The 57,671-nt window shown below is 54.3% G+C and carries 55 protein-coding genes, 4 tRNA genes, 1 other RNA gene, 1 pseudogene and 1 riboswitch (2 of these 62 cut by a window edge); of the genes and pseudogenes, 18 read left to right on the forward strand and 43 right to left on the reverse strand.

Features of this window, described 5'->3' with window-relative positions; all coding sequences use genetic code 11:
- The 7 genes and pseudogenes from BLU70_RS06240 to ytaF form a co-directional block, all read right to left on the reverse strand.
- Positions 1–147, reverse strand: a pseudogene (locus tag BLU70_RS06240) (PSP1 domain-containing protein) (its annotated part extends 492 nt beyond the left edge of the window); the annotation flags it as partial.
- Positions 147–1,076, reverse strand: coding sequence for a DNA polymerase III subunit (locus BLU70_RS06245; protein WP_237716370.1), 930 nt, complete (start codon positions 1,074–1,076; stop codon positions 147–149). The pseudogene BLU70_RS06240 and the gene BLU70_RS06245, both read right to left, overlap by 1 nt.
- Positions 1,077–1,112: 36 nt before the next feature.
- Positions 1,113–1,442 carry a cyclic-di-AMP receptor gene (locus tag BLU70_RS06250; RefSeq protein ID WP_006445704.1) on the reverse strand — a complete coding sequence of 110 codons (330 nt, stop codon included), beginning with the start codon at positions 1,440–1,442 and terminating at the stop codon, positions 1,113–1,115.
- A gap of 13 nt (positions 1,443–1,455) precedes the next feature.
- Complete coding sequence (gene tmk / locus BLU70_RS06255; RefSeq protein WP_006445705.1) at positions 1,456–2,106, reverse strand: dTMP kinase; 651 nt, start codon at positions 2,104–2,106, stop codon at positions 1,456–1,458.
- On the reverse strand, positions 2,099–3,520 hold the full coding sequence (locus tag BLU70_RS06260) for an aminotransferase class I/II-fold pyridoxal phosphate-dependent enzyme (RefSeq protein WP_237716371.1): 1,422 nt from the start codon (positions 3,518–3,520) through the stop codon (positions 2,099–2,101). Before BLU70_RS06260 ends, tmk begins: the two co-directional genes overlap by 8 nt.
- A gap of 544 nt (positions 3,521–4,064) precedes the next feature.
- On the reverse strand, positions 4,065–4,271 hold the full coding sequence (locus BLU70_RS06265; RefSeq protein WP_052012174.1) for a sigma factor G inhibitor Gin: 207 nt from the start codon (positions 4,269–4,271) through the stop codon (positions 4,065–4,067).
- Positions 4,272–4,369: 98 nt separating this feature from the next.
- Positions 4,370–4,978 carry a sporulation membrane protein YtaF gene (gene ytaF / locus BLU70_RS06270; RefSeq protein WP_006445708.1) on the reverse strand — a complete coding sequence of 203 codons (609 nt, stop codon included), beginning with the start codon at positions 4,976–4,978 and terminating at the stop codon, positions 4,370–4,372.
- Positions 4,979–5,105: 127 nt separating this feature from the next.
- Between ytaF and BLU70_RS06275 the strand changes: the two genes are divergently transcribed.
- A complete protein-coding gene (locus BLU70_RS06275) occupies positions 5,106–6,794 on the forward strand; it encodes a putative polysaccharide biosynthesis protein (protein WP_074692712.1) in 1,689 nt (562 codons plus the stop codon).
- Here BLU70_RS06275 and BLU70_RS06280 read toward each other — a convergent pair.
- From BLU70_RS06280 to BLU70_RS06325, 10 genes are all read right to left on the reverse strand, one after another.
- A complete protein-coding gene (locus BLU70_RS06280) occupies positions 6,777–7,046 on the reverse strand; it encodes a pro-sigmaK processing inhibitor BofA family protein (RefSeq protein WP_040288452.1) in 270 nt (89 codons plus the stop codon). The genes BLU70_RS06275 and BLU70_RS06280 overlap by 18 nt on opposite strands.
- Before the next feature lie 52 nt (positions 7,047–7,098).
- Complete coding sequence (locus BLU70_RS06285; RefSeq protein WP_074692715.1) at positions 7,099–7,467, reverse strand: YaaL family protein; 369 nt, start codon at positions 7,465–7,467, stop codon at positions 7,099–7,101.
- Positions 7,468–7,790: 323 nt separating this feature from the next.
- Positions 7,791–8,390, reverse strand: a complete 600-nt coding sequence (gene recR, locus BLU70_RS06290) for a recombination mediator RecR (RefSeq protein WP_006445711.1) — start codon at positions 8,388–8,390, stop codon at positions 7,791–7,793.
- A gap of 1 nt (position 8,391) precedes the next feature.
- Entirely contained in the window at positions 8,392–8,703 is a 312-nt protein-coding gene (locus BLU70_RS06295; RefSeq protein WP_006445712.1) for a YbaB/EbfC family nucleoid-associated protein, read from the reverse strand.
- Positions 8,700–10,430, reverse strand: coding sequence for a DNA polymerase III subunit gamma/tau (dnaX, locus tag BLU70_RS06300; RefSeq protein ID WP_074692718.1), 1,731 nt, complete (start codon positions 10,428–10,430; stop codon positions 8,700–8,702). Before dnaX ends, BLU70_RS06295 begins: the two co-directional genes overlap by 4 nt.
- A 57-nt stretch (positions 10,431–10,487) precedes the next feature.
- Positions 10,488–11,591 carry a two-component system sensor histidine kinase NtrB gene (locus BLU70_RS06305; protein ID WP_237716372.1) on the reverse strand — a complete coding sequence of 368 codons (1,104 nt, stop codon included), beginning with the start codon at positions 11,589–11,591 and terminating at the stop codon, positions 10,488–10,490.
- 146 nt (positions 11,592–11,737) lie between these two features.
- Positions 11,738–11,952: signal recognition particle sRNA large type (ffs, locus tag BLU70_RS06310), an RNA gene on the reverse strand.
- Between the two features lie 14 nt (positions 11,953–11,966).
- Positions 11,967–12,056 (reverse strand) — tRNA-Ser (locus tag BLU70_RS06315).
- Positions 12,057–12,076: 20 nt separating this feature from the next.
- Positions 12,077–12,544: a tRNA adenosine(34) deaminase TadA gene (gene tadA, locus BLU70_RS06320; protein WP_040288453.1), complete on the reverse strand. Its 468-nt coding sequence runs from the start codon at positions 12,542–12,544 to the stop codon at positions 12,077–12,079.
- Positions 12,541–12,837: a late competence development ComFB family protein gene (locus tag BLU70_RS06325; RefSeq protein WP_006445715.1), complete on the reverse strand. Its 297-nt coding sequence runs from the start codon at positions 12,835–12,837 to the stop codon at positions 12,541–12,543. Before BLU70_RS06325 ends, tadA begins: the two co-directional genes overlap by 4 nt.
- Positions 12,838–12,905: 68 nt before the next feature.
- Between BLU70_RS06325 and BLU70_RS06330 the strand changes: the two genes are divergently transcribed.
- Both BLU70_RS06330 and asnB read left to right on the forward strand, forming a co-directional pair.
- Positions 12,906–13,730: a YheC/YheD family protein gene (locus BLU70_RS06330; RefSeq protein ID WP_074692721.1), complete on the forward strand. Its 825-nt coding sequence runs from the start codon at positions 12,906–12,908 to the stop codon at positions 13,728–13,730.
- Between the two features lie 94 nt (positions 13,731–13,824).
- Positions 13,825–15,672, forward strand: coding sequence for an asparagine synthase (glutamine-hydrolyzing) (gene asnB, locus BLU70_RS06335; protein ID WP_074692724.1), 1,848 nt, complete (start codon positions 13,825–13,827; stop codon positions 15,670–15,672).
- A gap of 226 nt (positions 15,673–15,898) precedes the next feature.
- Here asnB and BLU70_RS14580 read toward each other — a convergent pair whose 3' ends face one another.
- The 4 genes from BLU70_RS14580 to BLU70_RS06355 all read right to left on the reverse strand — a co-directional run bounded on the left by BLU70_RS14580 (position 15,899) and on the right by BLU70_RS06355 (position 18,680).
- Positions 15,899–16,075, reverse strand: a complete 177-nt coding sequence (locus tag BLU70_RS14580; RefSeq protein ID WP_157057221.1) for a hypothetical protein — start codon at positions 16,073–16,075, stop codon at positions 15,899–15,901.
- A 70-nt stretch (positions 16,076–16,145) separates the two neighbouring features.
- Positions 16,146–16,778: a methylthioribulose 1-phosphate dehydratase gene (mtnB, locus tag BLU70_RS06345; protein WP_074692727.1), complete on the reverse strand. Its 633-nt coding sequence runs from the start codon at positions 16,776–16,778 to the stop codon at positions 16,146–16,148.
- Positions 16,762–17,436 carry an MtnX-like HAD-IB family phosphatase gene (locus tag BLU70_RS06350; RefSeq protein WP_074692730.1) on the reverse strand — a complete coding sequence of 225 codons (675 nt, stop codon included), beginning with the start codon at positions 17,434–17,436 and terminating at the stop codon, positions 16,762–16,764. The genes mtnB and BLU70_RS06350 overlap by 17 nt, the downstream gene beginning before the upstream one ends.
- The gene (locus BLU70_RS06355; RefSeq protein WP_244885127.1) at positions 17,433–18,680 is read right to left on the reverse strand and encodes a 2,3-diketo-5-methylthiopentyl-1-phosphate enolase; all 1,248 of its coding nucleotides are present in this window, start codon (positions 18,678–18,680) and stop codon (positions 17,433–17,435) included. The genes BLU70_RS06350 and BLU70_RS06355 overlap by 4 nt, the downstream gene beginning before the upstream one ends.
- A gap of 223 nt (positions 18,681–18,903) precedes the next feature.
- Positions 18,904–19,032, forward strand: a riboswitch (cyclic di-AMP (ydaO/yuaA leader).
- A 286-nt stretch (positions 19,033–19,318) separates the two neighbouring features.
- On the opposite strand from BLU70_RS06355, the gene BLU70_RS06360 reads away from it, so the two are divergent.
- A complete protein-coding gene (locus tag BLU70_RS06360; protein ID WP_074692732.1) occupies positions 19,319–20,725 on the forward strand; it encodes an MFS transporter in 1,407 nt (468 codons plus the stop codon).
- Positions 20,726–20,819: 94 nt separating this feature from the next.
- The gene (locus BLU70_RS06365; RefSeq protein ID WP_074692734.1) at positions 20,820–21,359 is read left to right on the forward strand and encodes a 1,2-dihydroxy-3-keto-5-methylthiopentene dioxygenase; all 540 of its coding nucleotides are present in this window, start codon (positions 20,820–20,822) and stop codon (positions 21,357–21,359) included.
- 295 nt (positions 21,360–21,654) lie between these two features.
- Here the strand turns inward: BLU70_RS06365 and BLU70_RS06370 are convergent, their stop codons facing one another.
- Positions 21,655–22,281, reverse strand: a complete 627-nt coding sequence (locus BLU70_RS06370; protein ID WP_074692736.1) for a TetR/AcrR family transcriptional regulator — start codon at positions 22,279–22,281, stop codon at positions 21,655–21,657.
- Between the two features lie 166 nt (positions 22,282–22,447).
- Here BLU70_RS06370 and BLU70_RS06375 point away from each other — a divergent pair, with 166 nt between their 5' ends.
- A complete protein-coding gene (locus BLU70_RS06375; RefSeq protein WP_074692739.1) occupies positions 22,448–24,652 on the forward strand; it encodes an MMPL family transporter in 2,205 nt (734 codons plus the stop codon).
- Positions 24,653–24,803: 151 nt separating this feature from the next.
- On the opposite strand, the gene BLU70_RS06380 is transcribed toward BLU70_RS06375, so the two are convergent.
- The 6 genes from BLU70_RS06380 to BLU70_RS06405 all read right to left on the reverse strand — a co-directional run bounded on the left by BLU70_RS06380 (position 24,804) and on the right by BLU70_RS06405 (position 26,155).
- A tRNA-Asp gene (locus BLU70_RS06380) sits at positions 24,804–24,880 on the reverse strand.
- 3 nt (positions 24,881–24,883) lie between these two features.
- A tRNA-Met gene (locus BLU70_RS06385) sits at positions 24,884–24,959 on the reverse strand.
- A 9-nt stretch (positions 24,960–24,968) separates the two neighbouring features.
- Positions 24,969–25,044 (reverse strand) — tRNA-Lys (locus tag BLU70_RS06390).
- Between the two features lie 47 nt (positions 25,045–25,091).
- Positions 25,092–25,310: a hypothetical protein gene (locus tag BLU70_RS06395; RefSeq protein ID WP_074692742.1), complete on the reverse strand. Its 219-nt coding sequence runs from the start codon at positions 25,308–25,310 to the stop codon at positions 25,092–25,094.
- A gap of 56 nt (positions 25,311–25,366) precedes the next feature.
- Complete coding sequence (locus BLU70_RS06400) at positions 25,367–25,681, reverse strand: hypothetical protein (RefSeq protein ID WP_040288501.1); 315 nt, start codon at positions 25,679–25,681, stop codon at positions 25,367–25,369.
- A 144-nt stretch (positions 25,682–25,825) separates the two neighbouring features.
- Positions 25,826–26,155: a hypothetical protein gene (locus BLU70_RS06405; RefSeq protein WP_074692745.1), complete on the reverse strand. Its 330-nt coding sequence runs from the start codon at positions 26,153–26,155 to the stop codon at positions 25,826–25,828.
- 92 nt (positions 26,156–26,247) lie between these two features.
- On the opposite strand from BLU70_RS06405, the gene BLU70_RS06410 reads away from it, so the two are divergent.
- Positions 26,248–26,490, forward strand: coding sequence for a YkuS family protein (locus BLU70_RS06410; RefSeq protein WP_040288470.1), 243 nt, complete (start codon positions 26,248–26,250; stop codon positions 26,488–26,490).
- A gap of 37 nt (positions 26,491–26,527) precedes the next feature.
- Here BLU70_RS06410 and BLU70_RS06415 read toward each other — a convergent pair whose 3' ends face one another.
- From BLU70_RS06415 to BLU70_RS06440, 6 genes are all read right to left on the reverse strand, one after another.
- Positions 26,528–27,469, reverse strand: coding sequence for an ROK family protein (locus BLU70_RS06415; RefSeq protein WP_074692748.1), 942 nt, complete (start codon positions 27,467–27,469; stop codon positions 26,528–26,530).
- A gap of 26 nt (positions 27,470–27,495) precedes the next feature.
- The gene (locus BLU70_RS06420) at positions 27,496–28,770 is read right to left on the reverse strand and encodes a glucose-6-phosphate isomerase (protein WP_074692751.1); all 1,275 of its coding nucleotides are present in this window, start codon (positions 28,768–28,770) and stop codon (positions 27,496–27,498) included.
- 62 nt (positions 28,771–28,832) lie between these two features.
- A complete protein-coding gene (locus BLU70_RS06425) occupies positions 28,833–29,447 on the reverse strand; it encodes a histidine phosphatase family protein (protein ID WP_074692752.1) in 615 nt (204 codons plus the stop codon).
- A gap of 13 nt (positions 29,448–29,460) precedes the next feature.
- On the reverse strand, positions 29,461–31,815 hold the full coding sequence (gene helD, locus BLU70_RS06430) for an RNA polymerase recycling motor HelD (RefSeq protein WP_074692754.1): 2,355 nt from the start codon (positions 31,813–31,815) through the stop codon (positions 29,461–29,463).
- Positions 31,816–31,892: 77 nt separating this feature from the next.
- Positions 31,893–33,926, reverse strand: coding sequence for a YhgE/Pip domain-containing protein (locus tag BLU70_RS06435; protein ID WP_074692757.1), 2,034 nt, complete (start codon positions 33,924–33,926; stop codon positions 31,893–31,895).
- A gap of 23 nt (positions 33,927–33,949) precedes the next feature.
- Positions 33,950–34,540, reverse strand: coding sequence for a TetR/AcrR family transcriptional regulator (locus tag BLU70_RS06440; protein WP_074692759.1), 591 nt, complete (start codon positions 34,538–34,540; stop codon positions 33,950–33,952).
- Positions 34,541–34,686: 146 nt separating this feature from the next.
- Between BLU70_RS06440 and pcp the strand changes: the two genes are divergently transcribed.
- Positions 34,687–35,331, forward strand: coding sequence for a pyroglutamyl-peptidase I (gene pcp / locus BLU70_RS06445; protein WP_052012178.1), 645 nt, complete (start codon positions 34,687–34,689; stop codon positions 35,329–35,331).
- 19 nt (positions 35,332–35,350) lie between these two features.
- On the opposite strand, the gene BLU70_RS06450 is transcribed toward pcp, so the two are convergent.
- Together BLU70_RS06450 and BLU70_RS06455 are read right to left on the reverse strand one after the other, a co-directional pair.
- Positions 35,351–36,967, reverse strand: a complete 1,617-nt coding sequence (locus BLU70_RS06450; RefSeq protein WP_074692762.1) for a gamma-glutamyltransferase family protein — start codon at positions 36,965–36,967, stop codon at positions 35,351–35,353.
- A gap of 26 nt (positions 36,968–36,993) precedes the next feature.
- Positions 36,994–38,238, reverse strand: coding sequence for an aminopeptidase (locus BLU70_RS06455; protein WP_074692765.1), 1,245 nt, complete (start codon positions 38,236–38,238; stop codon positions 36,994–36,996).
- A 187-nt stretch (positions 38,239–38,425) separates the two neighbouring features.
- On the opposite strand from BLU70_RS06455, the gene BLU70_RS06460 reads away from it, so the two are divergent.
- The 4 genes from BLU70_RS06460 to BLU70_RS06475 are packed head-to-tail and all read left to right on the forward strand — an operon-like array spanning position 38,426 to position 42,386.
- Positions 38,426–39,361, forward strand: a complete 936-nt coding sequence (locus BLU70_RS06460; protein ID WP_244885128.1) for a carbohydrate ABC transporter permease — start codon at positions 38,426–38,428, stop codon at positions 39,359–39,361.
- Positions 39,361–40,200 (forward strand): carbohydrate ABC transporter permease, encoded by an 840-nt coding sequence (locus BLU70_RS06465; RefSeq protein ID WP_244885136.1) that lies wholly within the window; start codon positions 39,361–39,363, stop codon positions 40,198–40,200. Before BLU70_RS06460 ends, BLU70_RS06465 begins: the two co-directional genes overlap by 1 nt.
- A gap of 52 nt (positions 40,201–40,252) precedes the next feature.
- Positions 40,253–41,602: an ABC transporter substrate-binding protein gene (locus BLU70_RS06470; protein WP_244885129.1), complete on the forward strand. Its 1,350-nt coding sequence runs from the start codon at positions 40,253–40,255 to the stop codon at positions 41,600–41,602.
- 31 nt (positions 41,603–41,633) lie between these two features.
- Positions 41,634–42,386, forward strand: a complete 753-nt coding sequence (locus tag BLU70_RS06475) for a glycerophosphodiester phosphodiesterase (RefSeq protein ID WP_040288221.1) — start codon at positions 41,634–41,636, stop codon at positions 42,384–42,386.
- 86 nt (positions 42,387–42,472) lie between these two features.
- On the opposite strand, the gene BLU70_RS06480 is transcribed toward BLU70_RS06475, so the two are convergent.
- Positions 42,473–43,897: an NAD(P)/FAD-dependent oxidoreductase gene (locus BLU70_RS06480; RefSeq protein WP_006445442.1), complete on the reverse strand. Its 1,425-nt coding sequence runs from the start codon at positions 43,895–43,897 to the stop codon at positions 42,473–42,475.
- Between the two features lie 209 nt (positions 43,898–44,106).
- Here BLU70_RS06480 and BLU70_RS06485 point away from each other — a divergent pair, with 209 nt between their 5' ends.
- Positions 44,107–44,460, forward strand: coding sequence for a DUF4406 domain-containing protein (locus tag BLU70_RS06485; RefSeq protein WP_040288222.1), 354 nt, complete (start codon positions 44,107–44,109; stop codon positions 44,458–44,460).
- Between the two features lie 32 nt (positions 44,461–44,492).
- On the opposite strand, the gene BLU70_RS06490 is transcribed toward BLU70_RS06485, so the two are convergent.
- A complete protein-coding gene (locus BLU70_RS06490) occupies positions 44,493–45,083 on the reverse strand; it encodes a thymidine kinase (protein ID WP_006445444.1) in 591 nt (196 codons plus the stop codon).
- Between the two features lie 26 nt (positions 45,084–45,109).
- Complete coding sequence (locus BLU70_RS06495; RefSeq protein WP_074692771.1) at positions 45,110–46,048, reverse strand: oxidoreductase; 939 nt, start codon at positions 46,046–46,048, stop codon at positions 45,110–45,112.
- 162 nt (positions 46,049–46,210) lie between these two features.
- Here BLU70_RS06495 and BLU70_RS06500 point away from each other — a divergent pair, with 162 nt between their 5' ends.
- The gene (locus BLU70_RS06500) at positions 46,211–47,338 is read left to right on the forward strand and encodes a transglutaminase-like domain-containing protein (protein ID WP_074692774.1); all 1,128 of its coding nucleotides are present in this window, start codon (positions 46,211–46,213) and stop codon (positions 47,336–47,338) included.
- On the opposite strand, the gene BLU70_RS06505 is transcribed toward BLU70_RS06500, so the two are convergent.
- From BLU70_RS06505 to gmk, 3 genes are all read right to left on the reverse strand, one after another.
- The gene (locus BLU70_RS06505) at positions 47,323–49,272 is read right to left on the reverse strand and encodes a sensor histidine kinase (protein ID WP_244885130.1); all 1,950 of its coding nucleotides are present in this window, start codon (positions 49,270–49,272) and stop codon (positions 47,323–47,325) included. The genes BLU70_RS06500 and BLU70_RS06505 overlap by 16 nt on opposite strands.
- A 63-nt stretch (positions 49,273–49,335) precedes the next feature.
- Positions 49,336–51,084 carry a bifunctional diguanylate cyclase/phosphodiesterase gene (locus tag BLU70_RS06510; RefSeq protein ID WP_052012151.1) on the reverse strand — a complete coding sequence of 583 codons (1,749 nt, stop codon included), beginning with the start codon at positions 51,082–51,084 and terminating at the stop codon, positions 49,336–49,338.
- 107 nt (positions 51,085–51,191) lie between these two features.
- Complete coding sequence (gene gmk / locus BLU70_RS06515; protein ID WP_040288227.1) at positions 51,192–51,980, reverse strand: guanylate kinase; 789 nt, start codon at positions 51,978–51,980, stop codon at positions 51,192–51,194.
- Positions 51,981–52,145: 165 nt separating this feature from the next.
- Between gmk and BLU70_RS06520 the strand changes: the two genes are divergently transcribed.
- On the forward strand, positions 52,146–53,432 hold the full coding sequence (locus BLU70_RS06520) for an APC family permease (RefSeq protein ID WP_083341177.1): 1,287 nt from the start codon (positions 52,146–52,148) through the stop codon (positions 53,430–53,432).
- A gap of 143 nt (positions 53,433–53,575) precedes the next feature.
- Entirely contained in the window at positions 53,576–54,766 is a 1,191-nt protein-coding gene (locus BLU70_RS06525; RefSeq protein WP_074692780.1) for a glycosyltransferase, read from the forward strand.
- Here BLU70_RS06525 and BLU70_RS06530 read toward each other — a convergent pair.
- Positions 54,763–55,521 (reverse strand): trigger factor, encoded by a 759-nt coding sequence (locus BLU70_RS06530; protein WP_244885131.1) that lies wholly within the window; start codon positions 55,519–55,521, stop codon positions 54,763–54,765. The genes BLU70_RS06525 and BLU70_RS06530 overlap by 4 nt on opposite strands.
- Positions 55,522–55,674: 153 nt before the next feature.
- Here BLU70_RS06530 and BLU70_RS06535 point away from each other — a divergent pair, with 153 nt between their 5' ends.
- Positions 55,675–56,802, forward strand: a complete 1,128-nt coding sequence (locus BLU70_RS06535; RefSeq protein WP_006445454.1) for an FUSC family protein — start codon at positions 55,675–55,677, stop codon at positions 56,800–56,802.
- A gap of 416 nt (positions 56,803–57,218) precedes the next feature.
- Positions 57,219–57,671 carry the 5' portion of a DUF5317 family protein gene (locus BLU70_RS06540; RefSeq protein WP_074692785.1) on the forward strand. Its footprint extends 66 nt past the window's final position, so only the first 453 of its 519 coding nucleotides appear in the window; its start codon is at positions 57,219–57,221; the stop codon falls past the right edge of the window.

Raw genomic sequence — 57,671 nt, forward strand, 5'->3', positions numbered from 1 at the left:
GCGACGACCGACAACCACGCGGCCATATTCAACTCCGCGCGCCGTTTCGACGATGACGTGTGAATCCTTGTGTATCGGGAGATCACCGGGATCGAAATAATAGATTTTCCCGGCTGGCTTAAAGCGAACGCCGACAATGTCGTACATTAGGATGAAACCTCCCGCAAACGGATGCACATCTGCTCGAAATTCAGCAAGGCCACCACATGTGACTGTAGCCGTAGGCGGCACTCCAGCACAATTTCAATCGCTTCGGCCCACTGATGAATCTCGAGGATGGGAGCGATGCGCAAAATGGCCTGTTCCCAATCCTGAAACCGACCGCACGGCATGTTGGCACGGACATTCAGGACTTCGCGCAACCACTCTGCGAGCAGTAACAGGCTGTCCTCTGCGGGTAATTGTTCAGATAACGACTGCCACGCTGCCGCCAGCGTCCACGCTGGCGCGCGTTCGACGAGCCACATCTTCGTCCATTTTATCATTTGATCGACGAAGCCATCAAACGAAGGATCTTCCGTCGCATGTAGCAAGCTGTGAAGTTGTTCGGCCGCCGCCGGATCCGTGGAAGTGTATGGACCTGCCGGCGCGAGATCGTACGCAAATGCCCGCGAACGAATGGTCGACAACACGTTCTGGCGGCTCTTGGCCGTCATGATGGCATACACATGCGGTTCGGGCTCTTCAAGCGTCTTCAACATGCGGTTTGCCGCCACGCCAGTCATATGATCCACGCCGTAAAGTATGTAAACCTTGCGACCGCCGTGGGCCTTTGTCGCCAGCCAGTCCTGTACGGCCTCGACATCCGCCGTCTTGAGCCCTTCGGCACCAACCTCGAGAAAGTCCGGATGCGCGCTCGCGGCCATTTGCACGCAAGCACGGCACGTCCCGCAAGGGGCGTCCGCAGGCCGTTCACAAAGCAAATGGCGCGCAACAAACCCAGCCGCCCGCGCTGTATCCGTCGGAGTACCGACCAGTAGTACCGCATGCAACAGGCTCCTGGCCGTCAACGAGGTCATCAACGGCTCGGGTAAACCTACGAGTGACCCATTGGTTGTGTCCCCCGCTGCAGCCACACGCATTCCTCCGTCCTACATCCGTTAGCGCCGTGTTCAAAACTGATCAAATTGTTCAATGTCAAGGACAAAGACCGTCGCGCCACCAACCTGAACGTTGACCGGGTACGGAATATATGACTCCATACTGGCGCCCATCGGTGACATCGGAGCCACGACTTGTTCCCGCGCCTTGCACGATTGCTGAATAATGCTTTTGACGCGATCCACCATGTGATCTTCGGTACCAATCAAGAACGTGGTGTTGCCCGCGTGAAGAAATCCGCCTGTCGAAGCCAGTTTGGTTGCCCTGATATTTTCCTTAACCAAGTTTTGTGCCAGCTTTGCACTATCCTTGTCCTGTACGACTGCGATAATCAACTTCATGGGGGTCACCCGCCTATTCCAAGTCGTTGTTGATGTGATTCCATACAACCCGCTTAATTTCCTGCTGCATCGCTTCTACATCCAAACGCGCGTCAATCCGTCGGATACGCCCAGGTTCCGCAATCTGTAGCGCACGAAAAGCACTTGCTACGCGATCAAAAAAGTCCGCACCCCTCTGTTCGATGCGATCCAAACTACCAAGGCCTCGCGCAGCCAAAAGGCGTTCCCTTGCTTGCACCCAATCGATGTCAAACCACAGGGTTAAATCTGGCATCAGATTGCCCAGTGCAAATGCATTCACGGCACGCACTGCTTCTTCGCCGATACCAAGCCCTGCCCCTTGGTAAGCAATTGAAGCGTCGACAAACCGATCACAGAGCACCACGGCCCCTTCTTCAAGCGCCGGTCGTATGACCTGGTCAACCAACTGAGCGCGCGAAGCTGCATAAAGCAATACCTCAGTCCGCGCCGCCATCTCCGTGTGTCGGGGGTTGAGCAACACAGACCGAACTGCATCGCCAATGCGCGTTCCGCCCGGTTCCCGCGTGCAGACGACGCGAAGCCCTTGTTCTTCAAGCCAGGTGGCCAGTCGCTGGATTTGCGTCGTCTTCCCAGCCCCGTCGATGCCTTCGAACGTGATGAATGTACCTCGTCTGTCAGTCATCGCACACCTCAATCTGATCGCCAAGTTCGATGCCTATAAGCGTCTGTCCTGTGGCCCGAAGGCGCATCAGGACTCTAACGGCCTCTCTGCTCACCAACTGCCCAGGCCAAATCGCTGGAACGCCCGGTGGATAGGGCGCGATCGCGCGCTTACAGACGCACCCGACCGCCTTTGCGAGTGGCACCAGCCGCCCTGTCGCCTCTTCGACTTGACGCGGGCGAAGCACATGCTCGCTACTACCGACCTGGTACAAGGCCTCGAGACTATCCGTATGTGAACGTCGGAGCGGCGATGCCTCAGATTCTTGCCATGCGCGATAGACCGTAAAAAAACGTGCCAATTCGCGCTCGTGTTGGCCAAAACCGAAGATGGCAAGCGCCCCTGTCGCATCGGCAAATTCAAGAAACATCCCATGCCTGTGCAGTTCATCGGCCAATCGCCTGCTGGCGGCGTGATGACCCGTGGGGATCCAAAAGCGCATGGGATCCCTGCCCGGCTCTTGTTCGCGAAACTTCGCTAGTGTCGTTAACGTTACTTCCGCGATCTCGCGACCGATATGCAACCAGGCTTGCGCTGCGTCAAGTGAAGCAAGTAACAAGTAGGAAGGGCTTGTGGTTTGTAAAAAACTGAGTGCTTCGCGAACTGCACGTTGCCGTGCCGCGTCGCCTACTACGTGCACCCACGCCGCTTGGGTCAAACAGGGCAACGTTTTGTGCGGACTCTGAATGACAATATCCGCACCTTGCACGACGCTGTGCGGTGGCAGCAGTGGATGAAGCCCAAAATGCGCCCCGTGCGCTTCATCGACAACGAGTGGCACATCGGCATCGTGACAAACAGCGGCAAGGCCTGCGACGTCTGCCACCAAACCTTGATATGTCGGGGATGTGACGACGACACAAGCAACGTGTGCATGTTTCTTTAGAGCAGCCCGCAGCGTGCTTAACTGTGGGGACTCGAAAGCCTGTAAGTCCGGCCGCCATGGAGATGGCACCCATATAGGTTCAGCGTCAGCATGCACAAGACCGCGCCAGACACTGACATGACAAGGGCCTAGTAGAATGACCTGTCTCCGACTCGGCGTCACACACGCGCGAATCGCGGCCATGATGCAAGCCGTCGCACCGTTGACACTATAGTACGTGGCATCGGCGCCATAATAAGAGGCAGTCAACCGCTGGGATTCGAGAATGCAACCCTCTGTGGCGTGTAAGTTGTCCAATCCAGGCAGTTCCGTTACATCGATGCGCAACGCTTGGCCGAGCCAAGGGGACAAACCTTCGTAAAACAGGCGCCCACTGTGATGACCGGGAACATGAAGCGACGTTCGTTCGTCTTTCACATGCTTCTCGAGTGCATCGAGAATTGGCGTTAGACCCAACCCATCGCCGGACACCCGAATGTGATCCAGCACACACTCGTTCTCCTCTCCAAGGTAAACGCACGACAGCATCGCATATCCATGCAAGGCGCATCATGCGTCAAGTGAAACGCAAACCGGAATATACTTAAGTAAGACGTTCTTTTGCAAGAATTGAATATAACGGTGATTTACAGCGGACGAGGAAAGCTATCCAATGAAAAATCAGGGGACCGCCATTCTCCCTGGCCCTTATGGAAAAATCAATTCTTTCTTCGCTTCCATTCATTGCGAATCAATGAAACGAGCGCGACAACACTCGCCAGGGCATAGATGACGCCCCACAACGGCCAAATGATTTTCGTCACGCCGAATCTCTCCCCCTCTTAACGTAAGGATGCCTGCCCATATAGTAGCATATGAAGAAGCCGCGATCTTGGGCTCAACGGAACGCACTCGAAAGGGCCATTGTCTCGTATGTATCGGCCACATACCTGCACATTATTGAAGCAAAAACGCACCTCGAAACGAGGAGGTCAGCTTTCTCCACCGCGTCCGACGTGCGCTTTCAACGACTTTGTTTTTGCGTCCCCACATGTTAAAGTGACAACGCGGATAGCCAAATGCGCTTCATTTCCTCGACGTAGTACGCATACGCCTCGTCCTCGACGTCGGCATGGACAATCGCGCGCTCACAATCCAAGCAAATCATTTGGCCGCAAATGTGTATGCCGTACAACTTCGGCTTGTGACAGATGATGCATTCCGCCAGCGGCGGCTGCATACTTTCCACTGGATTCATCATCACACATCACCTTCTTCAACTTATACCAACATACCACTGTTGCATACCGCTGTTGGCGTCCCTCGTTCTAGTTTGTCTCACTTTACTCTTGCCCATACCTACCACACCTGGTGAATGCCAATGAGAATCAGCAGGGCTCCCGCGATGTAAGTCGCCTTGTCACCTAGGGCCTGCGCTGCATAACGACGGCCTAGATACGCGGCAAGGCCCAACAGGATAAAGGAAAACGCCGTCACGGAGGCTGTCGTCGCCCAGATACTCAAATGTGTAACACCTGCGTCAAAACCACCGGCAAATGCGTTTAACGCAAGGGCAATGCCAAGAATAGAAGCCTCCGTCAAGCTGATCGATTGCGAATTGTCAAAATCGGCCGCCGCGGGATCGTCGAGAATCCGTCCGATCACGCTGCCATTTCGGCGACGCCGTTTCCGTCGACTGCGGATGGGCTCTGTGATAACCCAAAGGCCTACAGCCATAATGACAATGGCACCTAACCAGTTTGAAATCTGTGGGTGAATATAGTGGCTCACGGTATTGCCCACCCAACCAGATAAAAGTGTCGCGACGCCGCTTATGGCCGCAATAAGCAAGTTTGCAATCGTCGAAATCTGAATTCGCCGCACGCCATATGCAATACCAACGCCTGCATTATCCAAGTTTGCCGCAATACCAAGCCCTACTAGGGTCAAGATGGTTGCTGTCGTCACACGTCGCCACCCCCGGTCTTCTCAGACACCTTATGTGTATGGCCAGTCCTTGTTTCTGCGCGCAAGGATGGCTTTCCACGGCGATTTTCGGGCTGTGCTATAATCTCATCGAAATGGAGGTGGAGAGGTGAGTCGACCGGGAACGTCCAGCCTCGCCCGCGGAGCCTCTCTCTATGTGATTTGTGTCGCCCTGGCTAAAGTGTTAGGGCTTGTCTGGATCATTCCGGTAACGGCCATCATTGGTCAGACCGGGAACGGCATCTACGGCAATGCGTACGCCATTTACAATATTCTTCAGCAGTTGGCGACAGCCGGCTTCCCACTGGCCATGGGAAAGCTGATCAGCGAACGGCGCGCAAACGGGGAGCGGCCGGTTGTGGAACACATCTATCGCGTGACGATGAGATCACTATTGGTCTTTAGCGTCTGCGCGTTCCTCATCATGTGGTTTGGCGCACCCTTGTTCGCTCATGTCATTTCGCTAAAAAGCGGACAGGCGTCCATCGTGCAAAATGTGCCATCGATTCGAGCAGTATCTTTGATGCTACTCGTCGTTCCCGCGATGAGTGGTCTGCGAGGCTACCTGCAGGGATTTCAAAAGTTAGAAGGACCCGCGTATTCGCAGACATTCGAACAACTTTTTCGCGTCATCGCGATGGTGGTTGGGGCATATCTCGTTGTCGACGTCTGGCACCGCGATCGCGCTGTGGATGGCGCTGCGGCTGCCACGTTTGGCGGATTTGTGGGGGGCGTCGCCGGGCTTTTGCTGCTGATCGGCTTTGCTTGGAAGCTGCGGCGCAAGGAACGCGCTTTTGGCTATGAGGACAGCCCGTTTCGCGATAGGCAAATTCTCCGGATGGTATATCGACTGGCGCTACCAGTCAGCCTTGGCGGCCTCGTCGTACCCATTGCAAATCTCGTAGACTCTTGGACGGTTACCAATTTGCTTCAGGCAACTGGGCAAGGTTATTTGCAAGCAGTGGCGAATTACGGCATTCTGACGCGGCAAGCTATGTATCTAGTCATGTTGCCGATGGCGTTCGCCTACGCCATCGGCGTCTCTGTGTTGCCAGCTGTATCGGCTGCCCGAGCAAGACGCAGCCATCAGGAACTACAGAGCAGCATCGTGTTCACGTTGCGTAGCATGTTTCTCATGAGCTTCCCTACGTCTGCGGCATTGCTCGTGTTAAGCCGACCGATCAACGAAGCGCTGTTTGGGACAACGGCCGGATCGGCCATTATTTCGACGGTTTCGTTTATGAGCATCTTCGCCAGTATGGAACTCATCTCGACGTATATTTTGCAGGGCTTGGGTAAGATGTATCGGCCAGTACGCAATATGTTCATCGGCGTGGGCATCAAGACAGCACTCAATTTCGTACTCATCTTGACCACGCATTCGGTGATTGGCGCTGCACTGGCCACCACAATCGGCTATCTTTTCTCATCGTTGCTGAACATCGCTGCGGTACGAAAGTACAGTCAGGTGTATTTTTCGGTGACGCGATTGATGCGGCCTTTTTTCCGGGCATCGCTCGTCGTGGCGGCCGTCATGTTTGTAGTCAACTGGTTGATACACTGGGCATATACAACCATGATGGCGGCAGCACCTTGGCGGATCGGCGCCATCGTGCAACTTCTAGTAGCGGGTGGAGCCGGAGTACTCGTCTATCTTATACTCATTGTCCGATCCGGTGCGCTCGGCGACGATGAGTTGCGAAGCGTGCCTGGCGTAGGGCGGTACCTGGCGCGGTTTGGACGGCGCTTCCGCAAACCGCGCCGCAGCGGCACCATCCGCTCACGCAAATATCCATAACTTCATCGCAACCAACGCAGCAACACCAGGTACGCCGAGTATTCCCGCTGTCAATGCGGTAACTGGGTTAAATGGCACGTGGAAGTGAAGATAGCTGCCAACCCAGTCGACAGCGAAGACAAACAAGCATCCAAGGGCGACGTTGCGCACAATACGCCACGCCGCCCTACCCGGTTGCTGAAAGAACTGACTGACAATGAGTATCCCGAGCACAACAGCCCCGCACCACAACCATACCGATGAAATATGCACCTTAACACCTCCAGAGGCCAACGCCAGATTTCTCAACCCAAATGGTCAGGCACTAATCGATTCGCCATTCATCTGACGTCCAGTCCCACTGCTGGCCATCAAACGAAATCCCATGTTCCCGCGCAAGTCGAAACAAGTAGTTTAACTGGCGCTCGGCGGCGCCGATGCGGAACACAATGTGATCAATGAGTAGCGGGTCAGAGACGTATTCAAACTGCCTGCGGGCAATTTCCAGTTCACGGTGACTCTTTAGGATTTCACGCAGAAATTTCTCAGGGTTGATAGGATCGATATCGAGGTCGTGTCTGAGGACGGCGTCGTGATCGGCGTGCAGGGCTTGATTTGTTTTGGCTGCCACGGGCAACGTGGATGGCCTCGTGGCGTCATCCGCAGCGACTGGTCTGGTTTCCGAGTGCGTCACGGTCCAGTCCCTCCCTTGTCCAAGTTAGTACATCATAGGCGGGAGAAACGGCGAATATGACTCAATGATGATATTCATAACTGGAGAAGGACAATCAGAATGGGGTTATGGTATGTGACCTAAGGCTCATTGTTTCGAGGAGAAGACAACAGGATGAAGCCATGACAGACAAATCTAACATAACGGGATCCCCGCCAAGGGGAGCCCCGCACCTTGGCACAGGCGCAGGCCTTAGCTGAGGATTACTTCAATTGACATTCTCGCAAAGGAAGGTCAAGCCCGGCACAATCCCGTGCGGTTGGTGCAATGGGCCCACGTTTACTTTACAATGCTCGACGTCCCTCAAGCGCCTTGGCGAGCGTAACCTCGTCCGCATACTCCAAATCGCCTCCCACTGGCAGGCCGTGCGCGATACGCGTGATCTTGACGTGAAACGGCTTCAGCAGGCGCGAGATGTACATCGCAGTGGCCTCTCCCTCGACATTCGGGTTTGTTGCCAAAATGACTTCATCAATGTCGCCTTCGCCCACCCGCACAACCAGCTCTTTGATGCGGATATCCTGCGGGCCGATGCCCTCCATTGGCGAGATGGCACCATGCAATACGTGGTAGGTGCCATGATATTCGTGCGTTCTCTCCATGGCCATGACATCCTTTGGCTCTTGGACGACGCAAATGACAAGCTTGTCGCGGCGCGGATCTTGGCAAATGGCACACGGAGAGGCCTCTGTGACGTTGCAGCATATGGAGCATTCCGTGAGTTGCGTTTTTACATCTTGCAACGCCTTGGCAAACGCAAGCACGTCCGTCTCCTCCATAGACATCACGTGAAATGCCAGTCTGGCTGCGGTCTTCGGACCGATGCCAGGAAGCTTCATAAACTGCTCAATGACCCGCGCCAGCGGTTCCGGATATCCCCACATCTTAGAACAACCCCGGGATGTTCATTCCCTTTGTGTACTTGCCCATCGTTTGTTCCGTGAGTTCATTCACCTTCGTGGATGCATCCTGGAACGCCGCTAAAATAAGATCCTGCAACATGTCAACATCCTCCGGCGTGACCACGTCAGGACGGATGGAAACGCCAGTAACTTCCTTATGACCGTTCATGGAGATTTTCACGGCGCCACCACCAGCCGTACCTTCCACAATCTGCTCGCCCAAAGCCTCCTGTGCTTTGAGAAGCTCCTCCTGCATCTTCTTCGCTTGCCGCATCAATTGATTCATATTTTTCATTCTGTCGATCCCTCATCTTCCGCAATCACTTTATCAGGCCCAAACAGCTGTACGGCAAGTCCAACCAAATCCGGCTCTGAAGCCGTCTCTGATTGGGGCTCAGGCGCTTGCGTCAATGACGCCAAATACTCGTCCCAATCCGCCTTCAACAACGCAAACAACTGCATGTCCCGCTCTAAAATCACTTGAAAGGCTGCCTCAATCGTCTGCCTGTCGGCAGGTTTCATGACGGCTTCACGGTGGATCCGGCTCGCAAATGACATGACAACGGCGTGCTCTGTCGCAAATGCAATTTCGCCATGTGTCAGCCAAGCATGTGTCTGTATGCGATCCGCCTTGACTTTATGCAACACGTCCGGCCAACGCTCGCGAACCATCGCCTCGACGTCGACGCTGCGTTCAGCGTATAAACGTGCCAACGTCTCCCGCTTTCGATCCGGCCCCGCTGCACGCCGTGTCGCTCGAGCCGCCTGCGGCCGCTGAGCCTGCCCCCGCCCCGCAGGCGAGGCGACAGCCTCATGTACGGAAGCTGTCGGCACGGCACTTCCAGAAGCGGAAGTCTCCACTACAGGTGGTGTTGCCGGCGCTTGAGATGCGACTTGCGGCGCCATTTGCACGGCCGGTTGCTGAACGCATGTAGGCGCGCTCGGCAAGACCATGCTAAGGAGTGCCGCCTCCAGCGCAAGTCTCGGTTGGTCGAGATAGCGCAACTGAGTATACAGTTCCCCCAGCTTGTGCACAGCTGTAAGCAACCATTCACTCGTCACACGCTTGCTTTCTGCCACAGCTCGATACGGCGCTATCGGTTTTCCACCAAGCGCATCGTCTGTCGGCGACAGTTTGACGATAAACAAATCGCGCAGGACTTGCAACAAGTCGTGAACAATGCGGGTTGCATCCTTACCTGCCGCATACCAGGCGGCCAGGCGACGCAGCGCATCGAGATGTTGAGTAGCCGCGAGATCGGAAACCAGTGCGAGAAGCGCTGCCGTATCGACACCACCGACGACGCTTGCCACGACCTCGTCGTCGATCTCGCCTTGGCCAAACGCCGCTGCCTGTTCCAAGAGGCCGAGCGCATCACGCAAACCGCCGTCCGCGGCTTCGGCCAGCTTCCAAAGTGCACTCTCATGTGCACTCCACCCTTGGTGACGTACGACCTCCTGTAACCGCTCGACGATGGTCTCTGTGGCGATGCGGTGGAAGTCGAACCGCTGACAACGGGATACAATCGTATTGGGAAGCTTGTGCGGCTCCGTCGTGGCCAGCAAAAACAACACATGTGCAGGTGGCTCTTCCAGCGTCTTGAGCAACGCATTGAATGCCTCAGTCGTCAACATGTGCACTTCGTCGACAATGTACACTTTTTTCCGAACACTTGTGGGCAGGTAGTGAACCTTGTCACGCAATTCGCGGATTTCATCCACGCCACGGTTCGACGCTGCATCAATTTCTTCGACATCGACATTATTGCCACGGGTAATGGAGACACAAGCCGCACACTCATTGCACGGCTCAACCCCTTGCGGCGCGAGGCAGTTGACGGCCTTGGCGAACAGTTTTGCCGCGCTCGTCTTACCTGTTCCACGCGGTCCACAGAACAGATACGCGTGCGCAATTTTTCCACTTTGCAAGGCATTCATCAACGTTTGCCGCACGTGCGGCTGGCCGATGAAATCCGCAAACGATTGCGGCCTCCAGGTGCGATACAAAGCCTGGTACGACATGCGAGGCCCCCTCTCGGTTTTACACTATCACAGAAGGGGCCCCATTTTCACGGTCCGTCAGCAGCTGCGCCGTGCAACCAGATGATGAACCGAAGACGTCCGCTTAAGTGGCAACGACACCGTGAACGTAGTGCCAAACCCCTTCGATGATACCCGAATTTGGCCACCGTGATCGGCAACAATCCGCTGACAAATGGCCAACCCCAGCCCGGTCCCTTTTTCCTTGGTCGTATAGAATACATCAAATATGCGGTCAAATAAATAATAAGGAATTCCAGGTCCTGTATCGGCTATTTCAATCTCGACCCGGCCATCCATCTCCCGAGCTTCGATGCGTAATTTCCCACCTTTATCCATCGCCTCAATTGCATTCTTCACCAAATGCAAAAGCAACTGCCGAATCATATTGCGATCCGCCTGCAAGAGGACACCGTCCGCAACATGACACTCGGCTTGAATTCCTGCGCCGTCGGCAGCGGCTTCGGCCCACGGCAAGATTTCTCTCAACACATCGTGGAGATCAAAGGTCGACCATTCCATATCGTGTGGCTTCGACAATAATAATAACTCTGTGACAAGCGCATTGACGCGCTCGATTTCCCCCATCATCACCTGCACATAGCGGATTTCTTCGTCCATCATTCCGCTGTTTAACCGCTGTTCAAGCAGTTGTAGAAAACCTTTGACCGTCGTTAGTGGGTTGCGGATTTCATGCGCAATGCCGGCTGCAAGCCGCCCTACGGTCGCAATTCGCTCCGCCCGCTGTGTGTTTTGATTCAGCAGTGCAAAGTTCCCCATGTCCTTCATCACAATGTACATGCCGCTTGCACCGTCTTCGTCCTCGTCGAGAAACGTATCGACAAGCACGTGGCGCACCAAACCACCGACTTCCCACTTGACAATGGCGTCTCGGTATTCAGATTCACTTTCGACGACATGGACCATGAACTGATACTCTTCCGAATTGACGTCAAACGCTTCAGACAGCAGAAATGCCTGGTTGGTACCGCGAGGAACACCAAGAAGATCGCTCGCCATATCATTCTTGACGGACAGCTCCTGCTCTTTGGAGAGGTAGAAGATCCCCGCATTGAGCAATTGGGCGTCAAACGCATGCTTTGAATGGCGACGGACGTTGTGTGGCTTCCGCAGGGTTTTCACCAGAATCACCTGTCCTATGTGCAGTGTTGTCCTGGGATTATTCGCACGCGAAAGCGAGAATCCTGCACGCCCGACAAAACTTCCATTGGCTCGACACGAGCCGACACTTTCCACCTTTACGCAAGTTTGATGGCGATACAAACACACCGAAGACGCACGAAGCGCGGCCTTTGACCAAGCCCCGACCAGGCACTCCCACGTCGCCCGAAAGGTCTCCCTTAGTGCTGCTTCCGTCAGGACCTGACACGGTTCAGGAGTTTTCGCCGCATGGGACCCGGTCAGGGCTTGGTCAAAAACCGCGCCCTAAGCAAGTGTCTTTGCAGTGAAATAGCAATGTCCGATAAGACCTTCGCCCCATCGGACACCGAGAAAACATGGCGGAGAGAGTGGGATTCGAACCCACGAGCCCCTTGCGGAGCTACTCGCTTTCGAGGCGAGCTCTTTCGACCACTCAGACATCTCTCCGCGGTCGATATTGTAGGATCCTACGAGCGAAGAGCTCGAAAGAAATCCCTTAATATATTAGCACACTCGTCCCGCAAAACGCCAGAGGTAATTTCTGGTGTGTGATTCCACAATCCAGGTTCACACAGTCGAACCCTCGACTCAATTGCGCCGCCTTTGGCGTCCGTTGCACCATAAATCACATGGCGAATGCGCGACAGCACAATAGCCCCCGCGCACATGGGACAGGGCTCTAGTGTCACATACAAATCACATTCTGTCAAGCGCCAACCACCTAGCCGCCGACTTGCCTCGCGCAGCGCAATCACCTCTGCATGCGCCGTACCATCCCGCCAGCTTTCCCGGCGATTAAAACCGCGGCCCACAACCACATCATCACAGACGACGATAGCGCCAATTGGAACCTCACCGAGTTCTGCCGCCACTTTCGCCATCCCTAAGGCCTCTTGCATCCAATGTTCATGGCGCAACGAATCATGGATCGTCACGGGGTATCAGCCACCTTCGGCTGTTGCGCGTGATGTGGGTAGCTCGACACTTGTAGCGCGGAGCGCGTCAACTCTGTCACAATGTCCGACTGCAATTGCGGATGTAAATAGTAACTGGCGTTGACAAACACCCGTCCAGTATCTGTAGTCACGTACCGTGCAGGCAATCGGTTGAGCGCCATCGCAAGCACATCGCTAATGCACTGCTCACATTTGCACTTGAGAAGGTCATAGATTTCCGAATCCTGCAGTAGTTGCGTCGCTAGTTGCTCAGTGACATTGACAATCGGCATGAACAGTCCCCCACAAGGTCATCGTTCGGCACGTCAGCATACGCTGGCCAATGAGAGGTGAGAACCCCGTGCCACGGGCAACGTTAGACGAAGAACGGCATTTTTTAAACAAATGGCAGATGTACCTTGCCATGCAAGATGCTCAGCCAAAAGGCCTGCACTTGCCAGCTACCTGCCTTTTATCGCAAGTAACGCCAGACCATTTTGAACAGGCCCCATCCTGGTACATCAAGCCTGTCGAAACATGGGGCGGAAATCTGATTTCTCGTGTCACCAAGGTTGCATCAGCCACATGGACGTTACAACCCACCGTCGGTACAGCGCTGACATTCGCTCGCGCTGCCGACGTGCTATCAACACTGCTCACCATGTACCTGCCAGAGCAAACCATCGTCCAGCAAGCCGCGTCCGTTCTGACGCTGTCTGGTCGGCCATTTGACGTGCGCGTCCTGTGTCAACGGGACGATGACGACGCTTGGTTGGTAGCCGGCCACTTGGCTCGGGTTGGCGCCGAAAACAGCATCGTCTCAAACATTGGTACCGGCCACGGTGAGGTTATGCCCACACAGCATCTGCTTCAACAAGTATACCAAAACCGCGAGTTATCCGGACGTGTGTTGCGCCGCTTGCGGCGCATCAGCCTCGCTGTCTGCCACATCCTCGACACGTATGCCGAGTTCGACGAGGTGGGCATTGATTTTGGGCTCGATAGCCATGGACGGATCTGGCTGTTCGAGGTTAACACAAACGACCGCCTCGGCAAGCCGAGCCACGAGCTTTTTCTGCACCTGCCCAATCGACGAATCTACGACGAGATCGAACATCGCGCAAAGCGCCGCGAGGAGCGCTGGTTTCGTCAACTCCTACGCGACGTGGAGCGACATCATCGTTAACACTGGGCACCATTCGCCCAGTTCACGCATAAGGTATGGGGATTTTGCCTTGCTTCGCCAAAGGCGGGCAGTTTCCATAAGGAGGAATGAGCGCATGTGCGGTATCACAGGTTGGATCGACTGGTCCCGCGACCTCACATCGGAAACACAAACAGTAAAAGCCATGGGTGACACGCTTGTTGCGCGCGGACCGGATGCCGACGGGCTGTTCACGGATCCACACGCGCTCTTTGCGCACAGAAGGCTCGTCGTCGTCGATCCCGACGGTGGCAAACAACCAATGACAAGGCATTTTGGCGATCGCGCGTATACGATTGTATATAACGGCGAGCTGTACAATACGGACGAACTCAGACAACAACTGCAGGCAGAGGGCTTTTCATTTTACGGCTACTCGGATACCGAAGTACTTCTCGTGTCTTATGTCGCATGGGGAGAAGAATGTGTATCCAAGTTCAATGGCATCTTCGCGTTCGCCATCTGGGATGCCGCGAATCAGCGGTTGTTTATGGGGCGTGATCGCCTGGGCGTCAAACCGCTCTTCATCAGCCGAGTCGGCCAAGGTATTGTCTTTGGATCGGAACTCAAAGCGCTGCTTAAACATCCAGCCATCGAACCCGTGATTGACGAACAAGGCCTGGCTGAGATATTTGCGATTGGGCCAGCGCGCACGCCTGGGGTAGGTGTATTTGTGGGTATCGATGAACTCCGCCCTGGCCACATTCTCATCGGCACGCCGGACGGGATTCGCGCGAAGCGGTACTGGCAGTTGGAGAGTGTCGAGCACGCGGATTCGCTCGAAAAGACCGTCGAAACGGTACGGGATCTGATGATCGATACGGTGGAGCGCCAGCTCGTATCCGATGTACCCTTGGCGACCTTTCTGTCTGGCGGCCTTGACTCCAGCGTCGTATCGGCAATTGCCGCACGCTACTTCCAACGTCAAGGACGCGATGCGTTGCACACGTACGCCATCGAATTTCAGGATATGGAGAAGCACTTTACGGCTAACGCCTTCCAGAAGAGTCTGGATGGACCGTGGGCACAAATGATCTCCGAACATATTGGCAGCATCCATCATCGTGTCATCTTTGATACCCCGGATCTTGAGCGGCACTTGCTCGATCCGCTGTTGGCTAGGGATTTGCCTGGTATGGCTGACATCGACACATCGCTTTTCCTATTTTGCAGACGGATTAAAGAGGATGTCACCGTTGCCCTGTCCGGTGAAGCCGCGGACGAAGTATTTGGCGGATACCCATGGTTTCATCGGGAAGACGCGCTCGCAGCGGATACCTTCCCTTGGTCATTGCGCTTACACGAGCGCATGGGCGTAATGTCGGACGCCTTAAAACATGCCATCCGCCCACAGGCATACGTACAGGAGAGGTACCTCGAAGCCTTGTCGGAAGTGCCCAGACTACCCGGAGAAACAGGACGTGATGCGCGCGTACGCGAGATTGGCTATCTGTCGATCACGCGCTTTATGCCGACGCTCTTGGATCGCAAAGATCGCATGAGCATGGGTTCCGGCCTCGAGGTCCGAGTGCCGTTTTGCGACCACCGGTTGGTCGAGTACGTGTTTAACATACCATGGGCCTATAAAACGGCTGGCAACGAAGTCAAAGGTGTATTGCGCCAAGCCATGTCGGATTTTCTGCCGCACGAAGCGCTCTATCGCAAAAAGAGTCCCTATCCGTCAACGCCAAATCCTGCTTACCTAGCACTGGTTCGCAACAAGGCACTCGCGATGTTGGATGACCCGTCATCTCCCATCCTGCCTTTCATTGACGCAAACGCAGTGCGTGCACTTGCGCGGATCAGCCAACAACCGTCCGAGCATCGTCCATGGTTCGGCCAAATTATGGGCACGGCTCAGATGTTCCACTATCTGTACGAGGTCAACGAGTGGCTTCGACGTTACAACGTGCGTGTCAAATGACGGATCGCATACCTCCTTCGATTCGGCAGATGCTATGCCCTGAAGGGGGTTGGCCGCCGTGATCCACGACTGGATTTGGGGTGTTGCATTTCTTGTTGGGCTTGGCGCCGTGTGGGCGTATGTCGACCTTCGCTTCCGCCGTCAGGACTAAACCGTCACCGTCCGCATAGCGGCAAAAAGCTGCCCAAAAATCAACGGAACCGTTGATCTGGGCAGCTTTTTGCATTTATAAGCGCGGATCGTCGATACGAGCCTCCTGGAGCACTTTTTCCCGTGCCCGCATGAAGTGATCCCAATAAATCATGGCCGCCCCAGTCGCCACCACGATGCAAAACGAGATGATCATCCACATGACCGTATCGGTGTCGACATCCTGAAACCAAGTGGCCATCTCCGCACCCATCTGGACACCGCCCTTCGTCATTTTGGCGTTAGTATCTGCCGAATCGGGCGGATCGAATACGGGTGGGTTTTTATGGGCTTACGAAGCCTGCGTTTCGTATGAGCTCCAACCGGTACACATACTCGCAGAGAAACTCCACCGCTTCCAAGTGCCGGCGCGCCGCGTCCGGGGTATCGCCGAATGCATACACGCCATGCGCACGAACGAGTACGGCAGGCACGTCGGGCTTAGCCGCATCCGCGACAGCTTGGCCGAGTTGGTGTAGATCCGCCCAGTTCGGGACAATCGGAATCCGCACAGAAGCGTCTTCCTCCCAATGCCCGAGCGCCTTGAGTAATTCGTGATGCGCAATTTCGACATATCCTTGCCTGGCGAACAGTTCGCTGATCAGATTGTTATACACCGTATGTACATGCAGGATGCTGCCACATGACAGTTTGTCATACAAAGCAACATGGACGGTCGTCTCGGCAGATGGCCTGTACGAGCTCTCGCCTTGGACCTGCATGTCGGCGTCAACGAGTAACACATCTTGCTCGGTCAGGCGCTGCTTGTCAGCACCGCTGCGCGTAATCGCAAACAGGAGAGGATTGCGTTCGACCAGAATTGAAAGATTCCCGCTGGTGGCAGGCAACCAGCCCTTGTCAGACGCGAAGCGCGCAAGTTCGATCACGCCCTGTGCCTGTTCACTGAATGTATGCATGAAGTGAAGCCTCCCTGTCGTCGATAGCTGCGACGATATCGTCGAACGTTGTAAAAGGCAGATGTGGAATGCCCCGCTCCTCTACCAATGCCAACAGTTGCGCCCGCGCAAACACGAAATCTGCCATTTGTGCCGCTTTAAAGTCTGTCACGCCATCCCCGATGACGATCACGCTGTCCCCTGGCTGGACAAGTTCCCGAATTACGCTCGGCTTACACAGTCCGCAACCCCCCTCGCAAGCTGGATCACAAGGGTGTGACCACTGCACATGTAGCCGGCGGCCACTTGTATCGAGGTGATTACAATAGATATCCACAGCCCCTGTGGAGAATTTGTGGATAATCGGCAACACGAAAAAGTCGAATCCGCCGCTAACTACGGACAACTTCCACCCAAGTTGTGCACAGGTGTGAATGAATTGTGGAAAACCGTGCCGAACTCGTGTGTGATCCTGTGCAAACCGTGCAACCTCGTCATATTGATCCGAAGGAATCAGCTGGAACATCGCTTCGACGCCATCCTTCACGGTTCGTCGACCTTGCTTGACTGCCTCGATGATGGGCTTGCTTTCCTCAGGAGCAAATCTTTCCATAATCGTAGTAATCATGTCACGTTCTGAAATCGTCCCGTCAAAATCGCAAATTAGGCGAACCGTCACGCCCGCACCCCCCACTTTGCAATGGCAGCGGCTAAAGCCGGCTTATCCACAGCGGCATCTTGGAGTGGTACGCCCTCTTGTACAGCCGCGATCGCGTCAAAGAAAGCCTGTCCACCCATGCGCGCGCCACCGGGATGGCCATGAATGCCACCGCCTGCATTGAGGATGAGGTCAATACCAAAGTCCCGGTACAGCTGCGGAACGAGCCCCGGATAAATCCCTGCAGATGGTGCTGGTAGTACCTTGCGATGGACGCTGTCCTTACGCAGGTGCGCAAGTAACCGATCCGTGGCCTCGCCACCCAATGTCACGCTGCCATACATGGACGGGAAAATGCCCATGTCAGCCCCCGCCAATCGCATGAGTTGACCCAGCACGATGTCTGCGGCTATACCGTAATTCGGAGACCCGTAGAGGGCGCCGGATACCGCCGGATGTGCAAGGATCGGTACAGAAATATCGGGATCGCGAGCGAGATCGGCGAGGACGTCAAATCCGTAGGCGACGACGTTAAACAGGAGAGCACCGGCGCCAAGGTCGGCCAGGCGTTTTGCTTTCTCACGCAGCAGGTGCACAGGTCCCGTCAGGTTGACCGCATACGCCGTTTCCCGCCCGGTCTGTACTGCAATTTGACGCGCCTTCTCGCGATACGCCACAACGCGCTCGGCCGCCGTCGCATGCGCCTCGCTGAAGAAAATCTCATCGTCTTTGACGAGGTCGACGCCACCCGATGCTTGCTCGCCAAATTGGTCTACAAGTTCTTCCAGCGTAAGACCCGCACAAGCTTTGAAAATACTCATCACAAACGGCCGCCCGAATACGCCATAGCGTTCGCGAACGCCGTTGACGCCGAACTTCGGCCCCGGATAGACACGTTCCCACGCTTCGGGCAAGGACAACCTCTCTAGGCGAATTTCGCCGTCCATCGAAAGCTTACCAAACACAGTTGTCAGCAGAGACGCGAAGGTCGCGTCAAGATTCGCAACAGGGTAAGCAATATCGATTTCAGCGATCACATCGCCTGCTTCTGTCGCATCGATAACGCGAATGCCCTGTACCTGTCCACAATGAGCTGCCACCTGCTCCTTTCGCAACGACGGCAGATCTGTCCACGTGCCAATGGTTAGCCCAATGGCGATACCTTCCGCACGGGCTGCAAGCCGATTTTCGCGATCGCGCAACCGATATGTGGCCACGATATAGCGCGAATCGCGATACATATCTGTACCGATTACGTCGTTCATCTATGTACACCCCGTTCATCCAATCCACACGTTTCAACCAAATTATCCACAAGGCTGTTGATGACCCATTCGTCATTATACACAAGCGTTATGTTCATAGCACAGCACTTCTCCACAGCACGCTGTGGATAATAGGGGATGAATTGTGGATAAAACCTGTGACTATTGTGGACAAGTTCATTTGCAACCATGCAATATTTGCGTTAACGTAATTAGAGCAACGTTTGTTGCCGCGCTGAATTCCCGAATGGGGAAGCGGGGGACCCATACCTGGGGTGAAACGCATTTGTCGCGTGGGGCGCCTTTCAGCCCTAACCCGTCAGCTAACCTCGCAAGCGTCATGAAAGGAGTGCTGTGCCCATGTTGTATACTGCAAGTTCCTTCTGTATTGTCATGCTCAAACCTTTCCACGAATCTTTAACTGCAGATCCACCATCCAATCCTTGATCTTCAAACCATGCACTGTGCACCAACACAAGGGTTCACTTTTGGGCGCCCCATCGCCACGGGAAGTTGCACACCCACATATTTCGTTACAAGAAATTTTCGTGCCAAAAACCTGAATGCCAAGCAAAGCTGTTCATTTGCACGTGCTTGGGCTTCCCATTGACAGCTTTGTTGCCGAGAGAAGAAAGGAGATGGATGGTTTGTCTGCAAAAGCCACCAACGTGGTAGAAGACGCGAAGTTTAGTCCGTTTCACCTAAAACTGACGATTTACTCTTCTGGAGGCCCATTTCTCGACGGATACATTCTCAGCATCATCGCGATCGCCCTGACCCAAATCACGCCCCAATTGCATTTGAATGCAATGTGGAGCGGTCTGATAGGCGCATCTGCCTTGATAGGCATCTTTATTGGCGGATTCCTCGGCTATGTGACCGACAAATTTGGCCGCCAGTTGATGTATACCATCGACTTCATCTTGCTCATCGTCGCTTCCATATTGCAGTTTTTCGTTCATAACGCCTGGGAGTTGTTTGCCTTGCGCATCGTCCTTGGCATTTCCGTCGGTGCTGATTACCCGATTGCGACATCCCTGTTGACTGAATTTGCCCCGCGCCGCCATCGCGGTATGATGCTCGGGGTGACGTTGGTTGCATATTACGTAGGTTCGACGGTCGCCTATCTGGTGGGCCAGTGGATGCTCGCCATCGGCCCGGAGGCTTGGCGCTGGATCTTGGCTAGCAGTGCGGTTCCTGCCGTCATCTTGGTTCTCTTGCGCATGGGTACACCTGAATCGCCGCGCTGGTTGCTGCAACAGGGGCGCAAGGATGAGGCTCTGCAGGTCTTACAGTCGGTATATGGACCAGAAGCCTCCTTGGCGGATATCGAGGTGCCCGCAGAAAGCAAAGGCCGCACCAGTTACCTGAAGCTGTTCTCGCGTGCATACGTCAAACGGACTTTATACGTCGGCCTGTTCTACATGGCGGCCGTCGCACCGCTGTTCGCGATGCTGACGTTCGGCCCCGAAATGCTTACGTCCTACCACCTATTCACGGGTGCATCAGGTTACGGCGCTGCCATCATCAGCGCATTGTTTCTCATTGGCTGTATTCCGGCTCTCTTTCTGGTCAATCGTTGGGGGCGGCGACGCCTTATCATCATCGCTTTCGCCGGGATGACTGTCGGCATTGCCCTTCTGGGCTTCTTCCCAAGCGGGCCACTTGCCATCATTCTACTGGGCTTTATCTTGTACGCGCTATTCTCAGGCGGCCCCAACGTGATGGAATGGCTTGCGCCTAACGAGCTGTTTCCAACAGAGGTGCGCGGCACCGCGGTCGGTATTACGACATGTATCAGCCGCTTTGGCGCAGTATTCGGAACATACTTGTTCCCCTGGGGTCTGTCGCGCTTTGGCATCGGACCCACGATGCTCGTTGGAGCGCTTGTGACCCTCGGCGGTCTCGTCGTCTGTATCCTGCTTGCACCGGAAACCACACAACAAACGCTCAACGAAGCCAGCGTCGCCGACGTAGCGAGATCGCATCGACACAGCACAGCAGGGGCTAGACAATCGCAATCGGTCCGTCACATCTCGCGATAATCTGCAGATAGACAAACGTCTACACCAATTTTAAGATAGCGTTAGGTAAGGGTGGCCCATCGGCCACCCTTGGTACTTAAAGGAGGAATGGTCGATGGCGGTCATCCGCATTCGTGACACCGGTACAGAGATACGCGGCGAAGATGAAGTGCGTACGTTTCTCACCGCGAACGACGTGTACTATGATCACTGGGACGTCGAGGCAAAAATGCCTGTCCACCTACAAAACAAGTTTGTCTTGACCGATGCAGAAAAGGACGAAATTCTCGCTGCCCTCAATGAAGACATCCAAGCGCTTAGTCAGAAGCGAGGGTACGTCAAATGGGACGTAATTGCCCTGTCAGACAGCACGCCGAATATTGAAGACATGTTAAAAAAGTTTGAGCAGGTGCACACGCACACGGAGGATGAAGTGCGTGCTATCGCGGCTGGCAGCGGCATTTTCGTGATCAAAGGCAAAGATGGATACTTTGACGTCGTCCTGCAGGCAGGCGATGTGATCTCGGTGCCGGAAGGCAATCCGCACTTCTTCACATTGACAGACGAACGGAAAGTGGTCGCTGTACGACTGTTTATCGATCCCGCCGGGTGGGTGGCACACCCTTATGCCGATCCCGCTTTTCAGCAAGCTTGAGTATCGTTTGTGAGAAACAAAAAGCGACGGCCGAGATGGGCCGCCGCTTTTTGTTTCTCAGACGTCAGCAGGTTGCAGTTGCAACCGGAGCTGCCGGAACGAACAGGAAAAAGAGCACAAAGATGATGAGGAACACAACCGCCCAACGCGTATACCCACCGAAAACACCGTACATATATCGTCATCCTCCTTTGTCATGGTGGATTCGATATACGATATGTAAGCCGCTGGGCAGTGCCAAGGGCATTTGCCCGGTAGCCCGTGTTTTGGGCGGATCGCCATCGGAGTACTTGTCTCAACTCACACCAATGCCATGCCATAGTAACGAAACGATTTCTTCCGCGATAGCGTTCACTTCGGCATCAGCACCTTGCCTTTGCATGCGCCCCTTGCCAATGACCAACAGTGACAAATATGTGCGGGCGATAAACTCCGGGGATGCTTGGCGAATACCACCCGCGTGCATCTCTTCTTCAAATGCATTGGCCAAGGCCGCAAGCAAACGCTCCTCTGCCAAGCGCAATTCCGCCAACTGTTCCGTCGACAATGCGTCTTCGCTGCCGCGCATAATAAAATTCATGTCCAAGGTGACGTCGATACTTAAGCGAATACGGGTAAGCCTTTCAAGACGAGCACGCAGCGGCTCTGAACTCTCAAGAATGGCAACGGTCCGCTGTCGCGAAATCTCCATAACATACAGCAACGAGCGCAGAAACAATTCCGCTTTGGATGTATAGTAATAGTACAATACAGCCTTCGTCACTTCAGCCTGGCGCGCAACCTCACTCATGCTGACACTGTCAAAGCCAGATTTCATGAAGGACTTCGCAGCAACCTGTAGTATCCGGTCAGCAGTAGGTACATCCACCGAATCTGCCGGTGGTCGCCCAGGACGCCGTGACCGTGATTCCTGTTTTCGCACGCCGCAGCCCTCCTATCCAACACCCGTCCAATTCGCATACACTTCAGTATAACACGCCCAAAGCAAACGCTGTGGTTCGCGCAATATAGACAGACAAATTAACCTTCCGGTATATTTAATTTTGGATCGATATCCTGACTCCAACGGGGGGAGTTTTGTGGAAAGAATGGTGGATGCAAGTTCCCTAGGTGTACTTGCCAAATGGACCACTGGACCAAGAAGCAAGTGGATTACACTCTTTATATGGATTGTCTGCACAGTGGTGGCATCATTGGCATTCCCAGCGGCAAGCCGAGTAGAACGCAACAATGCTTCCTATTTGCCAAGTTCTGCTCCAAGTGTGCAGGCAGAACAGCGGATAGAGGAGAATTTCCCTGCATCAACCGGGGCACCGGCACTGGTGGTGTGGTATGACAAGAAAGGGCTTACAAACACGGATATCGAAATCATCAAAAACGTTTCCGAGAGGCTCCGGAGTCATCCGGTTGCTTCGCAGATCGCAGTGCCTCCTCTTGCTTCCATGCCAGCAGCTGCCCTCGCGCCATGGATGTCTAAGGACAAAACGACTCTCGTATTACCGATCACGCTCAAAAGCAGCGCTACTCAAGCGCAGTTACATCAAGCTGTGGTACAGATTCAACACGCTGTGGAGGCCGCAGCAGGCAGTCGCGCTATCCAAGGCCCACTGAGCGGCAATGGACTTCACGTGCGAATTACCGGGCCAGTTGGCATCGCAGTCGATGCGGTCAGTTTATTTCAGCACGCAGATTTCGCTTTGCTTATGGCCACGACATTGCTCGTTCTGGCACTGCTTATCGTCATCTACCGTTCACCCATTCTCGCGTTTGTACCGCTGGTGACCGTCGGGATCGCATATGGGCTCATCAGCCCAATCCTCGGGGAGTTAGCCGCTCACCACTGGATTACCTTTGACGCGCAAACAACTTCCATCATGACAGTCCTTCTGTTCGGAGCTGGCACAGACTATTGCCTGTTGATGGTCGCCCGGTACCGAGAGCAATTGTATCAATCCGAAGACAAGTACAGCGCCATTCGCAGAGCTGTCGGCGGTTCAGCCGGGGCTATTGCCATGAGTGGACTTACCGTCGCGCTCGCACTCTTGTCACTCCTCTTCGCACATTACCAGTCGTACCATGAATTTGCCGTTCCGTTTTGCCTGGCCATTGCCATCATGGCTCTCGCCGGCGTGACATTGTTGCCTGCCCTCCTCGCCATCCTGGGCCGTGTCGCGTTCTTTCCTTTCATACCGCGCCCAGAAGCGGGCACCAAGACCACGTCCCCAAGTCCATCGCGCGTTCGGCGCGGTGAACCGGGCGCACTGAGTCGGTGGGTTGGACACACGGTCACATCGCGATCGGGCATCGTCACGGCCTTGGGGATGCTGATTTTAATCGGGCTCGGATTATTCACGTTTCAAATCCGAACGACGTACAGTCTCATCTCATCGTTTCCACCATCTATGCCCTCTCGTGAAGGCTATACGATTTTATCGGAGCACTTTGCCAAAGGCGCACTCGCACCTGTCGAATTGCTCGTACCGAGCGATTCTGCACAGGCGGTAACCAAGGCACTCAAAGACGAACCATATATCGACACGGCCTACGTTGCCGCAACCAATACACACAATCGCGTCGCCCTTGTCGACATCACGTTGGCAACGGACCCGTACAGCAACACAGCAATGGCCGATCTCGCCCGAATTCACAGTGTCGCAGAGAAGGCATTGGACGCGCAATCAACTGATCGCGCAAAGAACCAGGTTTGGATCAGTGGGCCAACGGCCACACAGGCCGACACGAAGGCTTTGACAAATCGCGATACAGGCGTCGTAATGCCGATTGTTATTGGCATGATTGCCTTACTCCTGTTCATGTACTTACGTTCGATTGTTGCAGTCGTCTATCTCATCGTCACCGTCGTCTTGTCATATGTCGGTGCACTGGGAGCAGGTTGGCTAGTCATACACTACGCCCTTGGCTCGCCCGCCATCCAAGGTGCGATACCGTTGTATGCATTTGTGTTTCTGGTCGCACTCGGCGAAGACTACAACATTTTTGTGTTGTCGCGTATATGGCAAGCAAAGGGTCGCGTACCCCATCAGGAAGCCATTGAACAGGCCGTAAGTTCGACGAGTAGCGTCATCACATCAGCTGGACTCATCCTGGCTGGCACCTTCGCAGTATTGGCCAGTCTTCCCATTCAAGTGCTCGTTCAATTTGGTATCGTATCTGCCATAGGCGTGCTTTTGGATACGTTTGTCGTCCGCCCATTCATCGTTCCTGCCATCACGTCACTCTGTGGGCGTTTTGCATATTGGCCATCCTATCCATCCGCGAAAAACCATCCATAAATGAACATGGCGAGGCATGGCGACCAGCGCCTCCTCGCCGTTTGGGTTCTGCGGCAAGCAGCTTCAACACAGGCACAATACAAAGGATTGTGCACCGCATTCCACAAAAAAACCGCCGAATCGGATACTCCGAAACGGCGGTTTATCATATTGGCGGAGCCGACGGGATTCGAACCCGCGATCTCCTGCGTGACAGGCAGGCATGTTAGGCCTCTACACCACGGCTCCAAGTGGTTGCGGGGGCAGGACTTGAACCTGCGACCTTCGGGTTATGAGCCCGACGAGCTGCCAACTGCTCCACCCCGCGATATAAAACTGGTGGGTCATGAAGGACTCGAACCTTCAACCTGCCGATTAAGAGTCGGATGCTCTACCAATTGAGCTAATGACCCGGGTGTCCGGCGAACGCTTATAAATATAACACAGGAATTCGCCCGTGTCAAACAGAACTTACATCTTCGACTTCAAATTCATGTAGCTCTGGGACAAATGGACGATTTTCTGCTTTACGCTCCTCCAAAAATCGGCGAACGAGCTTTTTGACGTCTTGCATTGCATGCCCTTTGTTCTTTCGTAGCACCTGACACATAGGAATTTCTGCACAGGTCGCGACATACATACCGTCTGGCAACTGGAACAAGGAAATGTGTAGCTTCATCAGTATTCCTCCCTAATCCCATTGTAATACGCCAAACGTCCCACACAAAATGGTCATCACGCTTTTGCGACCAGCACGATATCCTCTGCTACAACGTCACACCACGCCAAGGTTTCCCGAATATCGCGGACGAGATCAGGCACGATGTCGTTCAGTTCTTCGTTTGAAATGCCCTGTTCAATCGCCACGGTCTGATGCACCACAAGGTGGATGGAATCGACATTGGCTGGTCGAATCCGAAACCGCCGACCAAGCCGACGATGCAGATGGTGCACACAGATTCGCTGTACCAGACACGCGATGAGTTTTTGCTCCTTTTCCGTTAAAGCGATTCCAGGATGCTTAACTTGAATTTGCAATAGATCGGCCATACGCAACTATGCCCCTCAAGCAGCCGGCAATCGACTCTTCATTCGTTCCTATTGTACATGTGAAAAGTTCGATTGTCGTTGGAGAGTGTTGCTAGGGCAAGCGCTGTTTGGTTGCCATAGGCCGATCAGACTGCGAAGCCAAACTCACGCGTGATATGCTCCGGCGCCAATGATCAGTAACACAAGCGCAATGATCCATCCCGCAATTCGGCGCGATCGCGCATGTTGAAGCGACGTCATCACGTGTAAGATGACCACCGCGGCAACCATCAGAATTGGATGGCCGATGAACTGCCAATGCGGCCGCCGAACGATCCATGTAATAATGCCCAAAATCACCTGCAAGTCGAATAAACCGATGACGATTCCACGAAACGCCTTCGGCAACCCAGCTTTGCTCGCAATTTCCCAGGCTGTCGCGACAATCGCGAGCAGGATCAAAATCACCCCATAAATCATGTGTACATGACCCATATCTTCCCCTCCCTTCTACACATCAACTGCATATTTTCGCGCAACACTCAAACACTACCGGATGCATGACCATAACCCTTGGAGGGATGACGATGAAGTCTGTGGCGGTAGAACAAGGTTTGACACCTGTAAAAGAATACCTACAACAACAAGGGTGTCAAGTGGTCGATATGACGGGCGAGCGCCAACAGCCCGGCGTATGTGCGGTCGTCATCACCGGATCGGACAAAAACATCATGGGCATCCAAACCGTAGTCAACAATGTCCCGGTCATCTCAGCCGATGGCTTGTCCCCAGAAGACGTATACCAACGCGTCAAAGAGTACATTCACTGATATGGCGGGCGACAGGCAAAGTCGCCTGTCGCTCACCTTACACCGTTTCGATTTCCTGAAGAACGAGCCGCGCCGCCCCGAGTACGCCCGCCTGGGATCCCAGCTTCGCCGGAACAATCGTGCAGGCGCGCGCCACGCGAGCCAAGGCCTCTTGATGAAACGCCTTGCGCAATGGTTCAATCAATGCATCGCCGGCGTTGACAACCCCGCCTGCGATCACAATGACGTCCGGATTCAGAATGTTGGCTCCGATCGACAAACCGACGGCAAGCCAGTGAATCATGTCGTCCACAACCGCTTTCGCCTTCGCGTTGCCCGCCTCTGCCATCTCGAAGATTTCCTTCGAGGTCAATTCGCGCCCTTCTTTGCCGACGAGACCAGCTTGTTCCGCATGACGAGACAGTGCTGTCGCTGACGCCAAGGTTTCCAGGCAGCCATGGTGGCCACAATTGCACAACTCCCCATCGTTTTTGACCATAATATGACCAATTTCCCCCGCCATATTGGTCACACCGCGGTGAATGCGGCCGTTGATGACGATCCCGCCACCAACACCGGTACCCAGCGTCACGCACAAGGCGGTGTTGGCATTGCGCCCCGCACCCAGCCATACCTCACCGAGCGCAGCGACGTTGGCGTCGTTGTCAACGCGAACCGGCTTGCCCAGTTCCCTCGTGAGCATCTCTCCCAAAGGTACATCCCGCCAATGGAGATTGACAGACTCCTCAATCCATCCTCGTTCGACATCAAGAAAGGCTGCCATGCCAACGCCTACCCCGATGACTTCCGCCCAGGCAATTCCCGCCTGGGCAGTCATCGTCTTGGCTGTTGCGGCAACTTCGCGGCAGAATGCCTCCGCTCCCCGCTCTGGCTCCGTCGGTACGGACTCGCTGGCGATGACCTCACCAGCTTCGTTGACGAGCGCCAACTTGACGTTCGTACCGCCGATGTCGATGCCTAAAGCCAACTTTCCACTCATCCCGTTGCCCCTTCTCCCTTAATTCATCACTTCTGCAAGCGAGCCCTCATTTCGCTCTTGTATGCTTCAACGCCGGGCTGATCGAATGCGTTGATACCAAGTAGGTAACCACCAAATGCACAAGCGACTTCAAAGAAGTATACCAATTCTCCGTAGAGCGATTCGGCATCGCCGCGGGCCTCAATCCGGATATTCGGAACGCCGGCTTCGCTGTGGGCAATCATGACCGACTCGACGGCAACTTCCTGCAGCTTGTGGAACGAAACGTTCTCCAAATAGCGGTTCTTTTCATCCAATCCCACTGGCACTTTTAATTCTGGCGCATCATCGATAAACGCGTCGAGCACCGTTTCGACGAGCACCTTGCGCGAATCTTGAACGTACTGACCCATCGAATGCAAATCGGTCGTATATTGCAACATGGTCGGATAAAGTCCGATACCGTCTTTGCCTTGGCTTTCGCCGAACAACTGTTGCCACCAGCCGGCAAAATCAGCCACGCGCGGCTCATAGGTCACAAGTGCTTCGGCGACAAACCCTTGTTGATACAGCACGTGGCGTGCCAAGGCGTATTGTACCGCTGGATTGGCCGTGATCGCTACTTTCGCAAGCTGATCCCGCATATTGGCAGCTCCCTGCATCACCTTCCGGTAATCGACGCCAGCGAGTGCCATCGGCAACAACCCAACCGCCGACAAGACCGAATAGCGACCGCCGATATCGTCTGGAATCGGCAGCGTCGCGTACTTCTTCTCGTCCGCGTACGCGCGCAGGCTGCCCTTTTGCGCATCCGTGATGGCACAGATGCGAGCGGATGCCTCCGCCTCACCGTAACGCTTCTCTAAGTAGTCGCGGAACGTATGGAACACCGCCGACGGCTCCAGGGTCGTCCCAGATTTCGAAACAACCACCAAAGTGACTTCGCGGCTGTCCAGGTACTTTAAGAGATGAGCATGGTATGTAGGGCTGAGCTGTTGACCAGCGAAGATAACTTCGTGTTTGCCTTCTCTTGTAAACTCCGGTTGCACCATCGATAGGACCGAACGGGCACCCAGATACGAACCACCGATGCCGATGACGACCGTCACGTTCGACTTCGCACGGAAATCAGAGGCGATTTTGTCGATGTCCGCATACAACGACTCGTGATGATCGACAGGCCATGACATCCAGCCCTTACCGAATGCATCGCGATCGCGATTCTGCAATTCGCCGTAAGCAAACTCAGCAAGTGGTGCCAAACGCTTCTCATGTTCTTCAGTGAACCATTTTCTCACTTTTTCCAGATGCAGTTGAATCATTTCTGTCCCTCCTAGACCTAACGAATCTCCCTCAGTATCTTACCACAGTCGACAGTTATCCATTAGATTGCAAGACGATTCACCGCATGGATGCGAACACCGGACGCTTCCGAATATTCAATGATGTTCATGCACGCGTTCTCTTGTACGATCCGCCGATAATTGCGAGCGTCACTGCCAAGTAAGCCAACCAGCAACAGGCGATTAATGGTGTTGTGGGCGACCACGGCAATGTCACAATCGACGAACCGCTCAATAAGCCGAGAAAAGGCAGTCAGTACTTCTTGCTGGCGCTGCCCGATGTCCTCGCCGCCCGGAATGTTGACATCCGCGGGATCAGCGAGCCATTGCGCGTACATATCCGGATAACGTTTGTTGACCTCGGCGCGTGTCAACCCCTCCCAAGAGCCAAAACCCACCTCGCGAAAAGCCGGCTCGACATAAAGTGCTGCAGTCGCCAAATGCGGATGTGACTCCTGAATGGCCTTCGCCGTTTCTGCCGCTCGGCGCAAACCAGAGTGCACAAATGCATGTATGCGCACGCCCGCAAGCATTTGTGCGGCACAGCGGGCCTGCTGCCAGCCAAGTGCAGTCAGGCCGACGTCCGACGTGCCGCAAAACCGTTCGCCATCGGCGTTATAGACCGTCTGCCCATGGCGAAACAGGTAAACCATCATGCCCGCATCCTCCTTACGCCTGGGTATAAGTGTCTGCCGGTTGCTCGGCAATCCACCGGTTCGGCTTGCCTACACAGGCAATCCGCAGTTCGTGCATCGCCCGCGTACACGCCGTGTAAAACAGCTCTTGCTCAAACGCGCGCCGATACGCCGACGCTGATCCATCCGCGACGATCACGCCGTCAAATTCCACACCCTTAGCTAGATACGCCGGAACGACGGCAACTCCTGCAGAAAATGTACTCGTCGTTTTGTCAATCTGGCGCACATCGCAACCGACGAGCTTCAATTGCTCCGCCATCTGGCTCGCTTCTCGTTGCGTCCGGCAAATCACCGCGATGGACTGATATCCTTTACACCGGTACTCTTCAATCCAGGTGCGAATGAGTTGTACCTGATCATCAGGCGCGACCTGTTGCACAAGAGGCAACGGCCCTTCGCGATCAAACGGCACAATGGCTTCCCCATCCCTTGCCATGCCGCGTGTAAAGCGAACAATAGGCGCCGTCGAACGGTAGCTCTGCGTCAGCTCGATAGTCGTCAAATCCGGAAAGCTTTGCCGCAATTCATCGGCCATCGCCATCCCCGGGACGTGGGCGTAGATAGCTTGGTTTGGATCGCCAAGCAATGTCAGGCGGCTGCGGGGAAACAGGCGCCGGATAACGTGCAACTGTAGAGCAGAATAATCCTGTGCCTCGTCGATGAATACGTGGCGCATCGCCGTGTTGACGGCTTGGCCAAGTAACAACTCCTTTACATATAAATAAGGTGTACCATCTTCATACGGCAGTCGACGGTTCGCAATCGCTTGCGTGGTATACATGCACATGGATCGCCAAAGATCTGGAGCTACCTCAGAAGGAACCGAAAGCTGGCCTGCCAAGGCTTGCTCAAACCATTGTTGATAAATGGCTGGTACATCGACAAAGGCGAGGCGTTGAATGAACCTGCGAACGGGTTTTAGACGGCGATTAAGCAATATCTTTGCGAGTTCATCGCGCTCTGCTTGGTAATCGTCAAACGAATGCTTAGCGTGCCGACGCCTTTTTTCCACTTGTTTATGAGCTTGTTGATAATCCTCATCGGACATCAACTCCAGCTCATCTTCGACCCAATCGGCAGTCGCTTCCACCTCGGCAAATGCATCGAGACGTGCCAGCAACTCTTTTTGCACCGTCTCTATCCGCAGCGGCATCCGCCAGTGCGCCTCTGTCTGCGCGAAAATGGCTGCCACTTCATCCGCACTGACAACCGTTCGGTCCATGAACCGGATCGGCAAGAATCGCATACCGGAAACGGAAAGTTGTGATACATATTGATGAATGGCATCAGCAAAGGCTGGCGATGCCTTCCACGACGCGGAGAGCATCTGTATTTCGGCTTCTGGTCCATCCTCGAGGTTCAAAAGCCGCTCGAGCTGGTCAAAACCGTCCTCGACGACAAATTCACCATCTAGCCGCCGTTTCAGGTAATCGTAAAACGTCGTTTGTTCGATGTTTTGCTCGCCGAGTTCAGGCAACACATTGGCCACATACGAACTGAACAGGGGATTGGGTGAGAATAGAAGCATTTGACTGGCTTCTAAGCGCCCTCGATGCTTATAAAGCAGGTAGGCCGCCCGTTGCAACGCAGCTGACGTCTTGCCACTTCCGGCGGCACCGCGCACAATCAGGACTGGACTCGTATCATCGCGGATGACGCGATTCTGCTCGCGTTGAATCGTGGCGACAATGTTTTTCATCTTCGCATCCGCACGGCCGGACAGGGCATACATCAACAGCTCGTCGCCAATCGTAATGCCTGCGTCAAACATCGCAAAAATGGTGCCCCCGCGAATGACAAATTGGCGTTTCAGGGTCATCTCGCCGCGAATCTCGCCGCGTGGAGCTGCGAAAGCGACGGGACCAGGCGTATGGTCGTAGTACAAGCTGGCAATCGGGGCGCGCCAGTCGTAGACCAAAAATTCATCCGTCTCTTCGTCGCGAAACGAAGCAATACCAATATACACGCGCTCTGTTTCCGCCTCACCTTGCTCTCGAAAGTCGATCCGGGCAAAAAACGGCGACGATTTTTGCTTTTCCAGAACCTCTGCTGCCTCCGCCGCGCGGTGCCACCGTCGTTCGCGTTCGGCTAAGAGTTCCGCTTGCTGGCGGATCGCAAAGTGCGTTTCCACGAGATCGTCTGGGTTACTGACGTTGATCGTCACATCGTCCCAGAAATGCCGACGAATGTCGACCACCTCACCACGAACCTGCGACACATCAGCCTGCATTTGTACCAGCTTCGCTTCAATCCTCTGGACAACTTGGTTGACATACGCCTGTTCGCTAGCCCATTCCGGATGACGGCTCTCCTCATTTTCTTGCATCGGGTCTGCCTCCTTCTGCAATGAACATCAACCGTCTCTCTGGCGATGGCGAGAGACGGTTGAAAACGGTTCTCCGATCACGCTTGTAAAGTGGCCGGCTTGCCTGCCATGGCGCCTTTATAGCGCCTGCGGTACATAGCAGCAAAGAACACACAGGACAAGGCTAAAAAGACAATCCCATAAGCCATCAAGCGCCAGATGTCCGTCGTCATGGCAGTCGAATTGCCTCCGCCGATGATATACCGAAAGCCATCTACGGTATAGTGCATCGGTAGCCAGGGTCCCAACTTCTGAAAGAACTTTGGCGACAGCACGACCGGATAGGTCCCGGAACTGCTGGTCAACTGCAAAATCAACAGAATCACACCGATAAAACGTCCCGGGTTTTGCATGGCAGCGACGAAGAACAAAAGGATAGCGGCAAACACCAAACTCGTTAAGACAGAGAACAGTACAAACCAAACAGGATGTGTCGTGTGCACACCTAACCCTGCAAGTAGTACGAGGTCTGCAAGCAAAGCTTGCACGACTGCCATTGCACCAATCATGAGCCATTTGGAAGCAAACCAAGCGAAGCCGGACGACGGGATCGACGGTGGGTCGCGAAACGATATGATGACGCTCATGAGCAGTACACCGACGTAGAGCCCTAATGACAAAAAGTATGGTGCAAACCCGTTGCCATAGGTGTTGATGTTGCCCGCTTCGAGCTGGTGTACTCCTACCGGATCCGCAATGGCGTTGACGATCTGGGTGTGGTGCACGGTCGGCATCGATTGCGCAGCCGACTGCAAGTGTGACGCCAGCGTTTGGGCACCCGAAGTGACCGACGCGACGCCGTTCGTATAGCGTCCAATGCCCTGCCGCAAGCCCTGTGCACCGGAGGCCAAGCGTGCCGCTCCTCCCTGTAAACCGCTCATGCCAGCGGCCAGTTGACTTGCTCCGCGCGCGACCTTCTCGTCACCTACAGCAAGTTGCTGAGCACCGGAAGACGCCTTGTCGATCCCGGTGGTCAGAGCCTGACTCCCCTGTGCCACGGCTCCCGCACCACTGGCCAACTTTCGTGCATTTGCCGCAAGCGACTGGTTTGCCGATGCCACCTGGGCCGATCCGGCCGCGACTTGTTGGCTGGCTGTCAACAACGACTGAAACTGCGCGGACCCGGCCAACGCAGGATTCGCCTTCGCAAGTGCCGCGAGCCCGTCGGCAACCTGCTGCGCGCCGCCAGCCACTTGGCTCGCGCCCGTTGCAGCGCGATCGGCCCCAGTTGCCAACACCGCCGACCCTGACTGCAACTGCTTTGCTCCGGTCTGCACCTGCGCTGCACCTTGCGTCAACTGCGCCATGCCAGCGGCTAACTGCGTCGCCGCTTGCTGTGCTTTTGCCGCACCAGACGCAACTTGGCCTGCGCCGGTCGCCGCGGTTTGCAGATTGTTGGCGAGCCTTGTAGCTCCACTTTCCACCTGTTGTGCGCCACTCATCAAAGATCCGCTCGCCGCCTCTAGTTTGCCAGCCCCTGCGGCCACCTGGGATGCGCCTCTGCTCGCGGCGCGAATCCCGGCTTGCGCCGAAACCAGACCGCTGACCACATTCTCCGCGTACGATCTCGCCAACTGGCTCGCCGTTTGCTCTTCCAACTTGACCATCGCGTTACGTCCAACAATGCCCGCAATGTAGTTATGTCGATCGTTCGTGACACTTTGGATGGTTGGCTGTGGTGCACCTGGCTGCGTCGCCGCGTTTGCCGCCTCTTGCGAAAAGTTGGAGGGAATCGTGATCGTCATGATATACGTTCCATTCACCATGCCTTGTTCTGCCTCTTTGGCATTGACGATCCGCCAACCTAAGTTATGATCCGTTTTCAAGCGGTTGACCATCTGCGCACCGGCGTCGATACGCTTGCCATCGAGCGTGGCACCACGGTCTTCATTGACCACGGCAACCGGCAATCGTTCAAGGTGCCCATATGGATTCCAAAACGCCCATAAAAACGTAGCCGCATATAATACAGGAATCAGCAGGATTCCGAAAACCTGAATTCGGTTGCGCCAACTTCGCAAGTTCGAGGACCATTCCTGACCAACAGTTGCCCAAAATCCTCCTGTCTCCATACTCCCCCTCCTTCGTCCCTTGCTCATTCTGTCTTGGCGACTTTGGATGAATTCCGCAGACCGTCTGCAAAAAGTTGATGAAACAGGAGAATGAGGTTTTCGTTGGAGAGGGGTTCATGCGTATCTGCCCAATCGTTGACCAATGTCGTATACGTGCGCATCAGAACAAACGCAACGAGCTCAGGATCACAGGGCTTCACATCCCCTTCCGCGATGCCTCGTTCCAGATATCCTTTCAAATAGTCGACTATCGAATGCTCAACGTGTCGCAACCCGGCGCGGGCAGGCTCTGTTCCAAATTGCCGGACTTCCTGCGCTAACTTGGCGAATACGGCGTGTTCCTGACGAAAGGCGACGACCCGACGCAACCCGCGCTCCAAGTTATCGAAGAAGTCCGCGTTTGGCCGCAACTCCGCCTCTACGGCCTCGCGCAGATGGGTGATTAATTCTTGCAACATATTCCCGAATAGCGCTTCCTTACTCGGAAAATGAATGTAAATTGCACCCTTGCTAATCCCTGCTAGACGGGCCACCTGATCCATCGTCGTCGCTTTATAGCCAAACTCGGAAAATGCTTGTTTTGCAGCCGTCGCAATCTTCTCGCGTAAATCCATCATGCTCACTCCCTTCCAGTGGATTGACCAAAATCCGAATTTGGTCACTTAGTCAAAAAAGAGTATACGACGGGGCATGCATAAGGTAAAGCGCGGCATCCAAAAGGGATTGCACCTTGGGCCAAGAAATATAATCAAGAGGAGGGATGCGAGTGGAAACCGTTTTATTGACAGGGTTTGAGCCGTTTCAAGGAGAGGTCCTTAATCCCTCGTGGGAAATTGCTCGCACACTAAGCGGCGAAACGCTGGCAAACCGCTTTCGAATTGTCGCCAAGCGCCTGCCGACGGCATTTTCCACGGCGGCAGACGAATTGTACAGCGCAATCGAGAGTGTTCACCCACGTGCTGTGATCTGCCTGGGTGAAGCCGGGGGCCGCACACAACTGACGCCAGAGCGTGTAGCCATAAACATCATCGACGCGCGCATTCCAGACAATCAAGGCGCACAACCCCAGGACGAACCCATTAGCCAAGACGGACCTGTCGGATACTTCTCTTTGCTCCCACTGCGGCCGATGGTCGAAGCTATCCAGGCTGTCGGTGTGCCCGCGGCGATTTCCGATACCGCCGGTACGTTCGTCTGCAATTATGTGTTTTACACCTTAATGCATCACATTCACACGCATAACCTGCAAATTGCCGGAGGCTTTATGCACGTACCCTATATGACGGAACAGGTGCTCGCAAAAAAGGCGCCCGGTTTGCCGCTCGACTTGATGGCGAAAGGTGTGCGTGCCGCCGTCGAAGCCGTCGTGCAAAGTTTTCCCGAGCGCCCGACTTTGATGTGCTAAGGGTTTGTTAAAAGAGTGCTTATAAAATGGCGATAGCGCCGTCCGCACGCGGCTCTGTACCGCCTGCAAGGACGCTATGGCCATCGCGCCAGATGATTTGTCCACGTCCAAACGGCGTGGGGTCATCCGTAACCTCGATATCGTGCCCTCTATCCACAAGCTTTTGAATGGCCTCAATACCCAACGCCCGTTCGACCAGGACGTGCTTCCCGCTCATCCATTGCCAACGCGGCGCATCCAGAGCGGCTTGGGGATTGTGGCCTAAATCGAGGGCTTGGCTCAGTACTTGGACATGCCCCTGAGGCTGCATAAAACCGCCCATGACCCCAAACGGGCCAACCGCCTTGCCACCCCTCGTCAAAAAGGCAGGAATGATGGTATGGTATGGACGCTTGCAAGGGGCGAGCGCGTTGGGATGACTGGGATCCAAGCTGAAGTTGTGCCCACGATTCTGCAGAGACACGCCCGTGCCTGGCACGACGATTCCAGAGCCAAAGCCCATATAGTTGCTTTGAATGAAGGACACCATGTTACCCTCGCCGTCCGCTGTGCACAAATACACAGTACCACCCGGCTGCGGCCGCGAAGGGGGCAGCATGAGGGCCTCGCTCGTGATGCGCGATCGCAACCCAGTGACGAAGTCCTCCGCCAAGAGCTCACTTGGTGAGCGGCGCATCGCCGCTGGATCCGCTATTTCGGCAAGACCTACCGAAAACGCGAGCTTGATGGCCTCGATTTCCACGTGGGCACGCTCTTCCGGCGACATGGCAGAGATGTCGAGTCCCTCGAGAATCGCGAAGGCCATCAGGGCAACAATGCCCTGACCGTTTGGTGGTAACTCCCACACGTCATAACCTCGATAGCGAACAGAGAGTGGCTCGACCCACTCGGGTGCGAATGCAGCGAGATCGGAAGCGCGCAACAAACCACCTGTCTCGTGTGCAAAGCGGTCGATCCGCGCAGCAATCTCACCCTCATAAAACGCGCGCGCCCCGCTTTCCGCAATGGCCTTAAGCGTTTGCGCCGCGTCGGGATTGCGGAAACAGGCACCGGCTTGTGGGGGAGCGCCGCCGGGAGCAAAAAGCTTGAAAAACGGGTCGTGTACAGCTCCGCGGAGGCGGCTCTGGTACGCCTCGACCGCACGGCGCCAATTCACCGACGTGACAGGGGCCACCGGAAATCCGTCCGTTGCATAGGCAATGGCCGGTGCAAGCGCTTCCCGCAAAGAGACGCGACCGAACCGCTCGGACAGTGCCGCCCAAGCGCCTGGAGCGCCTGGCACCGTCACCGGCAGCCAACCGTGTGTCGGCATCTCGGCCATCCCCCGCGCCGCAAGCGCATCGAACGATAGTAAGGCAGGAGATCTGCCACTGCTATTAAGTCCGTACATCTTCCCGTCATGCCAGACGATTGCAAACGCGTCGCTGCCAATGCCGTTTGACGTCGGCTCGACAATGGCCAACGCAGCGGCGGCCGCCACCGCCGCGTCCACGGCGTTGCCCCCACGGCGTAAAACTTCCACACCCGCCGCGGATGCGAGCGGCTGCGACGTCGCAACCATGCCGCCGCGCGCATAAACGACTGTGCGCCGAGACGGATATGGATAATGTGTTCCATCCAACGAAAGGCTCCCCATCCCTATGCCTCCCTGCACGTGATCGCTCAGGCGTTTCCGTTTGCCCAACGACCCTTGCGAAATACCGGTACTGTATTACCGTCAAACAACTCCGCATCGATATCGAGATCGGCCGAACCAATCATGAAGTCGACGTGCATCAAGCTATCGTTTAGTCCGCGGCCTTCCCATTCGCTCGCCGGGAGACCATGACCGCCTTCAACGAGCGGATACGCGCGCCCGATAGCGAGATGACAGGACGCGTTCTCGTCGAACAACGTGTTATAGAAAATCTGGTTCATTTGCGCGATGGGCGAATCGACCGGAACGAGAGCAACTTCGCCAAGATAATGACTACCTTCGTCCGCCTCAATGATACCCCGCAACGCATCCTGCCCCTTCTTTGCATGATACTCGACAATGCGTCCATGCTCGAAGCGCAGGCGAATCCCCTCAATCAGAGATCCGTTGTGATTAAGCGGCATCGTGCTGGAGACCGTGCCGTGCACACCTGTCTTTTTCGGCGCCGTGTAGACTTCTTCCGTTGGGATGTTGGCGACAAACCGCACGCCCTTTTGATCTGGATGGCCAGCCGCTGCAAAATAGTGGCCCTCCGCAAGCTCAATGGCCAAATCCGTGCCAGGTGCACGATAATGCAGTGTTTTGATGCGCAAGTCGTTTAGCCACTTGGCGCGCCGCTGCAGATTTTGAATATGGTGCTCCCAATCGGCAATCGGATCGTCTCCGGTCGATCTCGCTGCTTTTAAGATGTCTTGCCAAAGTGCGCCGACCCTTTCAGACTTCGGCAGTTCCTTGTGCACAACATCCGCCCATGCGGCCGTCGGTGCCGACGCCAGCGTCCAGCGATGCATGTCGTTGGTGCGCTCATTATCAAAGGCACGGAACGTCTCACGAATGGATCGCTCTGCCACTTCCACGCGATCCGCCGGCACACCATTGTATAGATTCGGGTCGCTTGCCGGGATGGCAATATACGCAGCACCAAGCCCCGCGAGTTTCTCGACCCATTGCAACTGCCACTTCGCGCGCTCTCGCAAGAGGTTGAGATCACCCCGCGCCACCGTTTCACGCTGCCACCATTCATCGCCCCAATCGACCTGTACGAAACTCGCGCCAGCATCGTAAGCTGCCGCCACGAGTTTGCGTGCAAACTCGACGTGCTCCGGGTATACCTGTCGGCGTCCATAACCAATCACCAAGGGCTGCCCCGGCTGCAAATTGACGCCGATACGAACGATGAGATCGGCGTATTTCCGTTGTAAATCTGCCATGATGTGTCCGCCCCTTTTACCGATGCTGAACTGCTGCGCTTCACGAACGCCCTGCACTCACTATAACAAATTTGCCTATTTTACGAGACCTTTACGGAAAAGCAATCGATGATTGATGAGCGTTTCACAAACCATGCGTACACTCAAGGCCGGATCGAATTTTGCTATGAGCAAAGGGGGCATTCGATTGAGCAGGGCTCTTCCAGGCGTCCTCAAAAGCCAACCTCGTGCGCGCCAACAGACAGCGCGGAAAGTCCAGTCTTCGATCCACGGCTGGATCATGATCTTGCCCGCGCTGGTATTCTTGACGCTCTTTGTGTTCATTCCCATGGCATATGTCGTCTATCTGAGCATGTTTCAATCCAACTTTCTCACTCCAACGATGAGGTTTGTCGGCTGGGAAAACTACTATCACCTGTTGACCGCACCCGACTTTGGCCAAGCGCTGACCAACACCGTAGGGCTCGCCGCAGGCATGGTGTTCTTATCGTTGCCTCTTGCGCTCGCCCTCGCCATATTGGTGAACATGCGGCTTTCGGGTACCAGCGTCTACCGTACCGTCCTTTTCGGGCCATATGTCATCCCTTTAGTCGGATCAGGCCTCATGTTCACCCTGCTGTTCAACACCGACGGCGGGCTTGTCAACCGGATCGTCGAGATATTTGGGGGCCATCCCATCGACTGGCTTGGCGGTGGCCAATCCGCACTCCTGTCGGTTCTCATCCTCTCGATTTGGCAGTATACGGGCTACTACATGCTCGTCTTTCTGGCGGGCCTACAGAATGTACCCCAACACCTGAAGGAATCCTGCCGGGTCGACGGCGGCGGCCTATGGTCAACGCTACGCCATGTTACGCTACCCGCGTTGGCCCCAAGCCTGTTCTTTGCCATCGTCGTCTGTCTCATTCAGACTTTTCAGACATTTGACCAAGTCTACGTCATGACCGGAGGCGGTCCCGATGGAGCCTCCACCACGCTTGCCTATTACATCTTTGAGAAGGGGTTTCAAATGTACGACATCGGCACATCGTCCGCTGCCTCGGTCGTCCTCTTTGCAATGCTAGCACTTTTAACCTGGCTGCAAGTCTCTTTCAGCAATCGCTGGGTGGGGGATGAATCGTGATGAATGCGAAACGCCTGCGACTTCGACTCACTCACAGCGGAGTGCACATCGTCCTGATTATCCTATGCGCTGTATGCATCACCCCGCTGTTTTGGATGATCCGCACGGCACTTGCACCAAGCGCCGACATCCTCTCGTCGCATTTATGGCCCAACCACCTGGCCTTCGGCAACTTCGTCACTGCTTGGCACGCTCAGCCGTTTCTCTTGTTTTTAGGCAACAGCTTGCTAACCAACGCCACGATTGTCGCGTGTCAACTCGGAACATCAGCCCTCGCGGCATACTCGCTCGTCTTTATTCCCTATCAAGGCAAGCGCTTGGTTTTCTTCACCACTCTGCTCGCCATGATGGTGCCAATGCAGGCAACCTTCGTCCCCATCTACAGCATGCTTTCGACATTCCATCTCATCAACACCTACGGCGCGCTCATTCTTCCCTTCGTCGGGTCTGCATTCGGCATTTTCCTGATGCGCCAAGGTTTCCTTTCGATCCCGAAGGAAATGGTGCAGGCTGCACGCGTCGACGGTGCAACTGAATGGCAGATTCTCGTGAACATTGTCCTACCTCATGCGAAGCCAACCGTTGCAACTCTTGTGTTGCTCAACTTCGTATACCACTACAACAGCCTGTTCTGGCCGCTCATCGCGACCAACACGAACAACATGCGTGTCGTTCCGGTCGCACTGTCGTACTTCCTGACTCAGGACGCCGGTCAATCTCTGCAATGGAACCTTGCCATGGCATTCGACGTATTTGCGATAGCCCCTGTCGTGATCCTATTCCTGCTTGGCCAACGTTATTTCGTACAAGGTGTCACAGGCGTTTCTTTGAAAGGCTGAACAATACGACACGCTAGCATCCATACACATACAATAAGGAGTGTATTGACGAATGAACAACATCAGGCGCGCACTCGTCTATTTCGGAGTGTTATGCACAGCGGGGACACTCGCCACCGGTTGTGGTACAACGAACATTGCGACAAAAGCGAATACGGTCTCAGCAGCACACATATCCGACCAATCCGTCATGGGAGCGGCGAGCCGGAATCCCATCACCATTGCCTTCTGGTACGGCGTCAGCAACAACCTAAGTAACGACATTCAACAAATGGTTGCCGAATTTAACCGTACACACCCGAACATTCGAGTCATCGCTACGTACGAAGGTAGCTATTCGGGGGGCGGCGAGGAACAGCAAAAGCTCCTCGCGGCCATCAAAGCAAGCGACCCGCCGGCCATTGCTCAAATCGAGGTTCATGCGATGCCGGTGTTTGCTGCCAGTGGCCAATTGGTAGACCTCACTTCCCTGTTGAGGACGAGTTCCATTGACAAACCAAGCAACTTCCTGGATGGCATTCTCGTCTCAACACAGTATCAGGGCCGCTACTATGGCGTGCCGTTTAATCGCAGCGTTCCCGTGCTCTATTATAACGAGACGCTGTTTCGGCAAGCTGGCATCACTCGGCCACCGACGAACTGGCCGCAACTTATGGCAGACGCCAAAGCCCTGACGAAGGGCGCAGGCAGCCACAAAATATACGGTTTTGCGCCGCTTGTCGACTGGTGGCCGTGGGAATATGCGGTCTTATCGAGCGGTGGAACCATTCTCTCGCACAACCTGACGGAAGCGACATTTGCCAAGCCCAATGCCTTGACCATCTTGAATGCACAAGCCCAGTTGGTCAAAGAAGGCGATGCCAAAGTCGAGGCTGGCCCAAATACGTGGGATCTCATGACACAGGATTTCATGAATGGCGAAGTAGCTATGGATATTGACTCGATTGGAAGCGCCAGCAAGGTTGCGTCGGGCGTCGGATCGAAATTTAGCTGGAACACGGCGTTGCTACCGCGCGGGAAGACGCTCGCTGTGCCTCCTGGCGGTGGCGATCTCGCCATTCTCAAAGGCGTGTCCCCGGCCCAACAACAGGCTGCCTGGACGTTTATTCAGTGGTGGACTGCTCCTGCACAATCCGTCAAATGGTCAATAGAAACGGGTTATCTGCCTGTGCAGAAAGCCGATTTAGCGAACAGAACATACATGTCATTCATTTCCAAACACCCACAATACAGGACCGCAATTGACGAATTGAAGTACGAGCAATCCCCACCTGCATCGCCAGCGTACCTCGCGGTGCTCGAACAAGTGCAACAAGCCCTGGAAGGCATCTTTGATGAAGGAAAACCTGTGGCACCAACGATGGAACAAACGGCGGAACAGGTGAACCAAAACTTAGGCTAACAAGACCTCGTCAGCCCGTGGAGGATGAATCATGAACATACAAGAATGGCTACAAGCGGACGACCTGGTATGGATCGCCCATCGCGGCGCAAAGTCGGAATGCCCCGAAAATACCCTACCTGCGTTCACGCGAGCTGTAGCGATGGGTGCCGATATGATCGAGCTCGATGTGCGTTCGGCCGGCGATGGCTCACTCATCGTTCTCCACGACGCAACTTTGGAACGGACGACCAATGGTCAAGGCGCCGTCAGTGACATGACACTTGCACAAATCCGCCAGTACGATGCCGGTGCCTGGTTCGACCAACGATTTCAAGGTACGGTCATCCCGACGCTGGACGAAGTACTCGTCACACTGCCGCACACATGTTTGAACATCGAGCTAAAAACTGGACCTGCCGAGCGTACCCACGCACTCGTCCGCAGCGTATTAGGCTGTATCTACCGTCATGGAGCAGCCGGACGTGTCCTTTTGTCATCTTTTGATCATACCGCGCTCGCCGCGGTGCGTTCACTGGATCCGACTATCGCCTTAGGCGCCCTCTTCGTGGGTCGTCTTTGGCCTCCCTTCGATCTCGCTGAGACCTTGCGCCTTGACAGCCTGCACCCAGACGTTGAACACCTTGATCCCCAGTTCGTGGCGCAAGCCAAAGCACAGGGTTATGCGGTATTCGCTTGGACCGTGCGCAGCAAAAAGGCCTTATCGCTTTGCCTTCAAGCAGGCGTCTCGGGCGTCATTCTTGACGATTTGACGTATAAAGAAACCGCATCTTCGTCCGTCTGATACAGTGGGTAATGGCCAACTCGAGGCCTAGATGACGCTGACAGAAACAAACGATTGGGATACCTATTTAAGTAAGGGCGGCTGCTTCACAGCCGCCCTAACAATTGCCTCGCCACGTGTACACCGCTACTCGCGGCCTGTGAAATTCCCCTGGAAATGCCCGGGCCATCCCCCGCACAATACAGGCCGTCGATGTGCGTCTGAAGATCCTTTCCAACTTCTGCGCGAGCCGCGTAAAATTTTGCTTCGACCCCGTAGAACAAAGTGTGATCGCTCGCGATACCCGGGGTTACCTTGTCGAGTGCCTCAATCATCTCTTGCAGCGCCAACATAGTCTTATACGGCAGAACAAGGCCGAGATCACCCGGTACCGCTTCCTTCAGAGTCGGTTCGACAAAGCCCTCCCGAATGCGCTGCTCTGTGCTGCGGCGACCTTTGCGAAGATCCCCATACTTCTGAACGATGATCGAACCATTGGAAAGTTCGTTCGCTTGACGACAAATGCTTTTTGCGAATTCGTTCGGTCGATCGAAGGGTTCGGTGAAGCGATGGCTGACCAACAGCGCAAAGTTGGTATTGTGGGAGCCGAGCGCCGGATCGTGATATGCGTGACCATTTGCTGCCATGACACCTGTGTGGTTTTCAACGACAACATGGCCCGACGGGTTGCTACAGAACGTGCGCACCATAAGACCTGTTGCCGGCGATTGATAAAGAAACTTCCCCTCGTAGAGATGGTCGTTGATCTCTTGCATGACAACGTTGCTCGTTTCCACACGAACACCGATGTCCACCTGATTGTTGGTCATCCGCAGTTTGTGGCGCCGGAACAAATCGGACAACCAGGTCGCACCGTCGCGTCCTGGTGCGAGAAGAACGAACTTTGCGCGAACTTGCTCGCCACCGCGCAGGACGACCCCCGCAATTCGCTCCCCCTCGACAAGCAAATCTTCCACAAATGTGCGGAAGCGAAGATCAATATGTTTTGCGAGGTAATCGAAAATCGAGTTCATCAATTCGAGATTCATGTCCGTTCCAATGTGACGCACCCGTGCGCGCAACAACTTAAGGCCCGCAGCCATAGCCCGCCGCTCAATGGCCGCAACTGCCGGTGTCGAGGGATCCGTGATGACATCTGGGGCACCATGCTTCAAGTTGATGGCATCGACGTACTCGATCAACGATAAAACCTCGGATGATGGCAGGTATTCTGTGAGGTATCCGCCAAATTCGGCCGTGATGTTGAATTTCCCATCGCTAAAGCTGCCTGCGCCACCCGCGCCATTGATGACGCCACATGCTGGCCAACAACTTGCATACGTCTTGATTTTGTTCGCAGGTGGGCACTTGTCAATACGGCCGTCCATAATCGGACAATGCCTGTATTTCGCCTCGACGCCTTTATCAATCATCAGCACCTTTGCCTGGGGCGCCTTTTCCGCCAACTCGTACGCCGCATAGATACCCGCAGGTCCAGCACCAACGATAATCACGTCATAGTTGTCCGCCACGCAAATTCCCCCTGTTCGGCGGCTGATCGTCCGCAATAAACAAACGAAACATCCCGAACATTAATGTTAAACATAATCAAATTGTTCGGATGAATAACCTTCGTCATTATAGCGGTTACAGCGCTAAGGTCAAGGGGGCCAATGTGGTTTGACAATCGAACATACGTTCTGTATAGTGGCTTTTAACCAGTGTAGCGGAGGTCATTAGGATGCGGAGAGTGTACATATCTGGACCCATGACAGGTTTGCCCGACTTGAATCGTCCAGCATTTCTGGAGGCGGCCAAAAAACTGCGCAGTTACGGCCACGAGGTCATCAATCCCGCCGAGGTGTGTAGCTCTGACGAATCGTGGCCGAGTGCAATGCGCAAGGACATCCGTCTGCTGATGGATGCCGATTGCATCGTTACGTTGCCCGGTTGGGAACATTCGCGTGGTGCACGACTTGAAGTGTATGTGGCGAGCCAACTCGAGATGCCAGTCTACTCGATGTCGACATTCTTGCGCCTTTGTACACACGCCATTGAGGAGGTTGGCGTGCGCCAGCTTGCACTGGATTTATAGGGAAGATTTGCGGGTAGGATGGAAATTAGAAGTTAGGGGGTATGCATCAACCCGTCGACGTCGGGATGAAAGTAATGTTTGCGACAGACGGATTTGTACAAATCGTTGCCGCCAACCTCAATTTGTTCGCCCGCATACACCGGTTTGCCGTCTTTGACTTTTAAAATCATCGTCGCTTTGCGGTCACACCCAGGATTCGCGCAAATGGTCTTGATTTCTTCAATGCGGTCAGCCCATAAAATGGCCGCTTCACTGCCTTCAAACAAGTGATTGCGATAATCTTTCAACAAGCCGTACGCGATAACAGGAATGTCAAGATCGTCCGCGATACGAGCCAATTGACGGACATGGTACGCGCGCAAAAACTGAACTTCATCGACGAGAACACAGTCGGCAGGATCTCCCTTGACGATTTCATACAGGTTGGTACCATCATCGACGACGATGGCTTGTTTCGCAATGCCGACGCGCGACGCAATCACGCCTCGGCCGTAGCGGTCGTCCACGGCCGGTGTGAACAATGTCACGCGCTTCCCCTGTTCCTCGTAACTGTGCGCAACGGTCAACAATTGAATCGATTTACTCGCATTCATCTGCCCAAACCGATAATACAATTTGGCCAAGTTACAAGATCTCCTTTTATTTCAAACTACATAGTATCCGCTAATGCAATCCAATCGTCCGGACGGATGTTCGCCAGCTCAAGGGATAAATCCCAAAGCCTTTTGGCGGCATCGACATCGTATGACGCATCGCTAGAGCGAACAATGCCTGGGTAACCACGCATACCGCCCACAGGACCGATATATTCGCCGCCAACCAGATCCGGATGCGTCGCCGCGTACAGCGTCGGTAAGGCTCCCATCTCACTCGGTTGAGCAAAGCGATTCACCCACCGCGCAAACGGCCGAACCCATGTGGACTTTGCAAACATCCCGTTGTCGAGCAACGATGTCGCCGCGAAACCTGGATGCGCAGCGATGCTTTGTAGCGCCAATCCCCGACTTTGCACACGCCGTTGCAACTCGTAGGCAAACAACAGATTGGCTAACTTGCTTTGCGCATAACTGGCAAACCGACGATACCTTCCATCTCCACAAAGGTACGGAATATCCAAGGCTTTAGCCATGGTGTGCGCCATGCTACTCACCGTGACAACACGTGCACCCCGCCCCTTACAAAGCGCCGGTAAAAGGCGCAACGTGAGTGCGAAATGTCCGATATGGTTCGTGCCAAATTGCAATTCCAGGCCTTGCTTCGTCCTTTGATAAGAAGGCGCCATGACCCCCGCATTATTTACAAGCAGGTTAACCTTTCGTTCCCTCTCCATCACTTCATCGGCAAACGCCTGCACCGATGGCAAATCGGCGAGATCGATCCGCATGACGGCCACGTCCGCCTGTGGGGCCTCCGCAAGGATGCGATTCTTGGCTGCTGCTCCACGTTCTACACTGCGCACGGCCAATATGACCCTCGCGTGCCGAGCGGCTAAGACCTTCGCCGCTTCCCAGCCTATGCCGCTATTTGCGCCCGTCACAATCGCGGTCATCCCCCGCATGCTGGGCATGTTGTCTATCGTCCAGTCCATGGCGGCCCTCCTACCCTCACCGGCAGTTTGGCAAATCACCATCTTATACTACTGCAATCCACCCCTGACGGATAGACTGGAAAATGAACACCCGTGCATACCAGCACAATCCCGCGCTACAATGGCGACTGTCTATGCAAGACCCAGAAAGGAAGAATTGCCGTGCACGATTGGTTGACCATCGTTCTCGTTGCATGCGTCATCACCTCAGCGCTCCTCGGCTTCGCGCGCGGTTTTACTCGCGAACTACGAACCACCATCGCGCAGGTCATGAACATCGTCGTCGCCTGCTTGTCGGGTTGGCTCGCCTGGCACCTTAGCGCATACATCCGACACTGGATGACCCATCCGGAGAGCATGGTTCACTTGCCAAAATGGATCACACACCTCGCCACAGCTTGGCAACAAGCGCCGCGCGTCGGCAACCTGATCTGTTTTGCCGTACTCTACCTTATTCTGTCTAATTTGCTCATGACGTTGGTGCGTCCCCTATGGGGCATCACCTTTTCCATATCCCAACGCAAACCGGGCATCTTCGGACGCATGGGTGGCAGCGGCGTCGGCGCCATCGCAGGTGCGCTTCGTGCTGCAGCGCTAGGCGCATGCATTTTTCTTGCAAACCAATACTTGTCGCTACCTGCCCTGGCGCGAGCAGCAAACGCCTCGACACCCTACATCATGCTTGAACGCGATGTCTACAAACCGTGGTTACAACCGTTTGCCACTCGCGAGTTGCCCGTGCTTGCGCAAGGCGCTCTGCATCCCATCGCCGAAAACATTTCGCTGTTTGCGATCCCGACTCCAGGCTCCTCATCGGAGACTGGCATCCTGATTGTGCCAAAACCGGTTGCTACAAAAGCCTTGCAGATCACAAAAGGCGATTCGACGCCGGAACAAAAGGCCAAGGCATTGTACGAATGGGAAATTCACCACATCTCATACGACTGGGCCAAATATGACGACTATGTGTATCACGGTAAATGGGATGCACAATCGCCGTTGCAGACTTTGAAAACCGGCAAAGGTGTCTGTGCCGATTTTGCTCTGTTGTATGCCGATATGGCCCACGCCTGCGGACTCACTGTGCGCATCGACGAAGGCTTAGGTGGTACCGCAGGTGACGAAGGCAGCCATGCCTGGAATGAGGTTTACCTCCCCGCAGAGCATCGCTGGATCCTCATCGATACCACCTGGGGCTCAGAGCAAGATGACTGGTTCAACGTACCGCCTGCACAATTTGACCAAACCCATCAAACCGAGACGTCTATCACCTTTTATGCCTCACCTTGAACGGCCCTATCAATCAGCGGCAGGCACATCCGCATGCGCGTGCCGCCAGGGCCACTGTCGACCACTTCTATCGTGCCTCCGTGCGCTATGGCAACCAAACCACTAAAGGTTAAACCAAGACCAAGACCGTTTTTCTTCGTAGAACTATAGGGCATGAAAATAGTATCCCAACGTTCCTTCGGAATGCCTACCCCGGTATCGACAACATCCACGTGCAACTGTTCCCCTTCGACCTTCGTTTCGAGCCGCACTTGCCGTACCGGCGCGGATTCCGGTATCGCATCCATCGCGTTTTTCAGTAAATTGACAATGGCTGCAAACACCTTATCTGCGTCGATCTCTAGCTCGACCTTTGCCATGGCTGTGCGATCATCGAGAACCAACTGGATGTGTTTACTTTCCATCATCGGTCGACACATCCCCGCTGCCTCCCTCGTAATGGCCAAGACGTCCGCACGTTTGACAGTCAGCCGACCATGCTTGAGGAAGTTTGTGAACTCACGGGAAACGCGGTTTGCGTATGCAGAAGCCGAATGCATTCGGTCGAGGATTTCCACCGCCTTGCTATTCAAGCCTGGTTGCACACGCGGTAACAGCTCCGACATCTGGCGGATCGCCGCCAATGGGGTACCCAACTCGTGCACCAACGCATGGGTGGCCATCACGAGATAATCCATGCCCTTGCCGCGTTCGCGCATTGAAAGTTCACGCAGATAATCAACCAATTTGCGCGACATTTCATTGACGTGATCGGCCAATACACCAATCTCGTCCGAGCGGCGGACCTGCAGCTGCGCTTCGAAGTTGCGATCCGCAATCTCGTCCACAGCCTTTGTAATCCGGCGTAGCGGTTTGGTAATTAGATCCGCCCCCAAGTAGCTGAGCAACGCAGTCGCGACAAGCAATACGGCAGAAACGATGACCAGGTTGTGAATAAGAATCGTCAAAGTGCTGCTGATGGCACGATAATCAGTGACCACTTCGACGACGTAGCGCGTGCCATGGACGCTCTGTGGAATAAATGTCTTTAGCACTTTGCGCCCGGATACATGATCGATCACGCTTACCGTCCGATTCGACGTGAGGGCTTCGTTTTTTGCTTTCACGTCAACGGCCGGGTTGCGATATTTGTACTCGCCGTACATCACCGGCTCATTGGCAACGTCGACCCAAAAGGTGCCGTGGTAAGAATAGCGAATCGGTGCTTGCCCGAACGTGCGATTCAGCACAGCGATACAAAGAACGTCCGAATCAGAATCCAGAATATGGCGAATCGCTGTATTCACGCCAACGTCCTGTTCGTAACCGGGAATCGACGTCGAGACATAGAACGGATCGATAATGTAGTCGGTACGTCCGTCGTAGTAGTACCCCCACTTATCGACTTTAGAAGGATCCGATGTGGCATTGGAGAACGGGCCTGACCAGTAATTCTGCTCCGCCATGCCATAGGTGGATGCCTGTGGACGCCCGGCCAAAAGATCGCGAAAGGCGATGTACCATTTGCCCATGCCCTTTGTCGAGAGGCCAATTTCGCGGGGATCTGTGGACCGAACACCGACAATGTCGTCGGCGGTCGGCTGAAACAAGGTGATACCACTGACTCCCAACTGCGCCGCGAGCCGCTTTAGCTGGCTGTTGGTGACGTCTGCCACACGTGGCGGTAGCTGCTCCTCAATGGCGATGGAAGCGATGCGCAATTCATTGCCAAGCAAATTGTCGATATACGCCTCGCCTGTCCGCGAGGCCGCAATCTCAAGGTCAATTTGTTGCGCGAGTAATTCCGTCTGTTTCACCGCGTTGTTCAACAACTGTGCTCGCGTCGTACTATAAAATAACGTGTCACTGAGAAGCGCGATGAGCAACATGGCACCAAACAGGATGGCCATGATTTTATAACGCAAAGAAAAGCGGACACGAGTCCGACGTTCCACGTGATCCCCAACTCCCTCCGTACTTGCCCATAGCATAGCAGGCTCGATTGGGATCTGTGGACTCTATGATTTACTGGGTGTAGAACCTACTGGAAGCCACTTCAAAATGTCATGAAGACTCAATGGCCGGCTGAATCGGTAACCTTGGAAGACGTCACAGCCGCGCTCGCGCAACCAGGTATAGTGCAAATCCGTCTCGACGCCTTCGGCGACCACGATGGCACCAAGGTGATGAGCGAGGTCAATGATGCTAGAGACAATGATTTCGCATTTGGGATCTAGCCCGATGCCGCGCACAAACGACTGGTCTATTTTGAGGATATCCGGTGCGAGATCGCGAAAATAGCGAAAGGACGAATAGCCTGTACCAAAATCGTCAATGGCCAGCAGGTGTCCACTATCTTGAAGCGACTGTAGCACGGATAGACGCCGCCCAGAGTCGGCGAAAACGCTTTCTGTCACCTCGAATACGATCCGCCGTGGCGGTATTCCATAGTTGCCCAACACAGCTTGAACATTCCGTAAAAAGTCGGGATGATCTAGTTGGCGTACAGAGCAGTTCACAGAAATAGGGATGTTCGCCATAGCGAGTACGTCGTTGTGCACCAAATCGCGGCAGACGACACCCAAGACCCGCAAACCCAGTTTGTGGATGAGGCCAAGTTCTTCTGCAATAGGGATGAACGTCCCTGGCGAGCACGGAAATCTCGGTTCATGCCAGCGTGCCAAGGCTTCAGCACCGACGATACGCCCGGTGGCGTCAACCTTGGGCTGATACGCCACGCCAATTTGCCCTTTATCGAGGGCCTCCATCAATCGAAAATACAGCGCATGCTTCTCTTCCATGCCGCGCTTCAAGCTCGGTGTATACCACGTGCTGTTCAGCGACGCTTCTCCTGCGCTATGCAGGGCAAGTAACGACTGGTGTAAAAGTTCGACAAAAGCTACTTTCGTCCCATCCTCCGATTCATCCGGAACAGCGACGCCAAATCTGGCCTGCAGGCGAAAGTTAAACTCTCTGACACGTATGGGTTGCTCGACTAGGAAAGTAAGAAAGTTAAGGACCGTTGCGTCAATCGTTCCCGTTCGCAGTGCCACGACAAATTCGTCTGCTGCCACCCGTGCGACGTACGACTTAGGTAGTGCCCTCTGCACGCGCATTAAAAGATTGGTGAAGGCCTCGTTCATGACCTCGTCTCCGTAACTATCCCGAAGACCGATGAACTTGTTCAACCCAACCGCCACCACTGCGACCTGAGCACCCTTTTGACTTTGCAACGACATAAGCTTAGCGTGCAACCAATGCTCGTTTGGAAAGCCTGTCCCACTGTCGAAGTATGAGCGGTCCATCAACTTGCGCCATGCACCCATGCGTTCGCCATACGGCCTACATGTGAACATCCAAAAGCGCTTGTCGCCGACAGTAAATGGATTCGCTGCAACTTCAAACGACACCGCGCTTCCATCCCTGTGCACGTACGGCATTTCCACAGGCAGAGACACCTCGCCCTGCTTGCAGATCTCGCTTACAATGTGGTGTCCATCTGGATGTACGATGCATAATCCACTTTGCCCAAGAAGTTCAAGCGGCTCATAACCCAATTCCCGGCACAGCACATCATTCACGGCGGCAATCGACAGCAGGCGGCCAGATCCGTCTTCAATGCATACATATACCGCCTCTGGCAGATACCGAATTACGCAGTGTGCACTCAGAATATCTCTAAACCCCTGATGCGTATAAAACGTACCATCTTGCCGAACCCCAAACGAATCCATGGTTCGCGCATCGCCGGTGCGCTGTTGCGTCATAACGTTCCTCCCAAGGAGATCCGCCATCAGTTCTACTTGTCAACCCTTTCGACACAGTTCGAGCAACTTCCTCTCTCGACACTCTGCGATCGCGGGAAAAAGAACGTTTATGCGCGCTTGCGCGTGCATGTGCGAATAATTTGGGCCAGCTCGGCTGTGGCTGTCGGAATATCGTCATTGAAAATCAAATAGTCGAATTGGTCACTGAGTGATTCCTCGTACTTTAAGCGCTCCATCCGAATTCGAATATCGGCTTCCGCGTCGCCACGCCCGTATAACCGACCCTCGAGATCGTTCAACGAAGTCGGACGAACATAAATTAACACGACGCGATCGCCAAACGCCTTCTTCATATTCAAGGCCCCGTTGACGTCGATGTCTTTAATGACGATATGGCCTGCGTCAAGTGCCTGTTCGTAAGTTAAGAGATGCGTACCATAGTAATTGCCGTGAATCGATTCGTACTCGAGAAACTCCCCGCGCTCCGCCATGGCCATAAACTCTTCCGTTGAGACAAAATAGTACGGATTCCCGTTGCGCTCACCTGGCCGCATCGGCCGCGTTGCAAACGATGGAATAAATGTTAGACCGAGATCGTAACGATCCCGCAGCGAATTGATAAGCGTGTTTTTACCGGCCCCAGACGGCCCTGATAGGATAAACAACAGCCCTTTCGTCTCGTGCTCCCCCTTGGGCTCATAGCTCATCAAGTCGGACAGTGCACATTGCAAAGCGTCACAAATACTTTGCAAGACTTTGAGATCGACCCGGGAAATCTCATTTTTCTTGATGGCATAGAGCGTGTTTTTGTTGACGCCGGAACGCTTCATCAGATCGGGAATCTTCCAATTGCGTTCAAACAAGAGCCGATCGAGATGAAATTGCACTTTGTGCACACGAACACATCCCCGTTTTAAAGTTTCCATTCAGTATACACACTTCCGGCGAACAAGTACATGCATCATTGGAATTCTATCGTCTTTGTGATTTTGGATAAGTCGCGCTAGACTACGCATATCAGGATTCGCATGAACATTTCGTCATAGAAAGGTCGACCCGCTATGTCACAAAAGCCGTTCTCGCCTCCATCCCATCCGAAACCGCTTTCCACCGCTGACCTGGTTATTTTTGGAACAGTCTTAATGGTCCCTATTGCGCCGATGTCGATGTACGTATACATCGCGGAACAAAGCGGCGGGCATAGCTGGCTTGTCATGCTCTTAGGCTGGTTCGGAGCTTGTCTGACGGCATACGCCTATCGACGCCTCGCAGGGGTATTTCCCGGCGGCTCCATATACAGCTACGTCGGTCGTGCACTACAAAGCGATACTGGATGGATTGCCGCCTGGATCATATTAGCTGACTACTTGTTCGTACCCGCCACGCTGTATGCCAATTGTTCGAGTCTTATTGGTGAGTACTTGCCCCAAATCCCCAGCTGGAGCTGGTACGCAGTACTCAGCCTGATCAATCTGGCGCTTGGCTTGTTGCCCATCCGGCGACAAATCCGGCTGTATGCGCTGGTGCTCATCGGTGAACTCATCGCCCTAATTGCCTTTATCGTCGTTGCCCTGCACGCTTTGCCACACGCCGGTCTGCCTGCCGGCTCGCCTGTGCATGTTGGTCCAGAACGAATGCTGTCACTCGTATCGGTAGGCGTGATTGGCTTTCTTGGCTTTGACGCTATTAGCACACTCGACGGCGAGGCTGCGCGTCCGACAAAATCTGTAGGACGAGCGACGATTTGGGTCGCAGCAGTCATGGGCCTTCTATTCTTGCTGCAATGTGCACTTGCAGGCGCCATTCATCCCAACTATGCCACACTAGATCCGGCAACCGGCTTTTTCGATCTCGCTCGTTCCATCGGCGGTCCATTCGTCGGTTGGCTACTGATCACCGTGTTTCTCATCGGATCCGGCATCGCCAACGCAAGCGCAGGCCAAGTGTCAGCCTCTCGGGTGCTGGCCGTACTCCGTGAACAAACCGTACCCACGTTGTCAGCAAAGTCCCGACACCTAGACAGAGTTACGATGATCCTCATATCGCTTCTTTCTTTCGTTGTAGCCACTTTTGTGCCTTTACAAACGCTCAACGCGTTCGTTTCGTTCGGAGCATTTGCAGCTTTCATCATGATTCACGTATCTTTGTTTTATCGATTTTACGTACGGGGAACGAAAGGTCCGAAGCGCATTGTCGATGGATTGGTGGCAATCTTAGGTTTGCTGGTCATGATCGTGGCACTGATCTTCGAAGAGTCACCATCGCTTGTGCTCAAACTTGGCGCACTTTGGCTGCTCGTAGGTGTGGCCATTTGGGCCATACGGACATGGCGCGAGGCTGAAGTTTGAGGTGACGCGCGGATAGGGGCCCGCCCTTGCCGTCCAGTTGTCGGCGTCTTGGCGCCCCTGCACGCATTATCAGTGAAAACAAACTCGATTTCAATTTGTTAAACTCCATAGAACGCATAGAATTGCCTAGGCAGGTGAATGACATGCCATGGTTTGCAGACCTAGTGTCGGCCATCACATGCTTGGCTTGGCTGTTCCTGTTATGCTGCAGAGGGTTTTATTGGCTGATGGGTGACGGGTTAACAGACAAGCGCATGAAGGAGCACGACGGTGTCTCTAGTTGGCCAAAGGTTTGTGCAATCGTACCAGCCCGCAACGAAGCGGATGTTTTAGGCGAGACTCTGCCGTCACTTTTGAACCAGAATTATGCAGGCGAGTTTCACGTCATTTTGGTGGATGATCACAGTGATGACGGGACAAGTGAAGTGGCGCGCAACATTGCGCAAACATTGCTTCGGCAAGATCGATTGCAGATTCTGAAATCAGCTCCTCTGCCCAACGGATGGGCTGGGAAGGTTTGGGCTATGCAGAATGGCCTGCACGAAGTCCCTCCCGATGCTGAATATGTACTATTGACCGATGCTGACATCCGCCACCCTGAGTCATCTGTGTCCCGCCTTGTTGAGCAGGCCAAACGGCAAAGACGAGATTTCGTCTCGCTGATGGTACGACTGCATGTAGAGTCAAAGTGGGAAGCCCTTTTGATTCCAGCATTCGTCTACTTTTTTGCAAAACTGTACCCATTTCGTTGGGTTGCCAACGATAAACGCAAGACAGCTGCGGCAGCAGGTGGCTGTATCCTTGTCAGGCGAGAACTGATCCAAACTGCAGACGGGTTAACTCCCATCTCTGGCGCCGTGATCGACGACTGCTCATTGGCAAAACTCGTTCAATCACGTGGTGCCACGCTGTGGTTGGGCCTGGGCAGCGACTTCGCCAGCGTGCGCCGCTATACGTCTTTAGCAGAGATTTGGAATATGGTCGCTCGGTCAGCGTTCGTACAGCTCAACTACTCCCTTTGGCTCTTAGTCGGCACCGCCATCGGCATGACACTACTGTATCTTGTCCCCGTCGTCATAACTATTGCAGGCATTTGCCTCATTTCTCTGGGACACACCGATTGGATCTGGCCAGGCATGCTTGGCCTTGTTGCGTGGTGCATCATGTCCGCCACCTTCGTGCCGATTCTCCGCTGGTACAGGCTGGCGCTGTGGCGAGTCATCACATTACCGGCCGCAGGCTTTTTGTATACGCTGATGACAATTGACTCTGCAATCCGGTTCTGGCAACGGCGGGCTGGCGCCTGGAAAGGGCGCCCATATGAAATGCATTAGATGTGCTTGGCTTGTCCCCTGACACGCATCCGGTACACCCAACGCTCAGCGTCTTCGACGTCCTCATCACCAAATTGGCCGGTAATAAGCCGTTCAGGATGGTCTAGGCAGCCAGCCAACCGCAGCTTGTCCCGCAAATCCTGCAAACGCCGGCGTTTCTCGCGGACAGAGGGTACAGACTGCAGGGTCTCCTGCAAGGCGTCCCACGAGCGGCCAAGTCTGTCGTACATGATCATGAGCCAGTAATCAGAGATTTGAAAGGGCGTTAACTCTGTGCTTCCCGCCGGAGCTAGCTCCATCCACAGTTCGTCTCCGGTGTATGGAATCCGGTCGACCAACTTTAGTTGCTTACCACCGCAAATCTTGCGATACGCTTCCTCCAAAGCTGCCGTGTCGATATCGACATCCATGTCGCCAAGATATGCATAGAACTGCGACCAACGCGACATCATGCGCCGTGCATTGTCCAGGGTGAGATTAAACCTGTCCCCATCCATGATGTGGTCATCAATCCATTCAAGCGCCAACGAATATTCCCACCATGGGAGTTCATCCAGATTTTCGATACCGGAGCGCTCGAAGTACATCATCAGGGCTTCCAAGTCGCCCCAGGCCCAGTCGAGTTCGTCACTCCGCTTCGTAAAATACAATGTATTTAAGTAGGACACAGTCCACCGTTCCGGGAAGAGGCGAACTTCCTCTCGCCCACGGTAAAAGTCACGGACCTGGCGCATCACGTCACTCATACGGCTCATCGAATTCCCCTCCAACACAAGTCGTTTATATTGTAACAAATCGTACCGCTTACAAATTTGCACTGCCGTGTGAGAAGGGTCACAATAATGTAACGTATATCAAAAGCATTCTCTCCTAAAAAAGATACACCCTTCGACGCGAGGTATCACAAAATGAACAAAAATAGGAGATATCCAAAGCCACAAGTGCGTTTACGTCAACCAGTCTTAGCCGGAGCTTCGCCACATGACCCGCCTAAATTGCATCATGCATTCTTGTTGAGAAAAGCGCCATGGCCTTGGCGCAGGGCCCTTGGCGCAGGGCTCTGTCTCTTTGTTCCATTGTTTGCGGCCACTTTAGCCCACCGACCGCTGTGGGGGTTGCTCGCAACCATCGGCGGCTTTACGGGTATTTATACAGCTGCCATTCCACTGCGCCGATTGGCACTCAAACTTGTCATCGTCGCCGTAGGACTATCGGTATCCCTCGGACTCGGGACGATGAGCGCAGCATCCCCCGCGAGCATGGCTATCGTTTTTGCCTTGGTCGGGGGATGTGCGACATTTCTGTGCAGTGCACTACAAGTTGCGCCCCCAGGACCATTCTTTTTTATCATGGCATGTGCCATTGGCACCGGCATGCCAGTGGATCCTGTGGCGGCGCCTGAACGTGCGGCTGTCGCTCTGGTTGGTGGCGCGATCGCGTGGGTGATTTCCATGGGCATAGCCTGGGGCTTATCCTGGCGACAACCGCACCATCATACCGAGTCCGCCAAGCGTTTGATGAACCGGGCACCATTCCAACTGGCAGCCTTGCGGTTGCGACATGCATTGCCCATCCGTTCGCCCTATATGATGGCAGGCTTTCGAATGGCCTTAGGCATCTGTTGTGCAGTGCTCTTGGCATATGCACTCGGGAACACTCGCCCGTATTGGGTACCTGTGGGTTGCGCAGCCACCTTGATCGGGACAACAATGATGGGTACCATCCACCGCGCAATTCAGCGCGCCTTTGGCACGGCATTAGGCGTTCTGATCGCCGGTGCTATTTTATCGTTCCGACCATCGTATATCGCCCTAGCGTGCATTGTGTTCGTGCTACAAACAGTGACAGAGTTGCTGATTCCGCGCAACTACGGCTTAGCTGTCATATTTATTACACCGCTCGCGTTGACGATTACAGAGATTGCACGTGTCGGCCTCAGCGTTCCCACACTGATTCATGCACGATTTATTGATACACTGCTCGGATGTTGCGTCGGCTTGGTCATCCGCTTACTGTGGTGGCTGCCCGAGAAATAGGCAACCACCACCTCCTCCTCGAATATTTCCCGGCAAATATCGACGAGCTATTTCCCAATTCCCGATAAACGTTCACGGTTCTCCAAAAACAGTGAAAAAAATAGGTTTACTTACCTCAATCGACACGCATCGACAGCATTCGATTTGCTGACACGCTATTCTATTGTTGTTGTTGTCGGATTTTGCACCATAGGGGGTGAAATTCGATGAAAAGGACTCTTAATAAAGAGGCTCTTATGACCGTTGCCGTGATCATTGCGCTTGCCGCGGCAACCATCGCACCATGGCCTTGGATATAATCCAGCTAATTTCGAATTTATTACTAGAAGAATCGGTATCTACCGATTCTTCTTTATTTATTGTCCGCTATGCTCCACATGATAAAATAAAACTGCTAATTAAGGTGAGTGATATTTGTGCCATATTGCCTTGTTGTTCCAGTTTTGTTGATGCTTATTTTCCGCCGTTCATTTTTATCTTTGATTGAAATCCGATTTCGGTTTACACCACTTTTGTTGATAGGCATTGTTGGTCAAATCGCGGCTGACAATTTGCGAACGTCAGTGGCGTACGGACTTTTACCTTTATCTATGGGTTTCGTTGTCATATGGCTATACCTTAATCGAAAAGTATCAGGGCTCCGTTTCGTGCTGGCGGGAACCACTATTAACCTTATTGCAATTGTTATCTCAGGTGGGAAAATGCCGGTATTGCTTTCCACCGTCCACTTTTTACACTTGGAAGTTGCTCCGAACACCGGTACACGCCATTCCTTTGCGACGATGCATGGCTGGTGGTGGCTGGGTGACTGGATACCCATTCCACCCTTTATTATGAGTCCAGGCGATATTCTTGTCGGCATCGGATTA

The sequence above is a fragment of the Alicyclobacillus hesperidum genome, from assembly GCF_900107035.1.
GTDB lineage: Bacteria > Bacillota > Bacilli > Alicyclobacillales > Alicyclobacillaceae > Alicyclobacillus > Alicyclobacillus hesperidum.

What these genes read in the sequence shown, in the direction of transcription:
- BLU70_RS06250 (WP_006445704.1), bottom strand. Translation starts at nt 1,442, where the DNA reads ATGAAGTTGATTATCGCAGTCGTACAGGACAAGGATAGTGCAAAGCTG.
- tmk (WP_006445705.1), bottom strand. Translation starts at nt 2,106, where the DNA reads ATGACTGACAGACGAGGTACATTCATCACGTTCGAAGGCATCGACGGG.
- BLU70_RS06265 (WP_052012174.1), bottom strand. Translation starts at nt 4,271, where the DNA reads ATGATGAATCCAGTGGAAAGTATGCAGCCGCCGCTGGCGGAATGCATC.
- recR (WP_006445711.1), bottom strand. Translation starts at nt 8,390, where the DNA reads ATGTGGGGATATCCGGAACCGCTGGCGCGGGTCATTGAGCAGTTTATG.
- BLU70_RS06295 (WP_006445712.1), bottom strand. Translation starts at nt 8,703, where the DNA reads ATGAAAAATATGAATCAATTGATGCGGCAAGCGAAGAAGATGCAGGAG.
- dnaX (WP_074692718.1), bottom strand. Translation starts at nt 10,430, where the DNA reads ATGTCGTACCAGGCTTTGTATCGCACCTGGAGGCCGCAATCGTTTGCG.
- BLU70_RS06325 (WP_006445715.1), bottom strand. Translation starts at nt 12,837, where the DNA reads ATGCCGATTGTCAATGTCACTGAGCAACTAGCGACGCAACTACTGCAG.
- asnB (WP_074692724.1), top strand. Translation starts at nt 13,825, where the DNA reads ATGTGCGGTATCACAGGTTGGATCGACTGGTCCCGCGACCTCACATCG.
- BLU70_RS14580 (WP_157057221.1), bottom strand. Translation starts at nt 16,075, where the DNA reads ATGGGTGCGGAGATGGCCACTTGGTTTCAGGATGTCGACACCGATACG.
- mtnB (WP_074692727.1), bottom strand. Translation starts at nt 16,778, where the DNA reads ATGCATACATTCAGTGAACAGGCACAGGGCGTGATCGAACTTGCGCGC.
- BLU70_RS06355 (WP_244885127.1), bottom strand. Translation starts at nt 18,680, where the DNA reads ATGAACGACGTAATCGGTACAGATATGTATCGCGATTCGCGCTATATC.
- BLU70_RS06360 (WP_074692732.1), top strand. Translation starts at nt 19,319, where the DNA reads ATGGATGGTTTGTCTGCAAAAGCCACCAACGTGGTAGAAGACGCGAAG.
- BLU70_RS06365 (WP_074692734.1), top strand. Translation starts at nt 20,820, where the DNA reads ATGGCGGTCATCCGCATTCGTGACACCGGTACAGAGATACGCGGCGAA.
- BLU70_RS06375 (WP_074692739.1), top strand. Translation starts at nt 22,448, where the DNA reads ATGGTGGATGCAAGTTCCCTAGGTGTACTTGCCAAATGGACCACTGGA.
- BLU70_RS06395 (WP_074692742.1), bottom strand. Translation starts at nt 25,310, where the DNA reads ATGAAGCTACACATTTCCTTGTTCCAGTTGCCAGACGGTATGTATGTC.
- BLU70_RS06400 (WP_040288501.1), bottom strand. Translation starts at nt 25,681, where the DNA reads ATGGCCGATCTATTGCAAATTCAAGTTAAGCATCCTGGAATCGCTTTA.
- BLU70_RS06405 (WP_074692745.1), bottom strand. Translation starts at nt 26,155, where the DNA reads ATGGGTCATGTACACATGATTTATGGGGTGATTTTGATCCTGCTCGCG.
- BLU70_RS06410 (WP_040288470.1), top strand. Translation starts at nt 26,248, where the DNA reads ATGAAGTCTGTGGCGGTAGAACAAGGTTTGACACCTGTAAAAGAATAC.
- BLU70_RS06415 (WP_074692748.1), bottom strand. Translation starts at nt 27,469, where the DNA reads ATGAGTGGAAAGTTGGCTTTAGGCATCGACATCGGCGGTACGAACGTC.
- BLU70_RS06420 (WP_074692751.1), bottom strand. Translation starts at nt 28,770, where the DNA reads ATGATTCAACTGCATCTGGAAAAAGTGAGAAAATGGTTCACTGAAGAA.
- BLU70_RS06425 (WP_074692752.1), bottom strand. Translation starts at nt 29,447, where the DNA reads ATGATGGTTTACCTGTTTCGCCATGGGCAGACGGTCTATAACGCCGAT.
- helD (WP_074692754.1), bottom strand. Translation starts at nt 31,815, where the DNA reads ATGCAAGAAAATGAGGAGAGCCGTCATCCGGAATGGGCTAGCGAACAG.
- BLU70_RS06435 (WP_074692757.1), bottom strand. Translation starts at nt 33,926, where the DNA reads ATGGAGACAGGAGGATTTTGGGCAACTGTTGGTCAGGAATGGTCCTCG.
- BLU70_RS06440 (WP_074692759.1), bottom strand. Translation starts at nt 34,540, where the DNA reads ATGGATTTACGCGAGAAGATTGCGACGGCTGCAAAACAAGCATTTTCC.
- pcp (WP_052012178.1), top strand. Translation starts at nt 34,687, where the DNA reads ATGCGAGTGGAAACCGTTTTATTGACAGGGTTTGAGCCGTTTCAAGGA.
- BLU70_RS06450 (WP_074692762.1), bottom strand. Translation starts at nt 36,967, where the DNA reads ATGGGGAGCCTTTCGTTGGATGGAACACATTATCCATATCCGTCTCGG.
- BLU70_RS06455 (WP_074692765.1), bottom strand. Translation starts at nt 38,238, where the DNA reads ATGGCAGATTTACAACGGAAATACGCCGATCTCATCGTTCGTATCGGC.
- BLU70_RS06465 (WP_244885136.1), top strand. Translation starts at nt 39,361, where the DNA reads ATGAATGCGAAACGCCTGCGACTTCGACTCACTCACAGCGGAGTGCAC.
- BLU70_RS06470 (WP_244885129.1), top strand. Translation starts at nt 40,253, where the DNA reads ATGAACAACATCAGGCGCGCACTCGTCTATTTCGGAGTGTTATGCACA.
- BLU70_RS06475 (WP_040288221.1), top strand. Translation starts at nt 41,634, where the DNA reads ATGAACATACAAGAATGGCTACAAGCGGACGACCTGGTATGGATCGCC.
- BLU70_RS06485 (WP_040288222.1), top strand. Translation starts at nt 44,107, where the DNA reads ATGCGGAGAGTGTACATATCTGGACCCATGACAGGTTTGCCCGACTTG.
- BLU70_RS06495 (WP_074692771.1), bottom strand. Translation starts at nt 46,048, where the DNA reads ATGGACTGGACGATAGACAACATGCCCAGCATGCGGGGGATGACCGCG.
- BLU70_RS06510 (WP_052012151.1), bottom strand. Translation starts at nt 51,084, where the DNA reads ATGACGCAACAGCGCACCGGCGATGCGCGAACCATGGATTCGTTTGGG.
- BLU70_RS06520 (WP_083341177.1), top strand. Translation starts at nt 52,146, where the DNA reads ATGTCACAAAAGCCGTTCTCGCCTCCATCCCATCCGAAACCGCTTTCC.
- BLU70_RS06525 (WP_074692780.1), top strand. Translation starts at nt 53,576, where the DNA reads ATGCCATGGTTTGCAGACCTAGTGTCGGCCATCACATGCTTGGCTTGG.
- BLU70_RS06530 (WP_244885131.1), bottom strand. Translation starts at nt 55,521, where the DNA reads ATGAGCCGTATGAGTGACGTGATGCGCCAGGTCCGTGACTTTTACCGT.
- BLU70_RS06535 (WP_006445454.1), top strand. Translation starts at nt 55,675, where the DNA reads ATGAACAAAAATAGGAGATATCCAAAGCCACAAGTGCGTTTACGTCAA.